Genomic DNA, 55,726 nt, shown 5'->3' with positions numbered 1-55,726 from the left:
ACCTCCAGAATAATAATCTGGAGGTGTTTTTTTGTGGTTAAAAGTACAAACTTAAACTTATAGATGGTCTATAAGCGTTTTCAATTCATATATGGGACTCGTTTGTGGTATTTTATAGTCGAAGGAGATGTCTTTATATGAAAATAACAGATGGAGCTAGAGATTTGTTACTTCAGATCCTCGAAGAAGAAGAGGCCGCCTGTTTACGTTTGTACTTTGCAGGATATGGATGTGGAGAGCCTGACATTGGAATGACAATTGGTGAGCCTGAAGCAGATGATGAATTGTATCATTTAAACGCTATTCCAGTAGCGATTGATAAACGAATTGAACACTTGACCACAGAGTTAACCATTGAAGGGAAACAAACGATGGAGGGACCTAAGTTTCAGATGATCGGCTTACCCGAAAAGGACTGCTAGGCAAAAAAACCAACCCACATGACTAGAGTGTGGGTTTATTTATATAATTTAAAATGTTCTATAAAACGAATATTATTGTTGATTTTTCCTAAAGGTTTATTCCATTAAAGAGCCGGATTGTGGAAGACTCGATTTCGAGATATTGGGTATGAGGAAGGTCCTCCGGGGGACGACTTCGCTTTCCGGCCCTGCACGACGCAGGGTCGTTCGACGTTGCCACAGGACGTGGCGATTTTAGTCGAACATCCCTTGTGGTAAGCTTCCTCAGGCTTCGCCTTCCGGGATCTTACCGATCATGTTTAGCCCACAGGAGTCTTCATCGTCCCCCTCCGGGCCTAGCCTAATCAGATGCTCGAAACCACTTAAGACATCACATGAGTAATGAGACCATGTGATTGTGCAGCTATTTTCAGGATGTAACTATCGCCATAGCCTGTATTAAAGCCTTTAATACAGATTAAGAAGGAGAACTTTTCTCTTCTAGAAGGGTCCGTATTTCATAATCATGTTGGGTTGGTGGGGAAATGATGAGACTCCCATGGGAGAAGGAACTAGGTGAGATCCCGCGGGAGTGAAAACGAGCGAGGAAGCTCACCGTTCCCCCATAGGAAAGTGTTCAAATGTGGAATCACCCCGAAAGACACGATCAGCATAAGCCGACCATCAAAAGGATTGCGGTTTTTCAATCCGTTGATGAGCGGCTTATGTCTCGAGTGTCTGGGTGATGGAACAAGACGAGTTATTTCCCCACCAACCCTTATCCATCTAACGTAACGGGCCCAATTATCTCGAAATCGAGTCTTCAAGTAATGGGAGCTTTACTGTAAAAAAGCAAGTTGGTTTAATAGTCAATGTAAGAAAGATAGAAAGGACTTGAAACATCATGATGGCCACAGGACACCAAGTCGTTGGAATAACTTTCGGAGTAGGAGCTTTAACTTTAATTCCCCAGCTCGTTCCCCATGCTGATGAACCATTTTCAGCGGTTTTTTTCTTAAGTTTTGTTTTATTTGGATCACTTTTGCCCGATATCGATATGCCGAATTCAAAATTGGGACGTAAGTTCTGGAGAGGGCTGCTTACTCTTTTCACTATTGCCTTTATAATTTACTTATTTGTACCACGGTATCTTGATTTATATAGGGAGGAACTGAAAGTTTTTCTTATGCTTTTGCTTCCTATTTTGCTCATGATTAGAAGCCACCGCAAAATGACCCATTCTTTATTATTTGTTGGAATATTAATTGGCTACAGCTGGTTTATTGAAGAGTGGGTGAACATACAATGGTTTTATTTATCAGGGCTGATTATTGGAGTGATTTCACATTTATCAGCTGATTATTTAACAAAGAGAGGAATTCCTCTTGTTTATCCTTTTTCAAGCAAACATAAGCGTTTTTTTATTACGTTTAGAACAGGTTCGGCAATAGAGAAAGCAATAGTTTACAGTTTAGTGTTATGGAATGTCTGGTATATAAATTTAATATTTTAATTAATACATTACAGATATTTCTAGTAAAAGATGTAAAAATAATTGCTTCTTCATAAGAACATGAAACTAAAGGATACCTTTACTTGAAACCCACCCTTAATTTACAAAATAATCTGACAGATTGCTAGACTTTACCAATAAAATACAATAAAATGGAAATAGATAATGCAAAAGGGATGAGGCTCGATGGTCAGTTATCAGGTTATTGAACTTCGTCCATTGCATCAATTACAATTAAACTACACCTTACCTTTATATGAAACATATATCCCCCTATTAAAAAACAGTCTAAACTAGAAGCCACATTTCAGTCCTTCAAAACAATAACGTAAACACCCAGCTCATTTATTTATATAGGCTGCTATTAAATCGACTGAATAGCAAACCATCAAAAGCGCAATTACAGTCATTGCAAAAAGAAAAATTCCTCCATCCATCTCTTCACTGCTTACACCTTTTTACCATTAACTACTATTATTATGATTTAAAAGAATATAAGGGGCTTGATAAATACCTGGAGCAAATTGATGAAGCTATAAGTGCCGTTAACGAGCCCCTGACTCTTTACTATATGAGGATCAGATATCATGAATTACTGTCCAGCATTATTGGAAAACGAACAACCCGCTTTTTGCTAAGAAAGTATGCTTACAAAATTACTAATACAGAATTGTCACCGCAAAAAATCTGCCGGGTTTATCATAACTTGGCTCTATGCAATCTATATACAGACTATAAAACTTCCATGGAACAAGCTGTAAAGGCATTTGAAACTGCAGAAAAGTATAGTTTAAAAAGGTGGGCTGGTATTATAAAAAACCATGCCCTTCCTTTCATTGCTGCCTGCCATCTTCTAACAGAAGAAATGACAACGCCTGATCCCTTAGAAACAGCTCATTTAGCCATAGCGGACAAAGAATTTTCTAAAAGCGAGACCCATTATGGAAAACCTGGGAACATGGACTCCGTTTCAAGAGTGTTATATGGGAGCAGCGAGTAAGAATAATCACCTGTTGGAAAATGCCGATCATCGATTCATTCATGAACTTGGAGATCAATTCTTTGCGCTTTTACCCAAACACTATTTGAAACGTTTATAAAATATGGGGAGGTAGAAGAAAATGAAAAGACGTTTAACTGTAGTTCTCTTAGGTTTAATGATAGCTGCAGGGACATTTGGATCGGCATCCCTTGCATTTGATAATGAGAAAGATCAAGAACCTGTAGAAAGTTCGGAAGTTACTCTGGCAAAATTTAAGGCCAATGACCCAGGAGATTTAGGTATGGGGTAAAGATGGTTTAAATAAAGACGAAAAAGCTGCCTCCTATTTAAATGGAGACAGCTTTTTAATTATCTGGCCTTGCGGTGCTGTTCAATTTTTTGTTGAGCAGGTTCTTCTTTTCTAATCATCTTCGTAAATGCATAGACAAAGAGTATGATCACGATGGTAAACGGTAAAGCAGAAACAAGGGAAGCAGTCTGCAAGGCATTCAGCCCGCCTGCTAATAGCAGAACTCCAGCAATGGCTGCCATTAAAACTCCCCAAACAATTTTAATAATAAGCGGAGGGGTTAAGCTTCCATTAGTTGTCATACTAGCTAGAATGTAAGTAGCGGAGTCCGCTGAGGTAATTAAAAATGTTGCAATTAATAAGATGGATAAAATAGATAGTACTCCAGTCATGGGCAGATGCTGGTAGGTTTCAAATAATGCTAAAGTTACGTCATCGTTAACCGCCTCAGCTATGTTAGTTCCGTTGTTCAAATCACTGTTTAAGGCTGTTCCTCCAAAAGTAGCGATCCACAAGCATGCAATTAATGGCGGTACAATCAGAACTCCAAAGATGAATTCCCTGATGGATCTTCCTCTTGATACACGAGCTACGAAGGTTCCAACGAATGGAGACCAGGCAATGACCCACGCCCAGTAGAAGATGGTCCACTCTCTCAGCCAGTCCCCTCCACCGTCTTCATAAGGAGTTAGACGAAGACTGTAGCCCACAAAGTTTGTAATATAATCTCCAAGTCCTAAGGTGAAGGTGTTAAGTATAAATACAGTAGGTCCTGCTATGAATACGAAGGCTAGTAAAACCATACATAAACCGAGATTCACGTTACTAAGCCACTTAATTCCTTTGTTTAATCCTGTACTAGAAGAGGCTAAATAAAGGACGAGAAGTACAGCGGTAATGGCCAGTTGAATCATTGTGTTATTTGGCACGTTGAATACGGCTTTTAGACCACCGTTCATTTGTAGAATGCCAAGTCCTAGTGAGGTAGCGATACCCATGACCGTGGCAATGACGGCAAGTGAGTCAATAAAGGTCTTCACCCCTTTATTTTTACCCAGCACTGGTTCGAGGGCGGTGGAAATCAAACCGCTCTTATTCTGCCTGAACTGTAAGAATCCGATTAAGAGTCCGACAATGGCGAAAACAGACCACTGATTTATCCCCCAGTGAAAAAAAGCATATCCCATAGAAATTCGAGCCGCTTCTTCTGTCTGTGCTTCAAGCGTATTAAATGGAGTTGTGAAAAAATGGCTCATTGGTTCAGCTACGCCCCAAAACACTAATCCTGCTCCAAATCCAGCTGAGAAAAGCATGCCGATCCAAGTGAAAAAAGGATATTCTGGTTCAGATTCTGGTGGGCCAATTTTAATTTTTCCGTATTTACTTAGGGCTAACGCACCTAAGAATATAACGAAACCAAATACAGAGATGAGGTAAAACCAACCGAAGTTTTTCGTTGTAAAACCAAATAAAGTGGTGGCTACACTGCCAAACCCTTCAGGATTGACGGCACCTATGACTACTAATACGGCGATCACAGAGGCCGAAATAAAAAATACTGGATTTTTCATACTGACTCCTTTCTTGGAACATAATTTTGATAAAAAATGAGTCAAATAATATTGATGAGTTTATTCCCTTAAATTTCCTAATAAAAACATGTAATAGGAGATATGTACAAGTGTCTCTTGTTTTTAACGAGTGCCAGATTCAAATTCGCTTTTCAATATTCCCATGAGTATGGTGTCATAGTAGCTTCCTTGAACAAATTCGTTTCTACGCAGCTGGCCCTCCAGCTGAAACCCGACTTTTTCGTATAAACGAAGGGCTTGGTGATTTCCACTCCAGGTATCGAGCTGTACCCTTTCTAAATTAAGGGTATAAAAAAGGTGATTGAGCAACGTGTAAATAATATCTTTTCCATATCCCCGCCCCCAATAATCACGTTCACCAATTGTCAGCCCAATTTCTGCCACTCTTGTGACGGGATTTAAATTTCGATAATCACATTTGCCAATAGGTTTTTTCGTTGCTTTTGAGTAAACTATAAACACAGTTCCATGTTCCCATAAATGATGTGAATTCAGATTTTTTTCATATTGGGCTTGAAGAGCTTCCAGAGGGTTATTATTCTGGTTCGCTGATTCACTTCCTGAACTAAGAAAAGTAAGGGACTCATCATTGGCCCATGTGTAAAGATCCTCCAAATCTTTGCGGGACACAGGCCTCAAATCTACTAAGTGTCCTTTTAACATATCCCACCTCCTATGCATCATTATTCGACTAAATATTGGATTTGTCAAAAAACACTGAATTTTTATTTAAGATCTTTGTAGTCAACCATTCTAGGTTAAGGAGGTGTTCCTAATGTTTGAATCATGTGTGCAAGTAAAGAAGTTTATGAAGGACTATCAAGGTCACTGGTGGATCGCGGACGGATGGGCGATTGATCTTCATATAGGGGAAGAAATAAGAGAGCACAAAGATCTCGATGTAGCGGTATTAAGGGACGAGCAGTATTTGCTCCGATCATACTTCAAGAATTGGAAAATGAAGTATATTAAAGAGGGTAGTGGATTAAATTGGAAAGAGAAAGAATGGCTGGAAGCCCCCATTCACGAGATTCATTCAACGAATCATTCTGAAGAACAGATAGAGATTTTATTGAATGAAAGAAAAGGGGACTACTGGCACTTTAGGCGTGACAGCAAAATTAGATGCCCGCTTAGTTACATGCATCTTCGCTCTGAGCAGGGAGTTCCTTATTTAAATCCGGAAATTGTCCTTCTTTACAAAGCAAAGTACACCAGTGAAAAGGATAACCAGGATTTTCACTATATATTTCCTCACTTAAGTGAACGTCAAAAGGAGTGGCTTAAGCAGAGCCTGATGCACCACCAGCCTAATCACATATGGTTAGAAAAATTATTATTTTAAAGTAAATCCTTAAGATTTTTCGGATTTAAATGATATGGTGGGGAAGTGAGTTGAACAGGAAGGGAGAAAGAAGTTAATGAACAGAGAGAAAATTTGGGTTAAAGTGCGAGACAGTTTCTGGTTTCTTCCAACTCTTTACAGCCTTATATCTATCATTTCAGTTATTCTGATAAGCTTTGTGGACTTATGGATCGTTCCGCAAGTTCAGGAAAATATTCCGAAAGTATTTTTAACTGAAAAAAGTGTGGCAACAACCCTATATGGATCGCTGATCACGTCGATATTGACGATGACAACCATTAGTTTTTCAACCATTATGGTGGTGTTGACTACATATTCCACTCAGTTTTCCCCGCGTACTCTACAGGATTTTATGAAAAGCCGTGTTACCCAGCATGTGTTAGGTGTTTACTCCTTTGGATTTATCTTTGCTCTTGTAAATTTATTATTGTTAGGCGGCACTGATGAGAAAGGCATGGTCAGTCCCTTTTTAACGGTAGTCGTATCCATTATTTGTTTAGGGTTTTTCATATTGTTTATTCATCATTCCTCCCGTTTCTTACAAGTGAACAATTTAATTGGTGATATCCGCCAAAACACTTCAAAGATTATTGCTAATACGTTTAAGGAAAAGAGCTACACTGAAACGACAGAGTGGGATGAAAAAGATTTGGAAAGCTTGAAACAAAACAGTGAAGGTGTCATTTTTGCTGATAAATCGGGTTACCTTCAAGGAATGCAGATGGCATTATTCATTCAGTGGGCTGTAAAAAATGATTTATTTATAGAGGTAAACACATTAATTGGAGATTACGTTCAGAAGGGGATGCCTTTGTTTTATTATTGGGAAGGGGAGTCTTCGGAAGAAATTAAACCGGAGGAAGCGCTGCAGTATATAATAGTAGGAAATGAGCGAACAGATATACAGGACATTGAGTTTTCGATTCAGAAACTCGTTGAAATTGCCGTCAAAGCAATCTCCCCAGGTATTAATGACCCACACACAGCGGTTAATTGTATTAATCGTATAGGTTCACTGCTAGCCGAATTGGGTTCTGTTTATGAGCCCATCCGTTATTATGCGGATGATGATCATAACCTTAGACTAAAGATCGAACCAAGGAAATTTCATGATTATCTTTACACCAGTTTTTATCAGATGCGGATATATGGAAGTAATGACTTTTCCGTAATGAATGGTGTTATTGAAGCTCTTTATAAAATATCCGTCGTACATGATAATCACATTAAAGAAGATGTATGGAGATTTGGACGATACATGATGAAAGCTGTCGATACAAAGAGTATGGATCAGCTGGATTTTGAATACTTTGATAAGCAGGCTCAGAAGTTAGCCTCAGCCTGTAATAAAACCGTTCAGTTCCCGCGCCCATATTAGTTAGATAAGTACACCTTTCCAGGCTGTCGACATTTTTTACAGTTTTTAGACAAATTGTTTACAAATTTGAGGATGGGGTAACAGTTAATTAGTCCACAATTACCATTTCCTCGCAATTATCTATTGATGTAAAAAAGTTGAGCACCGGAAAGGAGAAGATGATGAAGAAAGTTACGTCGGTATTTTGGATTACCCTGGCCATTGCCTTATTTTCAGTTATTTGGGGGGCTGTTGCTCCTGGAAATCTTGAAAGTATTACAGGGTCAATACAGTCATTCATTTCTGTACACTTTGGCTGGTATTATCTATTAATCGTTACGGGTTTTGTCATTTTTTGTATTTATATGATTTTTAGTCCATATGGAAAGATTAAACTGGGTCAACCTTCTGATAAACCAGACTACAACTATGCCACATGGTTTGCGATGTTATTCAGTGCAGGTATGGGGATCGGTCTGGTTTTCTGGGGGGCTGCAGAACCGATTTACTTTTACGCAAAGAATGCTCCAACTGCAGAAACGGGCACCCCTGAGGCTCTGAATGAAGCCATGCAGTTCGTTTATTTTCACTGGGGAGTTCATGCCTGGGGAATTTATGCGATTGTTGCTTTAGTACTCGCCTACTTTAAATTCCGCCGGGGATCACCTGCTCTCGTAAGTGCAACTTTGGAGCCGCTTTTTGGAAATAAGATGAAAGGTCCCTGGGGGAAAGCGATCGACGTGATTGCTGTTTTTGCAACTATTGTAGGTGTAGCTACCACTTTGGGCTTCGGAGCCGCGCAAATCAATGGTGGACTTACATTCCTGACGCCTATTCAAGATTCGTTTACGGTGCAGCTGATTATTATTGGAGTCGTAACGGTCTTGTTTATGATGTCAGCTTATACTGGTCTTAGTAAAGGGATTAAATACCTGAGTAATACGAATATGATTTTAGCGTTACTTCTGTTAGTGATGATGTTGGTAATAGGTCCTACCTTGTTCATAATGAATATGTTCACGGATACAATTGGAGCTTATCTGCAGAACTTGCCTTCCATGAGTTTTAGATTAGCTCCGAATAGTGAAGAGAACCGAACTTGGATTAACAACTGGACAGTATTCTACTGGGCCTGGTGGATCGCCTGGTCTCCATTCGTCGGTATATTTATCGCCCGTGTGTCCAAAGGGCGTACAATTAGAGAGTTTCTATCCGGTGTGTTGTTAGTGCCATCTGTAATAGGGTTTCTATGGTTTTCCACCTTTGGTTCTTCAGCCATTAAAGTTCAGCAGGGTGGTGAAACGGACTTATCTGAACTAGTTACGGAACAGACGCTCTTTGGCGCTTTCGATAACTATCCTTTAGGGTTGATTATGTCCATTATTGCGATGATTCTAATTGGAACTTTCTTTATTACCTCTGCCGATTCAGCGACGTTCGTATTAGGGATGCAGACTACGAATGGCTCGTTGACACCGCCGACTATGGTTAAATTCGCCTGGGGTATTATCCAGTCCTCTATGGCAGCCGTGTTATTGTATTCCGGCGGTCTGCAAGCCTTGCAAAATGCTCTTATTTCGGCAGCATTTCCATTCTCATTTATTATGATTCTTATGGTTTTATCACTTTACAAAGCATTGCGTGCTGATAAAGCTTCTATGGAAAAAGAACATAGAGATTCTGAGGAAAAAACCTCTGCTTAAAATATTGGATAAAGGGGCCGGGTAAAATCCGGTCCTTTATTTATGCTGTAAGAATGATTGATTGAAGGCAATTTTTAGGATACATTAAAAAAGGATCATAAAATCATAGACAAGCAAAGTAGAATAAGTGACACTTTGAATTTATTAAAAAGGAGTATTGAACATGTGGGAATGGAGAAATATCTACCGTGGTATGCTTATGGGAGCTAGTGACGTAGTCCCAGGCGTAAGCGGTGGTACAATTGCGGTGGTTTTAGGTATTTATGACCGTTTGATTGAAGCGATCAACGGTTTCTTTACAAAGGAATGGAAAAAACATCTTAAATTTTTATTGCCGCTGGGGATAGGGGTTATCACGTCTATTCTGTTATTGGCAAAATTAATAGAGTGGTTGTTTGAGCATTACCCTGGTCCCACTCAGTTTTTTTTCCTGGGATTGATAATAGGGGTGCTTCCATATTTAACACATAAAGCGGATGTGAAGCATAAATTTAAAGCGAACCATTATCTCATCTTACTCATTGGTGCAGTACTCGTGGCATCAATGGCGTTTTTTCAGACGAATGAAACGGAACCTATGCAGAACTTAACGCTTTCCACTTATATTCTTCTGTTCTTTTCGGGTTGGATTGCTAGTAGTGCCATGATTTTGCCAGGTATTAGTGGGTCTTTCATACTGCTGATTATTGGAGTTTACTCCACAGTAGTCGGTGGAGTATCAGATTTGAAATTTGATATTATAGCAGTGGTTGGATTAGGAATTCTATTTGGTATTGTCGTTATGAGTAAGATTGTTAAATTCTTTTTGGAGAATTATACCTCAGGGACCTTTGCTCTAATCATTGGTTTAGTTATTGGGTCGGTATTTGTTATTTTTCCGGGTGTGCCGGGAAGCGCAGCATTGTGGTTGGTAAGTGTCCTGACCTTTATTGGAGGTCTCGTAGCTGCATGGCTTCTGGGCCGTGTGGAATATAAATAAGCAAATCATAAGACAAAAGCATTCTTACCAATTATCATATGGATAAGAATCTGTTTAAAAGGAGAATGATGAGCATGGAATCAATTCATACAATAGAGAAATTCAACGAAACAATCGAGAGTGAGCAGCCGGTTATTATTAAGTTCCAGGCGGACTGGTGCCCAGATTGCCGTCGAATGGATATGTTTATCGGAGAAGTATTAGAGGAATATAACCAGTATCGTTGGTACGACGTTAATCGTGATGAAATTCCTGAGGTTGCAGATAAGTATGAAGTGATGGGTATTCCTAGTTTGTTAATTTTCAAACAAGGTGAAAAAATAGCTCATTTGCATAGTGCGAACGCAAAAACTCCTGAAGAAGTAGAAGAGTTCTTGCAGACAAGTCTTTAAAGTAAACGTCCACATGGTCCATTCCATGTGGGCGTTTTGTATAAGGGGGGACCTGTAATGTCAAAACGATTGGTATTAGTAGGAGCAGGGCATGCTCATCTAGAGGTGATCCGAAGGCTGAAAAGCGAAGCATGGGTAAATGTTGAGGTGTGTCTAATTTCTTCCTCCAGGTATCAATATTACTCTGGAATGTTTTCCGGATTCACAGAAGGCCTGTATTCGCTTGAAGATACACGCGTTTCACTGGAAAAGATTACGAGAGAAGCACGTATTCATTTCATTGAGAAAACCGTGGTCAGTTTGCGACCTAAACAGAAAAAAGTAATTTGCCATGACGGTTCCGTCTATCCGTTTGATGTTGTAAGTTTTGATATTGGTTCCCAAAGTTTACCACAGGATTTTGAAAATACGGTGGCACGCACCATCAAGCCTAATTATGAATTCATTTCTCAAATTGAAGAAATTCGGAATACTACTCATCCTTTAATTGTAGGAGGAGGAGCTGCGGGAACGGAACTTGCTCTTTCGATCCAAACTTATAAAGAGAAGAACCAAATTCCGGGACAAGTTAAGCTGGTCACTGCTGAGAAGGTCATGAATGGATTTCCAAAATTAGTTTCCACTCGGCTTAAATCATTACTTATTAAAAAAGGAGTTCAAGTGTGGGAGGATGAAAGTGTAAAGGAAATTCATGATCATTACATTGTAACGGACTCCGGCAATAAAATTCGGCATACTAGTGTCCTTTGGTTGGGCGGAGCTTCTGCCGAGCCTATCTTTAAACGGTCGGGAGTCGAAGTAGATGAGAAAGGATTTGCGCTGGTCAGAGACACCCTGCAGTTTCAAGAGTATGATTATATTTTTGGATCAGGGGATTGCGTAACCTTGACTGCGTATCCTGAGCTTCAGAAAAGCGGTGTCTATGCTGTTAAACAAGGCCCCGTGTTATGGAACAATTTGAGTCAATTCTTGTCTGGTCAACCGCTCCAGGAATATGATCCTCAAAAAAATGCCCTCTATATCTTATCAACAGGAAAACAGCAAGGATTTATGGTCTATGGTCCGCTGAGTCATCACAGCCGGCAGGCCTGGAAGTTAAAAAATAAAATAGACAGAGATTTTATGGCTAAATATAAATAAGCGCCTCCTTTAAGGAGGCGCTTATTTACTATATTTTCAGCCAGCTTCTCACTTTATTCCGGAATAGAAAAGTCAGGGCAAAGATCAGAGCAAATACAGTTAAGGCAATGAAGATCAATTGGCGGTCTCCACTTGCCAGGCTAGTGCCAACTAAGCTGTAAGCAAACGTTCCGGGAAGCATTCCAAAAACAGTAGCAATGATAAAGGATCGCAGCTTTACGCGTGTAACGCCTGCCAAGTAACTTAAGATGTCAAACCCTACAATAGGGATGAGCCTTAAAACGAATACATACAAGAAACCCCGTTCCTTCATTCGGTAATATATTTTCTCAGACCATTTGGATTCTTGGAATTTCAAAACCGAATCTCCAAAGAAACGTCCCATTACGTAGCCAGTAATACCAGCTGCAGTAGCTCCTATCACAATATATAACATACCTGGCCATAAACCGTACGCAAAAGCAGCAGCTAGAGAGAGAATGGATGTTGGAAACACCACGATCGGCCCTATCGCGTATAACCCCATAAAGAGAAGCGGTCCATAAATACCGAAAGAAAGGATGAAGCTGCGAATACTATCCGCTGTAACATTAAATTGCTGCCGTATAAACCAGGCAATAACAAGGAAAACGATGACAAACAATAGGGCCCGTATGAGGCTTTTCCACTTCATAACGCTGAGCCTCCAAACGTCCGGATACTCGATTCCTTAATGTATAGGGTGACTTCTTCACCGGAAACATGTTCATGAATAGGAAGGGAAACCTGATGATCCAGGTCCTTTAAAAATATATGACCGACCGCCTGACCGTTCTGAAAGGTAATGTGCTGCAGAAGACCATGATAGGAGCGCACTTCTTGTTCATTAAAAGGTTCGAGAGAGCATTCCTTTAGAGGAACATAGTGTTGTTCGTCAACTATCAAATGACCTCCTAGAAAATCGGCAACAAATGAATTAGCCGGGTGCTTATGAATCACTTCTGCCTCGTCGATTTGCTGGAAGCTTCCTTCATGAAAGAGCGCCAGCCGGTCACCCATAATCATTGCTTCCTCGGTATCGTGAGTTACGAAGACTCCTGTTATGGATTGATCAACTAAAAAGTCTCTCACCCAGTACCTGATCTGATGACGCAGCTTAGGATCGAGGCTGCTGAAAGGTTCATCAAATAAAATGATTTCCGGCTCTGTAGCCATAGCGCGGGCTAAAGCAACTCGTTGCTGCTGGCCCCCCGAAATTTCAGAAGGGAAGTAATTTTTGAAGCGATCTAACCCAGTTGCTTTAAGCAAATCAGAAGTTTTGTTTTTATTCTTTTTGCCCGCCAGCTTTGCTCCATAAGCGATATTTTCCTGAACCGTCATATGGGGAAATAACAAAGGCTGTTGAAAGACAAGGCTGATGTCCCTTTGATTAGCTTTTTGGAAAGTAATCTCTTCCCCATACATATGAATGCTCCCTTGAGAAGGAGTTTCTAAACCAGCCAGTATACGGAGCAGTGTTGTCTTTCCACTTCCTGAAGGACCCACAATGCTGAGGATTTCCCCTTTTTCTAATTGAAAAGCAAGATCAGACAGGATGAGGTCGTGATTAAATTGCTTGCTTAGATGCTGAACGTCCAGTGTATGATTCATCGTGTATTCCTCCAGGGCATTCTAGAATAGGGCAGAAGAAGGAGCAGGCCTTCAACAATGATGTACATCGCTAGGGGGATCATAGCAAACCAGACAGCAAAAGCGGCCATGACCGAGGTGTTAGCTGTATCAAGGAATGGAAAGAAAATCATAGGCAGTGTAACGATCCTGCCTCCTCCGATAATAGAGGTAATGGCATATTGACTTAGACTAATGACGATGGTTAAAAATGTGACACTGCGAATCGCAGGTTTCATTAAAGGGAGTTCTACAGTGAACAGTTGCTGCAGCGGTGCGGCTCCAAGAACGATTGGCTGTTCCAGCATACGATTCCCAAGCTGAGCGTACGAATTGTGAAAGATTCGAATGCTGTATGGAATAGTAGGAACCAGATGGATAAGAATAACGCCGAGGACTGTATCAGCCAGTCCTGCTTGAATCATGAACAAATGAAGGCCCATAGCGACCGCAAGCACGGGAATTAAAACAGGAGACAGGAAAAGAACTTCCAGAAGCGGTTTTCCTTTAAAAGAAAGTGTGGAAAGCGCTTTTCCTGCAGCGATTCCCACGACCATATTTAAAAGGAGCACGCCTGCTCCGACAACGACGGACCAGAAGGTAGCTTCCCAAAGATTAGATGCTGGCCATAATACCTGGAAACTTGTTAGCTGAAAATGGAACGATTCTCCGGACTGGAAGCGCCAGGGAGAGCTGAAACTCTGTAACAAAAGCAACAGGACGGGCATTACAAATAATAAAAGAGCTACCAGTATAAAGATGAGTTTTTTAACATTCATACAGATCGTCCTCTCATAGCTCGCCAGCGCTTTTTCTGAAGGATAGAGAACCCAGCAGCGGAAAAAGCTAGAATGAGCAGACTCAGACTTACCATCGCTGCAAAAGCCATTGGACGATCTTCCCATCCGCTTCCATAAAACCATTCATAGCTGAGTACAGAAATCATTTCTGGAAAAGTAGTACCCATTAAAGCTGGAACTTCATAGGCGGAAATCGTGAATGAAAAAACAATCAATGCGATTTCCATTAAAACAGGAAAAATAGCAGGCCATTCTACTGCTGTGAACTGTCTTACTTTACTTCCGCCAAGGGTTTCCACGAGATCGTAGTAACCCGGTTTAATGGAACTGTAAACCGGTAGCAGCATAAGAATGACAAAAGGAACTTCCTTCCATATATACGTAATGATAATACCAATCCCCTGCGGGTCCCTCGTCCATATAGGGAATGCGCTGCTGTCCGTGATCACTCCTGCTTCTACAAGCAATTGGGCAGCAAGCCCGGTTTCTGATAGCAGAAGGATAATCATGTAGCCCCAAACAAAATGAGGGAACAGCATCGGAAGCCACACGAGAAGACGCGGGACGTGATGTTCCAAGTAGGGATAAAAGGACCGGGTGATCAGGACTCCGATGATTAAGGATAAAATCGTTGCGATCAAGGTTGTTCGGATACTGAACCAAATCGCAGAAAGGAAGCGGCTGGATTCAAATAAGCTGCTATAATATTCTAGTGTCCATCCGCTTCCTCCCGACAAACTCTGAACGATAGCGGCGAAAAAACCGTATAAAGGAAGAAGGAGAAACAAGAGGGCTGGGATTAACAGATAAACAGATTTATTGTTGAACAACTTCATTAAACCACTGATCCTGAATCCATTCTACATAACCCGCTTCTGATTCTGGAAGGAAACTTTCTTCAAGTTTCTGTTGGCTCAGCACGCTCTCTCCACGTTCAACGGATTCGAATTTCTCGCGCATTTCTTTGGGTAACTTATCGAGACTGATGGGAGTATTTTCTCCCCAGTAGTTCGGCTTAAGCTTAGCTAATTGAGCTTCTGGAGACAGCATGAAATTGATCGTAGTTAGTGCCCCTTCCGAATTAGGGCTGTTAAATGGAATCGAAAGAAAGTGTGTATTCCCAATAGAACCGGGCTCCATAACAAAAGAACGGGTGGTTTCAGGGAACACGCCTTCATCTATAAGGGATTCCGCCCGGGCTTCATTATAACCCATTGTCATCGATACTTCTCCCTGACTGTACAATCTGTCCAGCTCGGTTAGTGTATTCGGATAATGCTCTCCATTACGCCAGAGATTAGGTTTCATTTCATTTAAATAATTCCATAACTTATCTGCTGTGCCCGAAATGTCTTCTTCATCAAGAGGCTGCTCATAAATGTCGGAAGGCTGTTCGTCCTGGGCATATAAGACATGCCGTAGAAAGGCGTTTCCTGTAAAGTCTTCCGCGTTTGGATAAATGAATTCACCTGGATTCTTCTCGACCCAGTTTTTCAATTCCTCAAATGAAGAAGGGGGGGTTTCTATTTTCGATTGATCGTAATGAAAAACGAATTGCACTTTACCCCAGGGAGCCTCCATTCCCTCTGTTGCTGTACCAAAATCGGTCTGAAAAGCGGGGTCATCGGTATCGTAATATTCTTGAAAGTTAGGGAGCATATCTACGAATGAACCTGCCAGCAATTCATTTTCTTTAGCATTCTTAAAATTTTCTCCATTCAGCCATATAATATCTATGGTTCCATCCTTCTTGCCGGCTTGTTTTTCGGTTTGCAATTTTTGTAGAATCTCTGCAGTTTCCATGGGGACTCGTTCCAGGGTAATCCCATAATTTTCTTTTAATCGGGGAGCTGCCCATTCGTCAATGTATTGGTTAATACCTTCATCGCCGCCCCACATAAACAGTCGAACCGTTGTCCCGTCTGCGGCATTTTCTATATCAGACCAAGATTGTTCGGTCACTTCCGAAAAGTCTGACTCATTTGATTGTGTATTTCCGCAAGCAGCTAAAAAAGCTGTTAAAATGACGCTGAGTAGAAGCCATTTTTTACTCATTGGAATCCCCCTTATCTCCTACACCCTACATTATTTTATAAAAGGTTTCTGTAATCTATCATACAAACAAATCCATCTTAAGGAAACTAAATAACTTATAAACAGCGCATAGGGTAGCGGAAGGGAGGGAAGAGAGACAAGAGAATATGAAAAGGAGTGGGATAGAATGCTGTATAAACAGTTTGCTAAGCCGGAGGGCTGGATAGGTAAAGTGACTGGCTGGTTTATGGTTAAAGAAAATGAGAAAAGAAATGAGTGGACGCTGTCTTTCCTGGATATCCAAAAGAAGGACAGGGTATTAGAAGTGGGATTTGGTGCAGCTGATGGCCTGAAAAAGATAGCGGATAAAGAAGGGATTACCTTATACGGAATTGATCCCTCGGAGTCGATGGTGGAGACAGCACTTCGCAGGTTGAAAAAGGAGAGGGCACCTGATCAGATATGTATGATGCATGGAGAGGCTCAAATGTTGGAAGACTTCTATCAGCCCCTTGATAAAATCTATTCCATTAACAACATTTCATTTTGGGAGACGCCTGTAAAGACGTTGAATCATCTGCATTCCTTATTGCGGCCTGGAGGAAGGATAGCCTTAACCCTTTCCCCGCATGGCCGTGGGACAAGTGATGAGACGACTGAAGTTATGGGGGGGCAGCTTCACGCACTGCTGGAGGAAGCAGGGTTTAATCAAATTGAAGTATTTATTAAGCCGACATTTCCGAATGATACTGTCTGCGCCCTTGGAATGAAATAGCACGTTAAGAATAGTTTGTGCCTCAAAAACCCGTAATATACAAACATCCTCTCCTGCTCACTTTCGTTAAAGGATATGGTAAGCTTTAATTAGAACGATCTGTTAAAGTTTATGATTGACAAACTGAGTCTTAAACAAACGGGAACTTTACCTTTAAAACAACTCGGAAGTTTGACAGAAACAATTAGAAAGGGGATTGATTAGAATGCTTCCATCTTTAAGAAAGGAAGAGAAAGACTATGTGATTGCCAAAGTTCAGGAGTACTTTGAACTTGAAAGAGGCGAGGAGATCGGTGATCTAGCAGCTGACCAGCTTATGCAATTGATGGTAGAAGAGCTTGGTCCCTTCTTATATAACAAAGGGATTCAGGATGCACGTCAAATGGTTGAGCAAAAAGTTATGAATTTAGATGAAGACTTGTTGGCCTTAACGAGACCGGCGGGTCGTCCTAAGCGCTAGTTACATAATGATACCTCCGTCTTCATCAGGACGGAGGTTTTCTCATTCGTAGAGTTAAAGTACTTTATAGTAAGGGACAAAATCCGAAAAACTAAAACAGGAAAATAAGAGAGGAAGTAAAAAACACAGGAACTTGATGTGAGATATAAGTTCCTGTGTTTATACTTACTTTTTATGAAGTTGAAAAGCTTCAGCTAAAAGTTCATATGAGCGGAGTCGTTCCTCAAAAGGAGAAACGATCGTATTAATTATAATTTCGTTTACTTGATAACTCTCCGCCAACTCCTCAATCTCTTGCTTTACTCGATCAGGAGAACCGACAATCATTCGGCTGCGATTATCTTGTATTCTTTCCTGCTCAAAAAAAGTATAAGAATGTTGCAGGGCCTCGTCGGGTGTAGGAAAACCAGATCTTCTTGCACCCTGTTCAATCTGTAATAAAGCTAGATCTAGACTGGAAGCTAAATACTCGGCATGTTCATCTGTCTCTGCACATACGACGAAAATTGAGACATTCGCATCCGGAGCGCTTTGCTGCATGGATGGGGAAAAGTATTTTTTGTAACGGTCCACGACTCTTGTTCCTCCATGTCCATTAATAAAATGGGCAAAGGAATATGAAGCGCCTAAATCTGCAGCCAGCCGGGCGCTTGTCCCACTGGACCCGAGCATCCAGATCGGGGGAGAGGTTTCTCCTTTAGGAGTAGCATAGACATTCATTCCTTGGGGATCTTGTCCATGCAAGTATGCCATCAATTCTTCTATTTGAGCCGGGTATCCTTCAATATCAGGGGAGCTGCCCCGGTTTAGAGCTAAGTTTACGTTTGGCATGCCGCCTGGTGCACGTCCTACACCGAGGTCAATTCTGTTCGGGTGTAAGGTTTCCAGCACACGAAAGGATTCTGCAACTTTATAGGCACTGTAATGGGGAAGCAGAACACCTCCTGTTCCTATGCGTATTCGGTCGGTACGGGCTGCTAAGTGGGCAGCTAAGATAGCGGGTGATGACCCCGCCAGGCTTTCCGTGCTGTGATGTTCAGCTACCCAGAAACGGTGGTAACCTAATCGATCTGTCCATTCTGCGAGCTCCGTTGTTTGCTTTAGTGCATCTTGAGAAGTCATCCCGGATAAAATGGGGGATTGATCTAATACACTTAATTTCATCTATAGGTCCCCCTTTACTTAAAATTATCATGTATATCGTGCCATGCAGCGACTCAATATGCAATGAATAGGGTATCATCCATCATTAAAAAGCACCCTTTCCTTTAAGGAATAAGGGTGCTCATATGATTAAATTAACGAGCTAGCAAACCTAGCAATCCATAATTCACAATACTCTTCTGATCTGAATTCCATATTTGAGAAACATCCAAGTCCTGATATTTGAGAGGAGTAAAAAAGGTGGACTTCCTTCTAAACTCGTCTTTTGGCTGATAGGCCACCCACTCACCAGCTTCCAAGCCTTTTTGTATTTCGATCAGGTTATTTTCTTTGAGACCTGTTTCTACTTCGTGCCGGTCGATTGTTCCATCTTCATTCATTGTCCACACGTAGGATTTCTTTTCTCTGATGAGTCCATCCTCAAGAGTAGTAACGACCCCGTCAACTTGCTTTGTAATAATCTCTACTTCTGCATGATAACCCGGCAATACTTTATCATCTACTTCATCCATCGTGACTTCATATGGATACCTGCTGCTTTCATTGATTTCTACCTCTTCCGGCTGATCCTGAATGGTTGCAAGAGATCCATTAAGCTCCATGTTCAGTTCGGGAACGTACATCGTTACCGGCATTTCTGGTTTGACCTCTGGGCGGTGTTCTTCCTTTAGATCCCCTTTGAGGTTCAGCTCTGTTGAAGCGAGGGTTATAATGGGTTCGTCCAAATCATTTGAAGTATCTGTCACAGTTCCTGAGAATGGACTGCTAACCGTAATAACTTCTCCATTCTCACGGAGTTGGTTAAGTTGATTTTCCACCATGTCAGCCATGGCTTCTTTTTGAGCCAGGGCAGCTTCTTGCTCAGCAATTTTTTCTTGTTTTAGAAACTTTGTTTCTGCATAGGAGGCTTCCGTATCTCTATTACCAGTTTCTCCATTGACGGTACTGCCTGGGCCGAGGTTCCCGAAATTTGTATTATTTTCCGTGTTCGGGTCGTTCTGGTCTGGTTCGCTCAACTCATTTTCAGGCTCAGGTACTGTATAGCCCTCCAGCTCTTGTATGTAATTTTCGATAGCTGCTATTTCCTGTTCTAAGCGGGTTTGTTTATTCTCAAGCTGCGCTTCCTTACTAGCATAGTCTTCTACTTCATAAGAATATAGGTCATCGCCTTCTTCAACGGTTTGACCTTCCTTTGCAACGAATTCATGAAAAGCGCCGGCATCCTGGTTGAAGTAAACAGGAGTGGTTTTGGCAGATGCAAAAACCCCTTCAGAAGACAGGGTGTTCTGCAAGTCCAAAGTAGTCGACTCAGACCATTCCTTAATATAGGACTTGCGTTCTACCTGCCCCTCATCGTCAAAGTAAATAAGCAGAGCATTGGCTGCTATGAATGCAATTATTAGGAAACCTAGAATTCTTTTACCATACTTTTTATTTTTCATATATGTTTACACCTTCTGCTTTCTTACCTGAGTAAATAGAGTAAAAACAGGTCATAGTTGGATAGAGCTGCTGTTCCTGTCCACAAAAGCAAGTGCCAAAAGACCACCCCTGTCCATATCCACCTTTTTCTGGTAGGGGAGATGCTCGAGATGCAAGTCACCTGGTACCAAATGATAAACAATTGAAAAATGGATATAGAGCCAAGTAAATAAACAATCCAATCTATATCGGTTATGTAGGAAGTGATAATTCCAAATGAAAAAGGTGAAACATACCAGTCCAGTCCGAAATAAACCATTAACGGGATCCATAGTACACGTTCAAGAAGCATAATCAAAAGGACATTCATTTGGATAATCAAAAGCTTCTTATAAGAAACATGATTAAACAACCAGAAAAAGAAAGAAGAGATAAATAAAATGAATACATATAATAGAATTCCAAATGCTACACGACCGATTAAGAACCAGGCTTTTCGGAATTCATATTCCACTCTGTTTAAGGTGGTCATCTCATCTGATAGAGGATCGGTCCCCAGACCCATCCAGGATGTCCAAACATAGGTCAAAACGGTTAAACCTAGTAATAAGAATAATAGTTTCCAAACGTTTTTAATTCGTTCCGCTTCCCTCAATTTGAATAAATGGTCTTCGCGGCGAATAAACAGTTTAATCAAGTTTACTGAATAAGTCATTCGGTCCATCCTTTATTTTTTTTGTCTATTCTGTACTTATTTTAACTGAATTTGTCACACCTTGCTATATGATAATTGGAATCATTGGAAAAAATAACAAATCACTCTCTCTTAATCTAAAGGAAGGATGGATTATGATTGTGATTCTAGTAGAAGTTATACTTTGACTATTAAATTATCGGAACATAAGCTGGAAACATTAATTTCGAGATCGGTTTTACGGTTGAAAGCTCTGCAGAACGAAAGGTCGAACGACCTATATTAAACTGAGTCTTACGTAATAGTGAGCACGTATGGAAATTCCGTTGGGATATTATTAGGATCTTACTAAAGGCTCTGTGTAAACTTCCGTGTTGATTTTAAGGTTAAGCTCCCGATACTGTAGGACTCAGCTTCGAGGTGAATTGGGTCCGTTACACTATGAGCCTCCTAAGTCGTTATCACTCCCTGTGGGGTCTAGCCTAGATCCTAGATCTCCATGGAGCACCTTTCTCCACACAATATCTCGAAATCGAGTCTTACAGTATACGCCCCTTTTACGTAATAAGCCTCTAATGAAAAATCCACAATAAACTTTAAAAGAGCCTTAATAAAAAAACACGACATCGAAGGACGTCGTGTTTCCATTTACAAGGATGTCGGGGCCGTCTCATAGGGAGGCGTCTCTTTCTTTGATTTAAAGAATAAATCCCTATCCTTATATAGAAAGATAATAGAAAGCAGAAAAGCCATCAGGTCAGCTAATGGAAAGGCAACCCATACACCTGAAACACCAAAGAAATACGGAAGAATTAAGACAAGTGGGATTAAGAATAATACCTGGCGGGCCATGGACAAGACCATCGCAGGTTTCGCCATCCCAAGAGCCTGATAAAGACCACCGCTGACGACTTGAACACCAATTAGCATGGCGAGGGCGAACATAATTCGTATCGCATAAGCCCCGGCTTCAATCGTAGATGCATCTCCAGTAAATATATGCATGAGTTGTTCTGGGAAGATCATCATAATGGCAAAGATCCCAAACGATATTATGGTAACAATTTTCATACCGAGCAGAATGGTCTCTTTTAATCGATCATAGTTGTTAGCACCGTAATTATAGCCAATAATAGGCTGCATGCCCTGCAGGACACCAATCATTGGCATAATTGTAAACATGGCAAGCTTCTGGACGATGCCAAAAACCCCTACCTCAAATTCTCCTCCAAATTTAATAAGCATAAAGTTGATGGCAATCATCATTCCGCTGCCAGATACCTGACGAATGAAAGCGGGCATTCCAATGGTGATGACTTCTTTAAGTACTTTCAGATGAGGACGTAAAAAAGGGACCTTAATCTTTAAGGAGGATTTACCGCTAAGAAAATAGTAAAGTACAACCACGCTTACCGTCCCCTGTGAAATTACAGTAGCGATCGAAGCCCCTTTAACACCCATGTCCAGTCCGAAAATAAAAATAGGATCAAGAATGATATTTAACACAGCAGGTATGATCATGGTCATCATGGCAAAGCGTGAATTACCTTCAGACCTAATGATGTTATTGGTTGCAAAAGCAAAGGAAAAGAATAATGTGCCCAGCAGAATGGGAAACAGATAATCTTTTGCGTATGGCAGAATGTTTTCAGTAGCTCCAAAAAGTTTTAGCAGCGGTTCCAGAATAGTGAAAGCACTAATAAAACCAAATACGCTGATAATGAGTATGGCAAATAACACATTTCCAAACACTTGGTTAGCTTCTTCCGGCTTTCTCTCCCCGAGTCTTCTTGAAATAACGGAGGCTCCCCCGATTCCTACAGCGGCTGCAACTGCCATCATAATCATCATGACCGGAAAACCAATACTCACGCCAGATACCCCAAGGATACCGACACCTCTTGCAATAAACAGGGTATCGACAACATTGTATAAAGCCATAACAAACATGCCGATCATAGCAGGGATGGACAAGTCAGCAAGAAGCTTTGGTATTGGCTGAGTACCTAAACGCTGGCTCTGTTCTTTCATTGTTGGTCACTCCTTTCTACAGAGGGCTTCATATTCTTCTGGATCTTTTTAAGCCACGTAACCATAATTTTCTGTTCTTCCTCAGAAAGACCCTCTGTTGCCTGAATTTCAATCTTTCGAATAATTTCCTGAATAGTGCTATGCAGTTCGCTTCCTTGATTCGTTAAAGTGATTAAATTAGAGCGTTTGTCATTGGGACTTATTTGTTTCTCAATTCTTCCGTGCTTAAGCAAGGATTCAATGACTCCATTCATGGAGGAAGCCTTAATATATAGTTTCTTTTGTAAATCAGTTTGCGATTGTTGACCGCAAGTCGCCAGGAAATAAATCACTCTCGCTTGAGAATGAGTAAGGTCGTACTCGCCGAGCTTTTCGTTATAAACATTTTGCATAAAGTGCGAGACCATATGGATGTTGTATCCTAGAGAATTGCTGAAGTCTTGTTTCATTTATTTAGCCCCCTAACAAAAAATAGTATAATTGATTTTAATATTGAAGTAAATATATTTGATTAAGGCTGCTTTAAAGATTGGGGTATTCAATAAAAAAAGCAGGTTATTAAACTGTTTTATGCAGTTCTTATTAATAATAGAGGTGGGTGGGAGCTTTTTTTATAATTAAGGTGGTTATATTTAGTAAGCTAAATGTTTTTAGAAGCAATGTTTATGAAAATAGGGAAGGGGGGTAATGAATTTTATAAAGGAGGAACCGCGATGGATACTTTAACAATAATTTCAATTATAGCACTCGCGATCGGGCTGGTTTCATCACTGGTCATTATTGTTGATGTGACACGCTACCCGCAGCAGATGGCCATCATGAATGTGGTATGGCCAATCAATGGATGGTTTCTTGGTCCGATAGCTATTTGGACTTATTTTAAATGGGGGCGTATAAAAGCGAAGAATATAGATCGGGAAGACAACCGTGGCAAAGAAGTTCAAGTATTTACATCCACCAGTCACTGCTCAGCAGGCTGTACCCTGGGGGATGCGGTCGGAGTTCCATTTGTAGCTCTGACAGGAATAGCGATAGCAGGATCGGTGTTATTCGCTCATTATATTGTAGAGTTCATTCTTGCTTATATCTTCGGTATTATATTTCAATTCTTCGCTATTTATCCTATGAACAAAAAAGCCGGAGCTACAAGCGCTATAAAAGAGGCGGTAAAGGCGGATACACTTTCTTTGCTCGCTTTTGAAATCGGAATGTTCGGATGGATGGCTATTGTTCATTTTGTATTATTCACAGAGCCTCCCAAACCTTCCCACGTAAGTTATTGGTTTATGATGCAGATTGCTATGATTCTTGGTTTCCTTACAAGCTATCCAGCTAACCGATGGCTTGTGAAGAAAGGAATTAAAGAGGCAATGTAGGATATTAATAATATTACGGCCGCAAATTCCACATTCAAAAGGGGGAGAGGAGCAGCAGTACTCCTCCTCAGACTGTCGAGAAAGTATCGACAGTCTTTTTATTTTTTATATGCACCCTATAACAAAATTTCAAAGCGGTAAAAGTTATACCCTAAATCAGTGTAAGGCGACCGGGGAAGGTAGATCATGGTAAACCAGCCCCTTGCTGATATAGAACTTGCCCGCTTTCTCTCCGGGTCAAATAGAGCTATGAAGCAGCTGATTAGCAGGCAGAATAGCTTATACAAAACCTAAGTGGGGTCCGTGCCAGCTGTGTGGGTAAAGTAGTACTCCTGCTATTCCTGTAGTAAAATAAAGGAAGAGGGGTAAGTTTAGTTGAAGGGGAGAAGTGTGTGAACATTTTGCTAAGCCATAAGAAGTCTTTGTACTTCGGTTGCGGTTTCCTTATTCTCATTTTATCTTCAAACTTCCTGGTGCAGAAAGTAGAAATAACGGGGCGAGTGAGTGCCCTGCTTGTATGGGGAACAATCGTTGACGTGATGGTAGTCATTCCTGCAGTTGTATTCCTTTTTATTTTGCGAAGAAAGCCGGCAGTATCTATTTTTGCCCCTATGATGATGCTTGGCCTTTTTATCGTTCATTGGCTTGTCCCTCCTTATGCGAAGGACAGTCTCGTGTACTTGAATTATTCAGTAATTGCGGTGGAGGTTGTACTGGTGGGGTTAGAACTTACCATCTTTTTTCTATTCTTAAAGACTTTCCCCAAATGGAAAAGAAGCTTCAAAGACGCCCATGAGAATTACCCATTTGTTTTAGGGAGGATGTTCGAAGCCAACCGTATCACTTTCGCTCCGTATAAATACCGTGTTCATTTTCAACGAATCAGCGGATTTCTTGCGACAGATGTATCGGCGGTCCGCTATGCATTATTTCCTCATATAGACCGTTATCCTCGAGAAGAATGTACCTTCAGTTACCATAAGAACAGTGAATACTTCGGGGTTTTCCTTATGCTTATTCATGCCATGGTTATTGAAATTATTGCGGTACATGTCCTGCTCATGCAATTCAGTCATACGGCAGCCTGGGTTGCCACTATTCTCGATGTGTATGCTTTGCTTTTTCTAATCGGGGATTATCAGGCTATTAGAAAAGCTCCTGTTCATGTAGGGAACCGATCTCTGTATCTTCAAAAGGGGCTTCGTTTCCATATTTCCATTCCATTTGAAATAATAAAACAAATCAGACCCTGCATCCACACTCCAAAAGAATGCTCTAGCGATAAGGAGGCTTTAGATATGACACTTGCTGAATTAGAGCCTGCGCAGCCTCAATATATTCTTGAATTATCGCAGCCATTGGAAGCTCATTTATACTTCGGGTTGAAGCGGAAAATTAACCGAATATACATAACGGTCGATGAACCGCATGCTTTTGTGAAAGAATTGGAGAAACATGACGTGGTTTTAAATGTAATAAATTAGTAAATCATACCTATAGGGTTTATAGAAAGGGAGGTTCTCATTTATGGCACGATATGAAACCGGATTATTTATATACAATGGAAATGAAGATAGCAATGTACTCGAAACAAATCTTTCACAAACGATACCGATTTTGACTCAGGAAGTGAAGGAGCTAAAAGTACTCCAGACGGATTCGCTTGATGAGTTCAAGGAGGCCTGCAGAAACTATGGACCAGAAGTGGAAGTCCTCTTTATTTTGGGAGGCGATGGAACTGTCCATGAAGGAATTAACAGCATGGCTGATCTGGAAAGACGTCCAGTGATAGGAGTTCTCCCTGGAGGGACGTGTAATGATTTCAGCCGTGTGCTGGATACTCCTCAGAACATGCAGCAAGCGGCACGTGCAATTATTAAAGGGGAAGAACTGACTTTAGATGCTGGAAAGACCAATAATTATTACTTTATCAATTTTTGGGGGATTGGATTAGTAACCCAAGCTTCGTTTAATATTGATGAAGATAGTAAAAACCGTTTCGGCGTATTAAGCTATTTCATGAGTGCTTTAAAAACCATGAATGAGGCAACTCCTTTCGAATTTACGGTGACTGTGGATGGAGAAGAGTTAGAAGGAGAAGCCATCATGATTCTTGTGATGAACGGACAATTCATCGGTACTCGCCGTGTTCCTGTCCCTTCCATTGACTTACAGGACGGTCTTCTTGATGTTCTCGTAGTTAAAAATTCCAATTTGAAATTATTTAAAGAACTGATGACAATGAAACGTCCTTGGGCGAATGAAGAACGTTTTCAAGAACTGCATCACCTTCAAGGTAAACAAGTGAAAATTGAAGTCGATTCTTCACAGGAAATCGATATGGACGGCGAAATTAAAGGGGAGACCCCAGCTGATCTGGAAGTGCTTCCTGATCACTTCACTTTCTTGAGCGGCGGGCCGAATGCCCTGCATGCCTTTTCTGAAAAATAAGCAGAACCAACTGCAAAAGCCCCGGCTGCTCCACCAAGGAGAAGGCCGGGGCTGTTTATTTCTCACATACAGCCAGACCAAGAGGGTAATAAACATCCTCTCTGGGCGGCTCAATTAGCACGCCATTCTGATAGAAAAACTCCTGCTTAGCATAATCGGTAAATAAATTCTGGAATTCTTGAGGAGTAATCTGGTGAACGTGAAAAGGGGAACCGCATTCTTTTCCGCGGCCCTGGCCAAAAGGGGTGGAGATGATAAGTTTTCCACCTGGATTAAGTAATTGGTAATAGTTATGCAAAAGTTTTTCTTCATCTTTAATATGTTCATACGTTTCAAAACTAACGATCACATCAAACGTTCCCAGGTGATAGGATAAATGAGGGTCGATGGCATCGTGTATTTCAAAGCTGGATTTTGGGTGATAATAGGTGCCTCTCGCGTAACGGATAATTTCCTGATCAATATCGACTCCAACAACATCATCGATTAGATGTTTGCATTGCTTTGCGATCATATGGGTCCCGTACCCCGCTCCGCACGATAAATCTAAAACTCGGCCATGCATATAAGATAATGAAAACTGGTATCTGGCAAAGTGCTCAAGCAGCAGATTATTCATAGGATCTGTGTACTCTGGAATGACACGCTCTCCTGTATTTTTTACCACATTTTGTCACCGCTTTCTATGCGTCTAACCCCTTTCATTATGCCATATTTTTAGAAATGCACAAAAAAGGGTATAGTTAAATATAAAATTCATGGTGGTTTGACATCCTGATTTTGTTAAACTTATACTATCTTTATCTATAGAAAAGGACGAAAGGGCGAAGGTTTATGAGCGAACAAGAGTCTTACTACAAGAAAAAACAAGATCCCTCGTTGAAATTGTTTGTCGTTTTAACGAAGGCGCAGAGATCCGTAGCTGACCTGGTCAAAGATGATATCCAGCGTTATGGGTTAAACCCGACAGAATTCGGAGTCTTAGAACTGCTGTATCATCAAGGAGAACAGCCATTACAGAAGATTGGTGAGAAGATCCTTTTAGCCAGCGGCAGTATTACCTATGTCGTTGACAAACTGGAAAAGAAAGAATATTTAGAGCGGATTCCATGCCCGAACGACCGGCGGATTACGTTCGCTTCGATCACTGAAAAAGGCAGGGAGTTCTTAAACGACATCTTCCCTGATCATTGGAAGCAAATCGAGCGGATTACCGACGGACTAACGGACGAAGAAAAAGTACAAGCGATTGAACTATTGAAAAAGCTCGGGCAAAACGCAGAAGGAAACCAAAACTAGAGAATTTTCTGAACTTAGTTTATACTAAACTTAATTCTAAAGGCAAAGGAGGGTATGACGATGTTACAAATGCATGTGCTTGACTATCAATTGAACTATGTCCGCCGTGCAATTATTCACAATACAGCTGTCAAAGGGACACGTCTGTCCATTTTTACAGGTGAATAGTGAATAAAATGTAACGTCTCATATCTGATTATACCAATGCGCAATGAAGTCAGAGGGTACGGGACCTCTGGCTTTTTTTGTCTTTAGGAGGAAAATAGAATGCTTATTACATTGAAAGATATTTATAAAATTGTCGGTGGCCGAGTTCTGTTTGAATGCCTTAATTTTGAATTGAATGAAGGGCAGAGAGTTGGGCTCGTCGGCCGTAATGGAAGCGGTAAATCTACTTTGTTCCGCTTGATTACTAAAGAGGAAGCTATTGACGGCGGCGATGTGTTTATCCGCAAAAACTTAACGGTGGGGTATTTAAAGCAAATTCCTGAAGAGTGGGAATCATCTGGTAAAGCTTACTTGGAAGCGGCTTTTGGAGACTTGCTGCAAATGAAGAGTGACATGCAGAAGCTGGAAGAAACGATGCTGGATCCTGAGCAGATGGAACGCGCTCTTAGTGAATACGGAGAAATTCAAGAACGATTTACTCAAGCAGGTGGTTATGAAATTGAATCATCCATTAGCCAAGTGGCTAATGGTCTGAAAGTTAAAGATCTTCTGGATCAACCCTTCTCACAGTTGAGCGGTGGTGAAAAGACAAAGCTTGGATTGGCTCGGATTCTACTTGAAAAGCCAGGTGTGTTACTGCTGGACGAACCAACAAACCATTTGGATTTACAGGCCATTGAGTGGCTTGAGGAATACTTGCGGCAGTATGACGGGTCTGTGTGTATGATTTCCCATGACCGTTCTTTTCTTAATCACACGGTCACGGATATTATGGATTTAGAATCTGGAGACATTCAAACCTATAAAGGCAGCTATACCTCTTTTGAAAAACAAAAAGAAGAGAAACTGCTGGCAGAATTTCACCAGTATCAGGAACAGCAGAAAAAAATTAAAAAAATGAAAGAAGCTATTCGCCGGCTTAGACAATGGGCTAATGAAGCTAATCCCCCGAATCCCAAACTATTTAAAAAAGCAAAGAGTATGGAGAAAGCGCTGGAGCGTATGGAAAAAATAGATAAACCGGTTGTTGATCCTAAAAAGATGAATCTTGCTCTCCAGTCAGAGGGGAGAACCGGTAAAGATATACTTGTGGCTGATGACGTCAAAAAATCTTATGGAGATCGAACGATTCTGGATGGTGTTCATCTTCATTTGCGAAATCGAGATCGATTAGCCCTGGTGGGGACGAATGGAAGCGGAAAGTCCACTTTTCTGCGCATATTACTCGGACAGGAAGAACCTGAGGAAGGAACAATCAAAATAGGACCGTCGATCAGGGTAGGGTACCTGCCTCAAAACCCATTAATGGGAGCAGACCGTGATCAGCGGATGATTGATTATTTTCGAAGTTCGATCAGAGTGACGGAGGGGGAGGCTCGTCACATGCTGGCTGCTTTTATGTTCTACGGGTATGATGTTTTTCAAAAGATCAGGCATTTAAGCGGAGGAGAACAAATGCGGCTGAAGCTTGCGGTATTTATGCATGAAGGTATTAATGTATTAATATTGGATGAGCCAACTAACCATTTGGATATCGAGTCTCAGGAAGTACTTGAAGAGGCACTTAAAAAATTCGAAGGCACCGTACTTGGAGTGTCTCATGACCGGTATTTCTTAAATCAATGCTTTTCAGATACAGCTTATCTTGCAGACGGGAAAATCTATAGGTATATAGGTTCTTATGATGAAACAAGGAAATACTGGATGGAACTGCTGGATCAGCAGCAAAGGAAACATGTCCGAAAAGATTCTCCTTCAAAGGCAGAGAAGCCGAGAAACCATCCACTTCAATCTAAACAGAAACATTCAGTCGAAGAATCTATAGCAGAATTAGAGAAAGAAGTAACACAGCTTGAAAACCAAATGACAGAAGAGAGTAATGTAGAGGAATTAATGAAGCTTCAGATGGAAAAGGATCAGTTGAATGAAGAAATTGAGGAGCTTTATGAACATTGGATGGAAGAATAAAGATAGCTCCTAGGTAGATGGTGAGAAAGTGAAATATGGAATGGGAAAAGCCTTGAGCGCAGGCACTCAAGGCTTTTTTGTAGCGTGAGAATTGGCATAGTTTTTAAAGCAGGGACGTGTGTTTTCGCTGATCGTGTTTATGACGGCCGTAATAATCGATAAGTGTCTGCACATAAGACGTTAAGTCTGGGCAGGTAATGGAAGAACCCTGTAAGTCATTCTGAGCTTCAGTGGAATCATATTCACTTTGGGTAAGGAAATAGTCCATCGCTTCTTTCTGAATGCCAAGTTTCTTTCTGATCGAACGAATCTGTAATCCCTGGTTGGCCACCGTTCCCGGAAGGTTAAGCTTAGGACGGCGTTCAAGATATGTGTCGGAAAATAATTGGTAAATTTCTCGAGCCGTGTAAGGAGCCTGGTCCGTTAAATGATACGTTTTTCCTTTGCTTTTCTGAATATGCACCAAATAAATACTGGCTTTAATTACATAATCCTGAGGTACTAAATTAACCTTTGCATCTCCCTTTCCAAATTGAGGGATGACCGGCAGTGCACGGAAACGATCCAGCATATTTAATACAAAGTAGGGGCCATCGAATTTGAGTGTTTCTCCTGTTCTTGAATGACCTACGACAATTCCCGGCCGAATGATGGTTATAGGGAGGTGCTTTTTTTCTGATTCGACGAGCTTTTCAGCTTCATATTTTGTATATTCATAATGATTCTTGAAACCTTCTTGATGAGTAAGCTCATCTTCATGTATTTTTCCTTCCCGTTTTCCTGAGACATAGGCTGAACTAAAATAAAGATACCTTTGTAACTTTAGGAAACTGCGAAGCCAATGGTTTACCTCCCGAGTTCCCTGTACATTCACACGCCATGCTTTAGTAAGAGAAACAGCCAAATCGTAGAGTGCAGCAAGATGAAAGAAATGAGTGGTCTCTCTTTCAAGTTTAGTACGTAACGAAGGATCAAGTCCCAATCCTGGTTTCGTAATATCTCCTGAAACAAGCTCGATTCTCTGCCTGTCTACGTAAGTTTCCTTTGCTAATTCTGCCACCCTTTGTTCAGCCAATTCTTCCATTTCGGGTAAGTGGATTAAGTAAATTTTGTCTATTGGATACCCTTCGAAAAACAACTCTTCTACGATGTTGGAGGCCAGATATCCCGGAAATCCTGTACACACATAGGTGTTCGCCAAATCAATCATCTCCTATTAAGTGGTTATTTTATCCATTCGTCAGCTGAGTCAGGTTTTCCTTCTTCAATGCTTGAGGAGGTGGATCCTTTAAGACCAGATGCGCGAAGTCGCAGCTGGGACACCTGTTTATTTATAAATCGTAATTTGAGCCAATAAGAGAGTATTGATTTGGTTAACGTGTCCATCCAATTGGAAGAGACGCTGGCTAATTAGTAACCATTAAGGGGGGGAGTATGTTCTCCTTTACATATTTGTAGGTACATTCTATCATAATAGACGGTTTTAAAACTGTAATAAAAGGGTAACAAAAAAGTAATAAAGAGAGACGTAAAGGCAATGAGGAGGGACAGCTATGAGTGACCAGAAAGTTGTGGTGTACACGAGCAGGAACTGCGCAAAATGCGACCAGGTAGTAGCCAAACTCTCGGAATGGGAAATTGATTATGAAGAGCGCAATGTATCCACTAACCGTGATCACTTTAAAGAACTTCAAAATATGAAGATATATGGAACGCCAGCAACATTTGTAAATCAGGAGAAAATCCTGGGCTTCCAAGAAAGAAAGTTAAAACGAGCGCTGGGAATCCAGTCTGCTGAACGTTTTGTAGATTCTGATATGATGAATTTTTCATAATTCTGCAAGTGATTCTCATGGATCACTTGCTTTTTTTTACACTTTTTCAGCTTTTCAACATAGGCTGAAGTAAAAACGTCAAGAAGGTGGAACATCCATGTATCCCTATTATCAACAATGGTATGACTGGTCCCGTCAATCGACTGTTTATCCTTATGATCCTGCATTTTATCAGGGGGCATACCAAAACCAGGGGAATGTAAACGGCTGGTATCATAATGGTTATAACCAAAATGCGTATGTACCTCAAAATCCATATCCGTATAGTTATGGCTACACAGGATATACTGAAAATGGAAATCCTGAAACATCTTCCTTTCAAGCAGGGGCGATCCCAAAGGGTGTTATGAACTATTTTCAAAATGAGGATGGGCAGCTGGATTTTGATAAAATGATGTCGACCACAGGTCAAGTAGTGAAAACGGTTCAGCAGGTTTCGCCGATCGTCAAAGGCATCGGCACGTTTGTAAAAGGCTTCAAATAAACGCGCTCATCTTTGCGGGCGCGTGTTTTTTCTTATGGATTAAGTCATGTGATATAATATTTCGCATAGCGAAATAATAGTGGAGGCGCGGATAATGAGTATTGGTTGTTTATGTATTCATGGCTACACGGGAAGTCCTGAGGAAGTTCAGCCCCTTGTAGATTTTTTAAGTGGACGAACCACCTGGGAGATTTCCAACCCTACCTTGCCAGGTCATGGGGAAGAATTAGATCTCCAGGGCCATTACTACCAGGAATGGATTGCGACAGCGGAGCTTGCATTATTAGACTTGTTGAAGAGCAACGATACCATTGTCATAATTGGGTTCTCTATGGGTGGGATGATTGCTGCTTATTTAACGGCTAAATATAGAATTAACCGCCTTGTATTACTCTCGGCAGCTGGAAAGTATGTCAGCCTCCCGCAAATGTATAAAGACATTTATGAAATGTGTGCAGATGCCTGGAAGGGGGCGCTGGCTTCCAATGAATTATTCACAAGATACCAGAGGAAATTGCAGCAAACCTATTTGTTCTCTACATTTGAATTCATGAAGTGCGTGCAGTTCACCAGACCTTACTTAAAGCAAGTGAGATGTCCAGTGCTGATCATTCAGGGTGAACTGGATGGAATGGTTCCAAAGAAAACGGCGGAATTCCTCGATGAAGAAATTCCGGCTGAAGAAAAAGAGCTGGTCTTCCTTAAAAATTCCAAGCATTTAATCTGTCATGGGGATGATAAGGACGAGCTCTTCGATACGGTATTAGACTTTTTGGATTGACCTTAGAGAAAGGGTGCTGTTAAATGACGAAAAACAAAAGTACAAAAGCACCCCTTCAAACCTCATTTTATTATGGATGGATCATCGTTGCGGTTGCGGGGCTTAGCGTGTTCTTCTCAGGGCCGGGTCAAACCTATTCGGTATCTATTTTCATAGATTACTATATTGAGGACTTTGAATATTCACGCTCCCTTGTTTCAGGTATATACTCAGGCGCAACCTTGTGTGCTGGGTTTGCCTTATTCATGATGGGTAGGCTGGTCGATCGATTTGGTCAGCGAACAATGATGGTTGCTGTAGGAATTTGCTTATCCTTGGCGCTGTTTTGGAACGCCTTCCTGTTAGGTCCGATCATGATGTTCTTCGGCTTTTTTATGATTCGTTTATTTGGTCAGGGTTCAATGACTTTAATTCCCAACACTCTGGTGCCACAATGGTTCATTCGAAAAAGGGGCCGCGCACTTAGTGTGATGGCGATTGGCGGATTCGCGAGCTCAGCCTTGATGCCACCTTTGAATACATGGATGATCGAAACAGCAGGGTGGAGAACAGCCTGGGGAATCTGGGGCACCCTATTATTGATTGTATTTGTTCCCGTGGCATTCTTTTTTGTCCGCAACCAGCCTAAAATGGTCGGGGAAGTACCTGATGGAACTCCAAAGCCTGTTAAAGGCGGTGGCGATCCGAGTCCAAATGTAGAAATTAATGAAAAAAGCTGGACTTTAAAAGAAGCTATGGCTACGAAAGCTTTCTGGTTTATATTATTTTGTGTAATCGTACCGGCTCTTGTAAATACAGCTATCACCTTTCATATTGTATCGATTATGGGCTTAAGAGGTCTTGATACGGGGGTCGCTGCGATGGTGTTGACTTTAATGGCGATTATCGGTTTCCCTGTTACATTCCTGACGGGATACTTAGTGGACCGATTCCAAGTACATTACATATTGGCTATCACTTTCTTTGGTCATATTTTTACTTTACTGCTTCTGTTATTTACAGATACTTGGTGGCTCGCTGTGGCTTTTGGTGTACTGTGGGGATTTGTGAATGGATTTGAACGAATCGTTCTGAGTATTGTTTGGCCGAACTACTTTGGCCGTGAACATTTAGGAAGCATTAAAGGACTGGCCCAGACCGTCATGGTCATCGGATCTGCTTTAGGACCGCTTCCATTTGGAATTTTTTATGATTGGCTTGGAGGTTACCAGGAAGTCATTCTGTTAACGATTGCGTTCCCAGTGACGGCTGGAATTTTGGCTTTGAGTTCTCCGCAACCTAGATATGAAGACTATCACGGCTGATTGACAGAACCCAGCTCCGGTGAAGAAAGAACCGGGGCTGGGCTTTTTATGTTTATTATATTTGCTAAGCTATTGATATGCATCATAAATGGGAAGTGCGGCAGGCCCTTAAAGGATCTCATTCAACAGGTTGAATAGGGAAATGGGTGTTTTGTAAGAAAAGATGCAAATTCTGCTGCAAAGGTTTCGCATCTTGATAAATCCTCATCACCCTCAGGGTAGTGTTCAATTTTAAGAGAAGGGGAAACGATTACCGCCCCTGATTCCTGACACGCACTCTCCAGCTTGTTAACAGCTTCGCAGAAATGAGGGTAAATGGAGTCGCCTGAACCAAAAACAGCTATAGGGACGCCGATTAAGTCCGCTTCTGTTACATCTTCATAAAATTCTTCCACCTCATATGGAAGATCCCCGTCGTTCCAAGTATAGGAACCAAGTAATACTCCGGAATAATTCTTAAACTCATGAGGATCTATCTCGTCAATTTCGTCTAGTGTTACATGAAAACCGTAGTTTTCCAGATGAGCTTTAAGCACGTCCGCTATTTCTTCTGTATTCCCAGACATACTTGCAAATCCTATCATGAGAGAATTCATAAGGAAACAACCTTCTGCTTTTCATCGGATCCATTCATTAGTTGGTTCCAGTAACTCAACTGAGTGGAATGATATTGAAAAAGCTCCGCATCGCGTCTATCCAGGGACTGATCAACTTTTAGTTGATGATAGTTAATAGAAAGCGCGATATCCGAGTACATATACAAATTATTCAAGTAATACTTCTCTAAATAAGCGGAAGGAATAAAGAATGGGGGGTGCGTGTCCGTGTGTAAAGAAACGAGCCAGCCTATTGATTCTACGTAGTGATGATCATCGCCTATATAAATAAACTCTCCTTTCTTAAAATGAAGACATTTATGGGGATTGCTGGGACCTCTATGATAAGTGAAATCTCGTGTAACAATAAGACAATCTTTCATGTTTATGCCCCTTTATTAGAAGATGATTAAATTATAATTGAAAATGATTATCATTGTCAACGGAGTATCTGCTTTTTGAATATAGTTATAGGGAAGTTCATGAACTCAAGTTTCATTCTTAAATTCCAATAAAAAAACTGCGGGGCAGGTGCTCCGCAGTTTTGGGTTAATCTATTAATCTCTGAAGAAAGCAATAACTAGTCCACCTTCGCCTGCATAAGTCGAGATGAGAGGACCCGTTTCCATAAACAAACTGTCTTTAGGATTATAACGTTCTTTTATATCCTCGAGAACTTTTCGGCCTCTTGCTTCATCATTACAATGGGATAATGCAATCACTCTGTCTTCTAAGTCATGGGCATACTCACCAATCTGGTCAACGAAGCGGCGGATGGATTTCTTGTTTCCTCGAACCTTTTCCGTGACTTCTACGGCTCCTTCATCATCACTGGCTTTCATAAGAAGTTTAATGTTCAACGTCTTGGCGATCGTACCTTTCATTCGATCGAGACGCCCGCCTTTTATAACATTTTCGAGCGTTTTTAGAATAAATAACGTAGTGGTTTTTTCGATACGTTCTTCCATATGAGATACCAGGGCTTCAAAATCCAGACCTTCTTCGATTTTGGTGTTGGCTTCATGTACGAGCAGGGCGATGCCGCAGGAAGCGGTTCTTGTGTTCAACACGGCTATTTTACGTTCCGGGTCTTCCTCAAGAAGCATGTCCATCCCCATTACAGCACTTTCGTACGTACTGCTCAGTCCTTGTGTAAGGGCGAGAACCAGAATAGGAGTGTCACGATCTACTTCTTTATATTTTTCGTAAAAGTCATTCGGACTTGGAGAAGAAGATCTTGGCAATTCTTCTGATTGTTTTAGTTTTTTATAAAAAGTAGGCAGATCAATTGTCTCACCTGTTTTATACTGTTCCTCGCCGAAATGAATATTCAAGGGTACATTTTTGATGGAATGTTGATCGTTCATGGAAGCGGGAAGGTCTCCCCCTCCATCAATCAAAAGTTGTATGGTCAATCTCTTCACCTGCTCTCAAATAATGGTACATCTTTACTTTTCTATCATTATAACAGACATCTTTTGATTACTGTTTTTGGTGGGCATGCGTAATTTTGGGTTTAACTTTTTTCGTAGTACTGAAAATAAACATCATCAGACCAAAGAGTACAATAGAACCGCCAAGCCACTGGGACCATGTAACAGGTTCGCTCAATAGCCAGTAAGCAAGAATAGCTGCACCAATCGGTTCCAGTAAAACGGCCATTGAAATCGTTGAGGTGCTGATCCAGCGCAGCGTCCAATTAAACAAGGAATGACCGAAGAAAGTCGGGATTATAGCCAGTGCAAGGAAGATTAGCCATTGAGAGCCGTTGTAACCGGTGAATGATTGATTTAAAATAAGGTTGTAGAGCAGTAAAGTGACAGAAGCTGAGCCGTAGGCAAGAAAGGTATAAGTCATAAGCGAAAGGCGCTTTCTCAAGTTCTGACCCAGCAGGAAGTAGCCAGTGACCATTAATGCTCCGAGCAGGGCCATGACGTCTCCGACGAGAGCCCAGCCGCTAATTTGAAAATCGCCCCAGCTTATAATGACACTTCCTGTGATTGTAATGACCAGGCTTAAAACCGCACCGATTGTGAAACGCTCTTTAAAGAAAATGAAAGTTCCGATAAAAGCAAAAATGGGCTGCAGCGAAACGAGAACGACCGAACTTGCAACGGAAGTGTAAGACAGGGACTGAAACCATAAGATAAAGTGAAACGCTAAAAACACTCCGGATAAACCAGCCATGATCCAATCTTTTTGATTAATTTGTTTGATTTCATCAAAATGTTTCCATAATACATAAGGGGACATAATAAACACAGCCAGCGACAATCGGTAAAAAGCAACAATCGATGCTGGAGCATCACCAGCCAATTTAACAAAAATCGCTGCTGTAGATATGGATAGTACCCCTATGAATAAAATTATATATGGATGAATTGGAGGCTTATTCATTAAACCCCTCCTCTGGTAAACAACAGTTGTGCACTCATTTTATCATTCTTCGGATTGAAAAGCATAGGAGAAATGTGTAGAATTAACTGTGTTATGTATGTTATGATGAATGAATCTATTAGGCAGACACCAGAGGAGCCTCTCCCGATTTCTGTGGCGGAAGGCTTTTTTTACATGTTTATAGGCATATAAGTTATATATGATTTTATATAAAAAAGGAGTATGAAATAAGTGACAACATTTAATTCACTAGGCTTATCAAACCCAATTCTAAAATCTTTAGATGATATGGGCTTTGAAGAAACCACACCGATTCAAGAACAAACAATACCTCTAGGGCTGGAAGGCAAAGACGTGATCGGTCAAGCTCAGACAGGTACAGGTAAAACAGCAGCATTCGGTATTCCGATGCTTGAGAAAATTGACAAGCAGGTCAAATCCGTTCAGGGATTAATCGTAGCTCCAACTCGTGAACTGGCTATCCAGGTCGCAGAAGAGATGAACCGTCTTGGTAAAGTCAAAGGGGTTCGCGCACTACCTATTTATGGTGGGTCGAACATGGAACGCCAAATCCGGTCTCTTAAGACAAATCAGATTGTCGTAGCTACACCGGGACGTTTGCTTGACCATATTCGCCGTAAAACTATAAAGCTTCAAAATGTACACACGGCTGTACTGGATGAAGCAGATGAAATGCTGAACATGGGCTTCATCGAGGATATTCGTGACATCCTAAAAGCTCTTCCTGAAGAGCGTCAGACGCTGCTTTTCTCAGCTACGATGCCTAAGGAAATTCGTGATATCGCGACAACCTTAATGAATAACCCTGAAGAAGTAAAAGTTAAATCAAAAGAAATGACCGTTGAAAATATCGAGCAATACTTTGTGGAGATCCCTGAGAAACACAAATTTGACACATTGACTCGTTTGCTTGATATTCACGACCCTGCTCTTGCTATTGTATTCGGTCGTACGAAGCGCCGTGTAGATGAGGTAGCGGACGGTTTACAAGCGCGTGGATTCAGCGCAGAAGGAATCCACGGAGACCTGACTCAAGGTAAACGTATGTCTACGTTGAACAAGTTCAAGCGTGGACGTATTGAAATTCTGGTAGCTACAGACGTAGCCGCTCGTGGTCTGGATATTTCTGAAGTATCACACGTATATAACTTTGATATCCCTCAAGATCCTGAAAGCTATGTTCACCGCATTGGACGTACCGGCCGTGCTGGACGTAAAGGTGAGTCTATTTCTTTCGTAACACCACGTGAGAAAGACCAGCTTAATTTGATTGAAAAGCTTACGAAGAAAAAAGTGGAGCGTCTTAAAGTTCCTTCTTCTGAAGAAGCTTCCCGCGGCCAGCAAAAAGTAGCGGTTGATAAGCTTATCGAATCTCTTGGTTCTAACGACCTTAAGAATTACAAGCATTCAGCCAACGAATTGCTGGAGCAGTATGATTCTTCCGATATCATAGCGGCAGCTCTTAAGATGATGACGAAAGAACGCAGCGAAGTACCTGTAAGCTTGACTTCCGTACAGCCGATCAGCGTGAAAAACGCTCAGCGCAGTAAAGGCGGCAAGAAGAGCTATGGTAAAGGCGGAAACCGCAATTACAACTCGAAGAATAAATCCCGCAACCGTAACTTCAACGGAAAAGGCGGCAAGCGTGGTTACCAGAACAAAGGACGTAACTCAAACGCTAAATAAATCATAAAGAAAAAAGGTCAGACCCGCTGAGGTCTGGCCTTTTTTTGTTGGAAAACTCATTTCAGCCTCCGTTGTAGATTGGCACAGTTAGGTTATTCCGCTAACAGGCAGTATAGTGGGAGAGTTCGTTTCGAGATATTGTGTTGAAAAAAGGGGCTCCAGGTAACGGCTCGCTTTCCGCGGCCCTGCACGACGCAGGGCCATAGGAAAGTGTTCAAATGTGGAAACACCCTGAAAGACACGACCAGCATAAGCCGACTATCAAAAGGATTGCGGTTTTCCGATCCGTTGATGAGCGGCTTATGTCGAGTGTCTGGGTGATGGAACAAGACGAGTTATTTCCCCACCAGTCCTCTTCCACATAGAGTAACGGACCCAATTTGTCTCGAAATGAATCTTCAAGTAATGGGAGCTTATCTGGAACAAACAACTAGATAAATGAGCTTAGTAAAAAAGCCTCTCCTTAGCCAGGAGAGGCTTTTTGATTAAGAAAACGCCCACCTTTTATAGTACTCGGCTGAACAGGGCTACTGCTACAAGAAAAATAATCACAAACCAGAATGCGTAACCTCCGTATTTCTTCCAAGGGAACCGCCGCTTCTTCCAGCGGTTAGGATTAAAAGAAATATCTCCGCTTGATTGGGTTGAAGTACGGGTGCGCTGCTGCCAAATCGAAAATGGTCTCGCATTTCGGAGAATGGTTGGAGCGATGGCAAACCCTCCAATCAATCCAAATAAATGGCCGAGTACATTGATGTTAGGTCGTGTAAATGTCATGAACAAACCTAATATAAAAATAACCATGACGATCTGTGAGTTGGCCTGATCGATTAGGTGCTTGCGGAAAAGCACCATAAAGACGTAGACGCCAAAAATTCCAAAGATGGCACCGGAAGCGCCTAAATGCTGGTAATACGCGTCTGGATTTACAATGAAAGTCCCAAGATTCCCCGCGATCCCTGCGAACAAATACATAAACATAAATTTAAACTTACCAAGAATCTGTTCAAGAGCCGGGCCAAATAAAACAAGTGAAAAGGAATTAAATAATGCATGAGCGAATCCAGCGTGCAGAAAAATTGGGGTGACAAGCCGCCAATACTCTCCTTCCAGGATTAATACGTTAACTCCGATTCCAAAGCGGAGGAGGTCCAGTGCGAATCCAAATTGGAGAAAGTCGATTAATATCCACAACAAGAGATGAATACCAACGAGTGTGGAAACAATGGGGTAGAATTTGAGAAATTCTTTGAAACTTTCTGTTCTGACAAACATAGGGGCTATTCTCCTTTTAGTTGCGTTCCTACTATCATACTATGACGGGCTGGGAATCTCATATCCATTTTTATCGGCATGAAATTCGGGTATACTGTTACTACTTCAGTTGAAAAGGAAGATCTTATGTGATCAGAGGTATTGGAATTGACATTATTGAAATGGATCGTATTAAACAAAGTATAAAGCGAAAGCCTCGACTTATTCAAAGAATTTTAACGGAGCGAGAGTATCAGCGTTTTAAAGATTTGAATGAACGGCGGCAGACCGAATATGCAGCCGGACGATTTGCCGCTAAAGAAGCTCTTGCTAAATCCTTGGGGACAGGTATTGGTTCTTTAAGTTTTCAGCATATTGAAGTTTTATCTGATGGCAAAGGAGCCCCGTCTATGAAGGTCCAAGGTTTTGAAAATCTGCACATATGGTTGTCGATCAGCCACAGCACTACGCACGCTGTTGCTCAAGTTGTGTTAGAAGAGAGGTAAGAGTGGTAATAGATCTGACATATTTACATAGTTTGTCTCATAACATTGTAATGCGGGTAGGAGGGAACCTTTTGGATATTGTAACCGCACAAGAAATGTACGAAAGGGATCAGGTGGCCATTGAGTCCACCGGGATTGATGGAAAGATGTTAATGGAGAGTGCCGGTCGTGCGGCAGCTGATGATTTGGAGCATAGAATTAAGCGTAAAGATCAGATTATTGTGCTCATAGGAGCCGGAAATAATGGCGGAGACGGTTTCGTCATTGCGCGGACGCTTTTGAACAGAGGCTACAAGGTGCAAGCCTGGCAGGTCGTTCCTGATAAAAAAATCTCAGGGGACGCAGAAACCCATCGGAATATTTTCGAAAACTCAGGGTTTGAGCTGAAGAAATTTTCCCGTATGGAAGAATTCCTGCCTTCCCTATACCAGGCAGACGTGATTATTGATGCGATGCTTGGGATTGGTGTAGAAGGACGTCTGAGGTCCCCTTTAGCCGAAATTGTTGAAAAAGCAAATGAGCATAAAGCGCTTAGATTAGCGATTGATCTTCCGACAGGTCTTCCAGCCGGAGAAGGTGTAGACGATTTTGTTGCATTCAATGCCGACTACACGACCATTATCGCGGCTCCGAAAGTCAGTGTTTTTCTGCAGCACACCAGCCCTTATTACGGAGAGTGGAGCGTCGTAGAAATTGGACTTCCTGTAAAAAAGCTTCCGGAAGTTAAGCGGTATTTATGGAGTGTGGAAGACGTTAGGCAGACTTTGCCTAAACGAGTAAGTCATTCTCATAAAGGCAGTCATGGGAAAGGTGTAATGGCAGGAGGCTCCTATTTTATGCCGGGATCTATTGCTATGGCAGCAAGAGCGGCGTTAAGAAGTGGGACGGGTCTGCTTACCATTGCAACAGCTGAAAGTATTATTCCTTCCGTTACTTCTTATGTCCAGGAAGCAACTTTTTCAGGCTTGGCAGAGAAAGAAGGAATGATCACCGGACAAGCGATCCCTGAATTATCAAAGTATGACGGGGCTGCGATTGGTATGGGGCTTGGACGACATGAAGAAGCTGCGGGACTAGTGTTGCATATGCTTCAAGAATGTAAAGGTCCTTTATTGATTGATGCAGATGGTCTTTATGTGCTAAAACCTGTGCTTAACGCTTTAAAAAACAGGAGCCAGCCTACGGTCTTAACCCCTCATCCTGGAGAATTTGCTTACATTGCGGGGTTATCTATTCAAGAAATCCTGCAATCACCTTTTCGAATAAGTCGGGAATTCGCTTCTGATTACGGAGTGTATCTCGTCCTGAAAGGGCCTTACACCATTATTACTGCTCCAGATGGCGAACAGCGGGTCGATATGACCGGTAACGCCGGTCTTGCGAAAGGCGGAAGTGGAGACGTTCTGTCTGGGATTCTATTTGGAATGATGCTTCAGTCAGAAAATATTCTCGACGCCTTAAGCAATGGCTGTGTCATTCATGGTTCGACCGCTGATTTATTGATTCAGGAGGAACATTCGAAGACTGATCTGCTCGCTTCGGATTTGGTTGAAGGTTTATCCCGTACCTTTCGTACATTTTCTGCGTCATCCAAAGCATAACGTTCCCTTTGTCCTTCAGTAGAGACAAAGGAGTTGAGTCTTATGCAAAGACGTTTTCTCATCATATTGTTCACCATGTTGGTTCTTGGAGCGTTAACCGCTTGTGGCTCGCAATCAAAAGAAGATGTTATGAAGAAACTTGAAAAACAATCGGAAGAAATGGCTGGATATAAGACAGAAGCCAATATGAAAATGCGTACAGGGGAAGAGGAACAGAAATATCATATTCAAGTCTGGCATAAGAAGGATGATTTCTATCGCGTAAAGCTTGAAAATGATCAGGATGAAAAAGGAAGCCAGATCATTTTGAAAAACGATAGCGGCGTGTATGTATTAACCCCGGCTTTAAATAAGAGTTTCAAATTCCAGAGTGAGTGGCCGCAAAATACAAGTCAGCCTTACCTGTACGCTTCTTTACTGAAAGACATTCAGGCCGATGGAGATGCGGAGTTCAGTGCTACAGAAAATCATTTTAAATTTAAGACCAAAACAAACTATCAGAACAATAAGACATTACCTTACCAGGAAATCTATTTCGATAAAAAATCATACCAGCCTGTGATGGTCAAAGTTTTTGATCAGGATATGAATGCTTTGGTAGAAGTGCAGTTTGCTAATTTCGCAAAAGATGAATCCTTGAAGAAAGAAGATTTCGATGTAGATAAGAATATGGCTATGGCTCCTTCTGAAGTACCAGTAGCAAGTATGGAAGGAACCGAAATGGAAGAAGTTCTTTATCCTCAGGAAACTTATGGGGCAGATCTTGCTGAAGAGCAGGAAGTTAAGACAGAGGACGGCAAGCGGGTTATTATGACATATGGCGGAGATAAGAGTTTTACTCTTATTCAAGAAAAAGCAGAGGTTCAGCCGGCAAGCGCCCAGTATTCTGTGCAGGTGAACGGAGAGCCTGTACAACTGGCTGATGGTGTTATTGGAGCCATGGAAAATAATCGTCTCGAGTGGAGCCAGAATGGTACAACGTATCAGCTGGCAAGTAATGATTTAACGCAAGCTGAAATGGTTTCAGTGGCAAGCTCCATTAATAGTACAGCAGTGAAATAAACATGGAAGGAGCAGGCTTAACGGTCTGCTTTTATTTTTACTTGAAGCTGTAGTAACGCCATTGACAGGGGGACCCTCACGTTCAATAATAGAAAGATATGGAACGAAAGAGGAGGGGACCCCGTGGCAATAGAAACTTTTTATCGAGATTCCTGGGCGGAAGTGGACCTGTCCAAGGTTGATTGTAATATCCGGCAGTTACAGGGGCGCCTTCATGCCGGAACTGAAATCTATGCGGTTGTAAAAGCCAATGCGTATGGACATGGGGATATCCAGGTTGCAAGGCAAGCATTGAAGTCAGGGGCGAAAGCTCTTGCTGTTTCCCTTTTAGATGAAGCCATACGTCTTCGGGAAGCAGGAATAGAAGCGCCTATATTAGTAATGGGATGGACTCGACCGGAAGACGCTGTAACAGCTTCAAAATACAGGGTTTCGGTAACCGTTTTTCAAAAGGAATGGATGGAAAAAGTACAATTGTTTCATTTTGAAGAGCCGCTGAAGCTGCATATGAAGTGGGATACAGGAATGGGCAGAATCGGAATTCGCACGATTAAGGAAATGGATGAAATTCTCACACATTTCCGAAATAACCCGACTTTCGAATTAGAAGCGGTGTTTACTCATTTCGCGACAGCAGATGAAGAGGAAACGGGATATTTTGAAGAACAGGAGCGGCGGTTTGAGTATTTATATTCCCATTTTGAAAGGGTTTGGCAAGAAAACGTCGAAATCCATACGGGGAATAGTGCGGCCAGTATGAGATTCCCGGATCGAATGAAGCATTTTGTCCGGTTTGGGATTAGTATGTATGGCTTATATCCGTCAGATGTGGTGAAAGAAGAGCGTCCTATCGCTTTAGAACCTGCCTTTTCCTTACACAGCCGTTTAATTCATGTGAAAAAATTGGATGCAGGTGAGGCAGTCAGTTATGGAGCAACGTATCATACCCGAAAAGAAGAATGGATCGGTACTATTCCTCTTGGTTATGCTGACGGATGGATACGGAAATTACAGGGGATGGAAGTGCTGGTAGACGGCAAACGTCACCCGATCGTCGGAAGGATCTGTATGGATCAATTTATGATTCGTCTTGATCAGGAATATCCTTTGGGCACAAAGGTTACCTTAATTGGTAAACAGGAGGCTCACGAGATTACCACGGATGAAGTGGCGGATTATCTTGAAACCATCAATTATGAAATACCCTGTATGATCAGCTACAGGGTTCCGAGAGTGTTTTTTGAAAACGGCCATATGGTGGAAGTAGATAATCCTCTATAAAAAACGGGTCCAGGTGTGAGACAATCCTCCATATGTTTGGATGTAACACAGCACATTTCACGAAAAAATTCCAACATGCCTTTGCAATAGACACTCCCCTTTGATAAGATTAGAGTGGAATTATTGACTGGTTTTCTTTCTGAGAGAAGATGGTGGAGGTGTATGGTTTTGTCCGATAGCATGCAGGAGATTGTCATCCGGATTCCGGATAACCTACTCAATGAAGTGGACGGCTTTATTCAACTCGAAAATAGTGATCGGAGCGATTTCATGTGTCAAGCAACTAAAATGTATTTGCGTGAGAAGAAACAGCGTCATGTCAGGGAATCCATGCGAAGAGGCTACATGGAAATGGCGAAAATTAATTTAAACATCGCTTCAGAAATGTTTCAAGCTGAAGAGGAGGCAGAACACACCCTGGAGCAATTAGTGGGCGGGGTGTGAAGCCAGTGATAGTCAAACGAGGAGACGTTTATTTCGCTGATTTGTCCCCGGTAGTGGGATCAGAGCAAGGCGGGGTTCGTCCTGTACTCATCCTTCAAAATGATATCGGTAATCGTTTTAGCCCTACAGTTATCGTAGCTGCAATTACAGCGCAAATACAAAAAGCCAAACTTCCCACACACGTAGAAATCAATGCAGAAAAATATGGGTTCGAACGAAATTCTGTGATCCTATTGGAACAAATCAGAACGATTGATAAACAGCGTTTGACCGACAAGATTACTCAACTGGACGACGCAATGATGCTGGAAGTCAACAAAGCGTTGCAGATCAGCCTTGGATTAATTGATTTCTGATTAAAACAGAGCATAAGGAAAAGAACGATAATTTTTTTCCTTAGATAAAGTTACCTGCGTGAGGTAGCTTTATTTTTTTTATTGTGTAGTTTATAATAGAAACATGATAAACAATTCTTGTAACTTATTATTTTAGCATTCATTTCTACAACGTATTAGTATGATGTTACCTTGATTTTTGGTAACATTATATCTGAATATTATTAGAGCGTGTCCTAATGATTACTGAATAGGGTTCCGAGGCGGAGGTTTAGATAATGGACGAGAAATTAAAGAATGTCGTGTTAGAACATAGCGACGATATTGTAAAAATGTGGCTGGAGGAAATTGATACTCACAAGAAGAATGATTATACATCGACAATTTCTGAAGAAATGTTCGAGAGTACAAACCGTGAATTTGTGAATGTCATTTTTTCCAGTATTGAAAAGAAGGGCCTCTCTTCAGATTTAGATGATTTTTCGGAACGATTAATTAACCTGGGGTGGCCGCTTAGCTATCTTACAGATGGAATGCAGGTGTTCAGGCGTGTTGTAACGGGATATATTTTACAGCAGTCCGAAAAAATCGATTCGGATTATTTTTCGAAGGTGTTAAGAGAAGTTGATGACTGGGTGGATCCGATTATCAACCGTTTAGTAAATGAATATTCCGGCAGCTGGGAACACATTGTATCCCTGCAACGGGTAGCTCTGCAGGAACTGTCAGCCCCGTTGATACCCGTCATGGAAAACATCACGATTATGCCGCTTATAGGAACGATTGATACGGAACGTGCGAAGCAGATTATGGAGAACCTTCTAGATGGAGTTATTAAACACAATGCTGAGGTTGTTTTAATTGATATTACGGGAGTACCTGTCGTTGATACAATGGTAGCCCATCATATTATTCAAGCTGCAGAAGCTGTCCGTTTAATTGGCTCCCAGTGTATCTTAGTGGGTATACGTCCTGAAATTGCTCAAACGATTGTGAATCTAGGAATTGATCTCGGGAAATTCCCGACAAAAAGTTCACTTCGTAAAGGGTTCCAAACAGCACTCGAATTAACGAATCGCCGCATAGAAGAAACACAGAATAATGATAAAGATATTGAAAGATTAATCGATTCGCTAGACAGGGAGTGAACAAATTGAGAATTCCTATATTAAAATTACACAACTATTTACTGATCTCCATTCAAATCGATTTGGATGATCAAACAGCTATACAATTTCAAGAAGATCTATTAAGTAAAATTCATGAAAGCGGTGCTTCCGGTGTCGTCATCGATTTAACTTCCGTTGACATCATTGATTCATTCATCGCGAAAGTCCTAGGAGATGTGGTCACGATGTCCGATTTAATGGGTGCCAAAGTGGTGCTTACGGGTATTCAGCCAGCTGTGGCTATGACTCTGATTGATTTAGGGATACACTTGCAAGATGTCCCTACTGCTTTAGATTTAGAACAAGGATTGATTAAACTTCGTCAGGAACTGGAGGAGTAGCCCATGGACTTCCAATCCTGTGTGAATATAAAAAAGGAGTGGGACATTGTAGGGGCACGTCAACTTGGTCGGGACATTGCCAGAAAAATTGGATTTGGCACAGTCGATCAGGCGCGGATTGCCACTGCTATATCAGAGTTAGCAAGAAATATTTATTTGTATGCTGGAACAGGTAAAGTCTGCTTTGAAGCTCTTGAAGATATGAATCAAAAAGGAATCAGGATTCTGGCGATAGACAGTGGTCCTGGTATTAAAGAGCTCAGTCAGGTGATGGAAGACGGTTTTTCTACTTCTGGCGGGCTCGGTGCAGGACTTCCGGGTGTGAAACGTCTAATGGACGATTTCGATATTACATCCGAAGAAGGAAAAGGGACTGAAATTACAGTCATTAAATGGCTCCGTTAAAGGAGGATTAGACGATGAGTACACTGAAGCTTGATCTGGAAAATTATAAAGAACTTCTGCAAGAATATATCAAAACACAAGATGAACAAGCTCTGTATCAGGCAGAGCAGTTCAGCAAGCAATCTATGCAGCAAAACATTTCACCTGAAGAAATTATAAATGTTCACATTCAATCCCTACAGGAACTATACCCGGAAATGCCCGATTACATTCAGGCATCGATGAATTTTCTTTTAGAAACTATGATTTCTTACGGACTGGCTTACCAAGAACATCAATCGCTGCGTGAAAAACAGCTGGAGCTTAAATCCGAAATTTCTGTAGCCGCTAATATGCAAAAAACCCTATTGTCTACTGTTAAGCCGGATTTGGAAGAGGTAGACATCGGAGCTTTAAGTGTACCTGCTAAACAGATGAATGGGGATTACCACCATTTTGTTCAAGACGGCAAAGGTTCTCTTGGAATAGCTGTAGCAGATGTTATTGGAAAAGGTGTACCTGCAGCTTTGTGTATGTCTATGATCAAATATTCAATGGATAGCTATCCGGAAATGCGTATGGATCCAAGCGTGATTCTGGGGAGTTTGAATCGCGTCGTTGAACGAAATGTGGATGCGAGTATGTTCATTACGATGTTTTATGGACTCTATAATTCTAATACACACACATTCTCTTATTCTTCTGCTGGTCATGAGCCTGGTTTTTATTACTATAGCGACCGGGATGAATTTGAGGAAATTGATGTACCGGGACTTGTTCTAGGGGTATCCTCAGAAACAAGCTACACTCAGTACCAGAAGAAAGTTGAAAAAGGTGACATGATTATCCTCCTGACAGATGGAGTGACTGAATGCAGGCAGGGAGACCGTTTTATTGAACAGGAAGAAATTCTGCACGTTATCAAGCAATATTCCCATTTGCCCGCGCAGGAAACGGTAGAGAATGTTTACAAGCACTTTGAACGTCTTCAGGATTTTCATCTGCGTGATGATTTCACCCTGATCATTTTAAAAAGAAATGTTTAGTCCTCAAATGAAACGGGTATTTACCGTTAGTGGACTTTTACAGGAATATTAGGAGGACTTTTAGATGAACCTAACGATAGATGTTACGAATAAAGAAAATATCGCTTATGTTGTACTTTCGGGAGAGGTGGATGCATTTACGGCACCTAAGCTAAAAGATGCTCTATTGCCCTTAACGAAAGAAGAAGGTCAGACTGTGGAAGTTGATCTGCAGAATGTGAATTACATGGATTCTACAGGTCTCGGTGTCTTTATAAGTGCTTTAAAATCTACAAAAGAGCACAATACTGATTTGAAGTTGGTACAAATGCAGGAGCGTGTGTACCGTTTGTTTAAAATTACCGGTCTTACAGAGATTATGAATATAGATTCTACAGTACAAGGTGGAATGCAATAATGGAACCATTTGATTTTGTTGAAATAAAGGTCCCGGCCAAAGCGGAGTATATCGGCGTGGTACGTTTAAGCATTTCTGGTATTGCCAATCGCATGGGTTTTACTTATGAAGATATTGAAGATTTAAAGGTAGCCATATCTGAAGCCATTACGAATGCTGTTAAACACGGCTATAATGAAACGGGTGAAGGAGAAATCACCATCGGTTTTGGTGTTTATGATGACCGTCTTGAAGTAATGGTTGCAGACCACGGCGGCAGCTTTAACCTTGGAGATATTAAGCAGGATATCGGTCCTTACAAACAAGATGACAATATTGAAGAGCTCCGTGAGGGTGGTTTCGGATTGTTCTTGATCGACGCACTTATGGATAAAGTTGAAATTAATAGTAAATATGGAGTGATTGTACTAATGACAAAATATCTCCATGAAGCTGAGGTGGGTCAGAATGGCGACCAGATCTCAACATCACAATGATGAAGTATATGAATGGATAGAGCATTTACAGGAACATCCTACTGATGAAGCGGTGCAGGAGAAGATTGTTCTTGTCTATAAAGACCTTGTGGAATCCATTGCACGCAAGTATTCAAAGAACAGTACCATTCATGAAGACCTGGTCCAGGTTGGAATGCTGGGTCTTTTAGCGGCGATTCGTCGGTATGATCCTTCTTTTGGGAAGTCTTTTGAATCATTTGCCATCCCTACGATCATCGGAGAAATTAAGCGATTTATCCGTGACAAAACGTGGAGTGTACATGTTCCCCGTCGGATTAAAGAGCTAGGCCCTAAAATTAAAAAAGCGGCCGAAGAACTCACCAATACTCTTCAGCGATCCCCGTCTGTGATTGAAATAGCCGACCATCTGGAAGTTTCAGAAGAAGATGTCCTGGAAACGATGGAAATGGGTAAAAGCTACAAAGCTTTATCTGTCGATCGTAAAATTGAAGCGGATTCTGATGGAAGTACGGTAACGATCCTTGACCTAATCGGCAATCAGGAAGATGGGTATTCTCAAATTGATCAGCAGATGCTTCTTGAGAAAGTCCTTCCCATTCTAAGTGAACGGGAACAGGAAATTCTTCAGTGCACTTATTTTGAGAATATGAGCCAAAAGGATACAGGAGAAAAACTAGGAATTTCCCAGATGCACGTTTCTCGCCTTCAACGACGAGCTCTTCGCAAATTAAGGGAAGCCTTGCAAGCTGAATCGGTAGAGGCCTTTTAGTGGAAGAGCAGTACAAGCGTGTCCGTCTATCGATTTATCAAAAAGCCAAAAAAGGCAACTACTATTGCGGAGATAGTTACTTTTATAAAGAAACTGAAGATGCTTTCATATGTGCTTTAGCTGATGGATTGGGCAGCGGAGAAATGGCTCATGAATCTTCTAAAGCCGTTATGAATGTCATTGAAGAACACACGGATTTAACTATTGAAGCCCTGGTTCGTAAATGCAATGAAGTGTTAGTAGGTAAACGAGGAGTCGTTCTTGGCATACTTAGAATAGACTTTACTGCTAAAACATATTCATACTCTTCCATTGGAAATATTGGAGTCATTATCATTGAACCAGATGGCAGAAGACATCGGAATATTCCATTGGCCGGTTATTTAGCTGGGTTTTCTCGTAAGTTAAGAGTATCCAGAGGAGAGATCAGCAAAGGTATGATCTTTATGCTTTTTTCAGATGGGGTGAATGACCGCCGATTAACATCTAAGTATATCTCCACAAATAATGTGAACGATATTACTGAGCAATATAAAGAACTTTATGGAGAAGCCAGAGAAGATGATACCACTTTAATTGCCATGGAGTATGTATAAAAGGCCTTATTCTTATTAAAAAGAATAAGGCCTTTTTTCAATCGTATAAAGAGGTGAAGAATGGTCTCGCGTTCTTCTGACGGACCATCCAAGAATTTGATACAATACAGAGTAGATGTTTGTGAAGGAGGACTTTTTTTGAGTGAAATAGAGCAGAATCCTGAGTTGATGAGCATGGTAGCTCAACAGATCAGTATCAAGGAATCATCGGTTAAGCAAGTTATAGAGTTACTGAATGAAGGAAATACTGTGCCTTTCATTGCCCGCTATAGAAAAGAATTGACGGGTGGATTAGATGAAGTACAAATTAAATCAATAGAAGATCAGTGGAGTTATGTAAAAAATCTGAACCAAAGAAAAGAAGAAGTCATTCGGTTAATCGATGAGCAGGGTAAATTAACTGAAGAATTGCGTAAAGAGATTCAGCAAGCGACTCAGCTTCAAAAAGTTGAGGACCTATATCGCCCTTATAAGCAGAAGCGAAGAACAAGAGCGACGATTGCAAAGGAAAAAGGTTTGGAACCTCTTGCTCTGCGAGTGTGGGAGCAACAAGACATGGACTTCTCTAAAGAAGCGCCGTCCTATTTCTCTGAAGAGCACGAAATTGAAAGTGAAGAAGAGGTAGAGGCGGGTGTGAATGATATTATTGCCGAATGGATTTCGGATGATCCAGCCTACCGGGACCAAATAAGGAAACAGACCTTTCAAAAAGGAACGATACAATCATCTGATAAAAACGCAGATAAGGATGAAAAAAATATATTCGAAATGTACTACGAATATCAGGAGCCTGTAAGGTCGATCGTTTCCCACCGTATACTAGCGTTAAATCGTGGGGAGAAGGAAGGCGTGTTAAAAGTAGGAGTGCAGCCTCCTGAAGAATCCATTGTTGGTTACATAGAGAGAAGGGTGATCAAGGATTCTACTTCAGGCAAACTCCGGGAAATTTTGATCGGAGCCATTCAGGATAGTTATAAGCGCTTAATTCAACCCTCCATTGAAAGAGAAATTAGGAACTCACTCTCTGAAAGCGCCGAAGAGCAGGCGATTGAAGTGTTTTCCAGTAACCTGCGAAGTTTGTTGCTGCAGCCACCGCTAAAAGGGAAAGTTGTATTAGGGGTAGACCCAGCCTACCGTACCGGGTGCAAATTGGCGGTTATTGATGAAACCGGGAAAGTACTTGATATTGCCGTTATTTATCCAACAGCACCCAGAAATGATACAGCCGGGGCAGAGAAAAAAATATTGTCGTTTATGAAGAAATATCCGATTGAACTCATGGCGATTGGTAATGGCACGGCTTCCAGAGAAACAGAACAATTCATTGCGGATATGATTCAAAAACATAACCTGGATGCTTCTTATATGATCGTGAACGAAGCAGGGGCCAGTGTGTACTCTGCTTCCAAGTTAGCACGTGAAGAGTTCCCTGATCTGCAAGTCGAAGAAAGAAGTGCTGTATCTATAGCCCGGAGAGTTCAGGATCCATTAGCGGAACTGGTAAAAATTGATCCGAAATCCATTGGAGTCGGTCAGTACCAGCATGATGTCACTCAGAAGAAATTAAATGAATCATTGACGTTCGTGGTAGAAACTGCAGTTAACCAGGTAGGAGTAAACGTTAATACAGCTTCTTCTTCTTTACTGCAATACGTATCAGGACTGAGTAAAGCTGTAGCTAATAATGTAGTGAAGAAGAGAGAAGAAATAGGGAAGTTTACGAAACGCTCGGAGCTTAAGGATATTCCAAGGCTTGGGGCCAAGACGTATGAACAGAGTATTGGATTTTTACGAATTCTGGATGGAAAGGAACCATTGGATCGCACCCCCATTCATCCGGAAAGTTATCGTTCAGCACGCTCCCTCTTAAAAATGGTCGGTGCTACTGTTGATTATTTAGGCAGTGCAGAGATTGCAGAGAAGCTGAAGGCAATGGATGTAAAACAAACGGCTGATGAACTGGATCTCGGCACGATGACCTTTGAGGACATTAGGAAATCACTCGTTCAGCCTGGACGTGACCCAAGGGATGACTTACCAAAACCACTTCTGAAAACGAACGTACTATCTATGGAAGATCTTGAACAAGGTATGGAGCTTGAGGGAACGATTAGAAACGTAGTGGATTTTGGAGCATTTGTAGATATAGGAGTTAAACAGGACGGGCTTGTCCATATTTCCAAGCTATCCAATAAGTTTGTTAAACACCCAATGGATGTCGTTTCTGTAGGAGATGTTGTAACGGTCTGGGTAGAGCAGGTGGATACCCAGAAACAACGAATCGCTCTTACGATGCTGCCACAATCATAAGGATTACTATAGATACCCGGGAGGAGAGTTTCCTTCTGGGTATTCTTCTATTTATAAAGATGTTGGTAATAGTACCAGCACTGGTTCAGCATTTTAATTTGATATTTATCTTTGTTGGCGAAAGCTCTCGCCATCTGATTTTTAAGCCATGCGGGCATGAATATCCACTCCTTTGTATTCATCTTTTCTGAGACTTATGATAAAGTATGCTAAAAAGCTGGGAGGTGTTCCTGTATGACTATGACAAATGAAGAATTACAACAATGGACGCAAGAAATTTCACTTGCAAATTTTCAAAAGCCTTACGTTGATAATGTCGAATTCAACCCAAGACTTCGAACGACAGGAGGACGGTATATTCCTTCCAAAAGAGTGATCGAACTAAACCCTAAGTATCTTGAAGAATTGGGAGAGGAAGAATTTAAAGGCATCATTAAACATGAGCTTTGTCATTATCATTTGCATATCGAGGGTAAAGGATACAAGCATGGAGACCGTGAGTTTAAAGAACTTCTGAAAACCACTAATTCTCCAAGGTTCTGTAAGGCCTTGCCATCTCAAAAGCAGAAGCAGGCAGAGTTACATTATTATATGTGTACTTCATGTGGTGAGGAATACGCGAGAAAGAGAAGAGTAAATACGAAAAGATATGGCTGCGGGAAATGCAGGGGAAAACTTAAAAAGAAGTGAAAAATCCATTGACGGATTATTAAGTGCATGTTAAATTAAATAAGCCTTAACAAAACAACCCCCAAAACAATTTAAAGAAATAATTTTTTTGTGGAAAAGGGTTTGACATTATCAGCTGAATATTATATTATATAAAACGTCGCTGATAACGAACTTGTTCTTAAGACAAGCAAGCGAATTGCTTAAGTTTTCATTATTCCAACGTAGCTCAGTGGTAGAGCAATCGGCTGTTAACCGATCGGTCGTAGGTTCGAATCCTACCGTTGGAGCCATTACGGAGAAGTACTCAAGTGGCTGAAGAGGCGCCCCTGCTAAGGGTGTAGGTCGCGCAAGCGGCGCGAGGGTTCAAATCCCTCCTTCTCCGCCATTACTTATTTTGTATTGGCCCGTTGGTCAAGTGGTTAAGACACCGCCCTTTCACGGCGGTAACACGGGTTCGAATCCCGTACGGGTCACTTTTTAATACATAGGTCCGGTAGTTCAGTTGGTTAGAATGCCTGCCTGTCACGCAGGAGGTCGCGGGTTCGAGTCCCGTCCGGACCGCCACTTTAATGTTTGGGCCATAGCCAAGCGGTAAGGCAACGGTTTTTGGTACCGTCATGCGCTGGTTCGAATCCAGCTGGCCCAGCCATTTTCTTTTGAAAAATGAGTTGACAAAATGCAACGGACGTTATATGATAGTCCTTGTGCTTTTAAAGAAACCTCCTTGATTTTTCATTAGAAGCTAGATTGATAACATTACGAGCCATTAGCTCAGTTGGTAGAGCAAGCCAACTACTTGAATAGCCATCTTCGCAGGCTTGCGAGGAGTGAAACTTCTTCGAGTGAACTTGCAACACGACGAGCATCTTTCGAACTCATAATGAGATCTTAATTAACATTTGCGAGCCATTAGCTCAGTTGGTAGAGCATCTGACTTTTAATCAGAGGGTCGAAGGTTCGAATCCTTCATGGCTCACCATTTATTAACGCGGGTGTGGTGGAATTGGCAGACACGCTAGATTTAGGATCTAGTGCTTCACGGCGTGGGGGTTCAAGTCCCTCCACCCGCACTTTCCAATCACCATGATCAGCAGCGAATTGTCTTTACAACTTGCGGTCGTGGCGGAATCGGCAGACGCGCTAGGTTGAGGGCCTAGTGGGGGCAACCCCGTGGAGGTTCAAGTCCTCTCGGCCGCACTAAGTTTTTTCAAAAAAACTCTTGCGTTAAACCGAAATGCATGTTACATTAATAGATGTCGCTTTTTTGATAAGCGCCCGTAGCTCAATTGGATAGAGCGTCTGACTACGGATCAGAAGGTTAGGGGTTCGACTCCTCTCGGGCGCGCCATTATACGGGAAGTAGCTCAGCTTGGTAGAGCACTTGGTTTGGGACCAAGGGGTCGCAGGTTCGAATCCTGTCTTCCCGACCATCGAGCAACTCATAGATTTACTAATTGTATAATGCGGGTGTAGTTTAGTGGTAAAACCTCAGCCTTCCAAGCTGATGATGAGGGTTCGATTCCCTTCACCCGCTCCATTAATTCTTTAACATTGGGGCCTGTAGCTCAGTTGGTTAGAGCGCACGCCTGATAAGCGTGAGGTCGGTGGTTCAAGTCCACTCAGGCCCACCATGAACACTTTTGATCTTTGAAAACTGAACGAACCAACCAGTACGTCAAGATATTCTTTCATTATAGAAGGAATTCAAACAAGCACATTCGGTGTGCAAAGAGCTAAATCAATCTCAACTTTTATGGAGAGTTTGATCCTGGCTCAGGACGAACGCTGGCGGCGTGCCTAATACATGCAAGTCGAGCGCGGGAAGCAAGCGGATCCCCTTCGGGGGTGAAGCTTGTGGAACGAGCGGCGGACGGGTGAGTAACACGTGGGCAACCTGCCTGTAAGACCGGAATAACCCCGGGAAACCGGGGCTAATGCCGGGTAACACCTACCTTCACCTGAAGGAAGGTTAA

Annotated in this window: 60 protein-coding genes, 12 tRNA genes and 1 rRNA gene; 53 read left to right on the top strand and 20 right to left on the bottom strand. The window is 41.6% G+C overall.

The genetic code is table 11. From position 1 onward, the window contains the following. Positions 1-137: 137 nt before the first annotated feature. The 4 genes from BMZ06_RS12185 (at position 138) to BMZ06_RS20745 (ending at position 3,206) form a co-directional block, all read left to right on the top strand. On the top strand, positions 138-422 hold the full coding sequence (locus tag BMZ06_RS12185) for an iron-sulfur cluster assembly accessory protein (protein WP_089752295.1): 285 nt from the start codon (positions 138-140) through the stop codon (positions 420-422). Between the two features lie 883 nt (positions 423-1,305). Continuing rightward, positions 1,306-1,914, top strand: coding sequence for a metal-dependent hydrolase (locus BMZ06_RS12180; protein ID WP_089752294.1), 609 nt, complete (start codon positions 1,306-1,308; stop codon positions 1,912-1,914). A 304-nt stretch (positions 1,915-2,218) separates the two neighbouring features. Beyond that, complete coding sequence (locus tag BMZ06_RS12175; protein WP_425431767.1) at positions 2,219-2,914, top strand: hypothetical protein; 696 nt, start codon at positions 2,219-2,221, stop codon at positions 2,912-2,914. Between the two features lie 121 nt (positions 2,915-3,035). Continuing rightward, on the top strand, positions 3,036-3,206 hold the full coding sequence (locus tag BMZ06_RS20745; RefSeq protein ID WP_175477882.1) for a hypothetical protein: 171 nt from the start codon (positions 3,036-3,038) through the stop codon (positions 3,204-3,206). 59 nt (positions 3,207-3,265) lie between these two features. Here the strand turns inward: BMZ06_RS20745 and BMZ06_RS12170 are convergent, their stop codons facing one another. Together BMZ06_RS12170 and BMZ06_RS12165 are read right to left on the bottom strand one after the other, a co-directional pair. Further along, positions 3,266-4,777, bottom strand: a complete 1,512-nt coding sequence (locus BMZ06_RS12170) for a BCCT family transporter (protein ID WP_089752292.1) — start codon at positions 4,775-4,777, stop codon at positions 3,266-3,268. Positions 4,778-4,900: 123 nt separating this feature from the next. Continuing rightward, on the bottom strand, positions 4,901-5,461 hold the full coding sequence (locus BMZ06_RS12165) for a GNAT family N-acetyltransferase (protein ID WP_089752291.1): 561 nt from the start codon (positions 5,459-5,461) through the stop codon (positions 4,901-4,903). Between the two features lie 112 nt (positions 5,462-5,573). Here BMZ06_RS12165 and BMZ06_RS12160 point away from each other — a divergent pair, with 112 nt between their 5' ends. The 6 genes from BMZ06_RS12160 to BMZ06_RS12135 all read left to right on the top strand — a co-directional run bounded on the left by BMZ06_RS12160 (position 5,574) and on the right by BMZ06_RS12135 (position 11,735). Further along, positions 5,574-6,143 (top strand): nucleotidyltransferase domain-containing protein, encoded by a 570-nt coding sequence (locus tag BMZ06_RS12160; protein ID WP_089752290.1) that lies wholly within the window; start codon positions 5,574-5,576, stop codon positions 6,141-6,143. A gap of 76 nt (positions 6,144-6,219) precedes the next feature. Then, positions 6,220-7,542 (top strand): DUF2254 domain-containing protein, encoded by a 1,323-nt coding sequence (locus BMZ06_RS12155; RefSeq protein ID WP_089752289.1) that lies wholly within the window; start codon positions 6,220-6,222, stop codon positions 7,540-7,542. A 161-nt stretch (positions 7,543-7,703) separates the two neighbouring features. After that, positions 7,704-9,224, top strand: coding sequence for a glycine betaine uptake BCCT transporter (locus tag BMZ06_RS12150; protein WP_089752288.1), 1,521 nt, complete (start codon positions 7,704-7,706; stop codon positions 9,222-9,224). A 163-nt stretch (positions 9,225-9,387) separates the two neighbouring features. Continuing rightward, a complete protein-coding gene (locus BMZ06_RS12145; RefSeq protein WP_089752287.1) occupies positions 9,388-10,203 on the top strand; it encodes a DUF368 domain-containing protein in 816 nt (271 codons plus the stop codon). Positions 10,204-10,241: 38 nt separating this feature from the next. Continuing rightward, positions 10,242-10,595 (top strand): thioredoxin family protein, encoded by a 354-nt coding sequence (locus BMZ06_RS12140; protein ID WP_089752286.1) that lies wholly within the window; start codon positions 10,242-10,244, stop codon positions 10,593-10,595. A gap of 57 nt (positions 10,596-10,652) precedes the next feature. Beyond that, positions 10,653-11,735: an FAD-dependent oxidoreductase gene (locus BMZ06_RS12135; protein ID WP_089752285.1), complete on the top strand. Its 1,083-nt coding sequence runs from the start codon at positions 10,653-10,655 to the stop codon at positions 11,733-11,735. A gap of 28 nt (positions 11,736-11,763) precedes the next feature. Here the strand turns inward: BMZ06_RS12135 and BMZ06_RS12130 are convergent, their stop codons facing one another. Genes BMZ06_RS12130 through BMZ06_RS12110 form a run of 5 tightly spaced genes read right to left on the bottom strand, consistent with a single transcriptional unit; the run spans position 11,764 to position 16,237 of the window. Next, a complete protein-coding gene (locus BMZ06_RS12130) occupies positions 11,764-12,408 on the bottom strand; it encodes a TVP38/TMEM64 family protein (RefSeq protein WP_089752284.1) in 645 nt (214 codons plus the stop codon). Further along, the gene (locus BMZ06_RS12125) at positions 12,405-13,364 is read right to left on the bottom strand and encodes an ABC transporter ATP-binding protein (protein ID WP_089752283.1); all 960 of its coding nucleotides are present in this window, start codon (positions 13,362-13,364) and stop codon (positions 12,405-12,407) included. The genes BMZ06_RS12130 and BMZ06_RS12125 overlap by 4 nt, the downstream gene beginning before the upstream one ends. Then, positions 13,361-14,161, bottom strand: a complete 801-nt coding sequence (locus BMZ06_RS12120) for an ABC transporter permease (RefSeq protein WP_089752282.1) — start codon at positions 14,159-14,161, stop codon at positions 13,361-13,363. The genes BMZ06_RS12125 and BMZ06_RS12120 overlap by 4 nt, the downstream gene beginning before the upstream one ends. Continuing rightward, positions 14,158-15,018: an ABC transporter permease gene (locus BMZ06_RS12115; protein ID WP_089752281.1), complete on the bottom strand. Its 861-nt coding sequence runs from the start codon at positions 15,016-15,018 to the stop codon at positions 14,158-14,160. Before BMZ06_RS12115 ends, BMZ06_RS12120 begins: the two co-directional genes overlap by 4 nt. After that, the gene (locus tag BMZ06_RS12110; protein ID WP_089752280.1) at positions 14,999-16,237 is read right to left on the bottom strand and encodes an ABC transporter substrate-binding protein; all 1,239 of its coding nucleotides are present in this window, start codon (positions 16,235-16,237) and stop codon (positions 14,999-15,001) included. The genes BMZ06_RS12115 and BMZ06_RS12110 overlap by 20 nt, the downstream gene beginning before the upstream one ends. Positions 16,238-16,403: 166 nt before the next feature. Here BMZ06_RS12110 and BMZ06_RS12105 point away from each other — a divergent pair, with 166 nt between their 5' ends. Together BMZ06_RS12105 and BMZ06_RS12100 are read left to right on the top strand one after the other, a co-directional pair. Then, positions 16,404-16,991, top strand: a complete 588-nt coding sequence (locus BMZ06_RS12105) for a class I SAM-dependent methyltransferase (protein WP_089752279.1) — start codon at positions 16,404-16,406, stop codon at positions 16,989-16,991. 205 nt (positions 16,992-17,196) lie between these two features. Further along, positions 17,197-17,451 (top strand): DUF2164 domain-containing protein, encoded by a 255-nt coding sequence (locus tag BMZ06_RS12100; protein WP_089752278.1) that lies wholly within the window; start codon positions 17,197-17,199, stop codon positions 17,449-17,451. Between the two features lie 165 nt (positions 17,452-17,616). Here BMZ06_RS12100 and BMZ06_RS12095 read toward each other — a convergent pair whose 3' ends face one another. From BMZ06_RS12095 to BMZ06_RS12075, 5 genes are all read right to left on the bottom strand, one after another. Further along, positions 17,617-18,615: an LLM class flavin-dependent oxidoreductase gene (locus tag BMZ06_RS12095; RefSeq protein ID WP_089752277.1), complete on the bottom strand. Its 999-nt coding sequence runs from the start codon at positions 18,613-18,615 to the stop codon at positions 17,617-17,619. A 134-nt stretch (positions 18,616-18,749) separates the two neighbouring features. Next, positions 18,750-20,057, bottom strand: coding sequence for an efflux RND transporter periplasmic adaptor subunit (locus BMZ06_RS12090; protein WP_089752276.1), 1,308 nt, complete (start codon positions 20,055-20,057; stop codon positions 18,750-18,752). 23 nt (positions 20,058-20,080) lie between these two features. After that, positions 20,081-20,752 carry a hypothetical protein gene (locus tag BMZ06_RS12085; RefSeq protein ID WP_089752275.1) on the bottom strand — a complete coding sequence of 224 codons (672 nt, stop codon included), beginning with the start codon at positions 20,750-20,752 and terminating at the stop codon, positions 20,081-20,083. Between the two features lie 627 nt (positions 20,753-21,379). Next, positions 21,380-22,762, bottom strand: coding sequence for an MATE family efflux transporter (locus BMZ06_RS12080; RefSeq protein WP_089752274.1), 1,383 nt, complete (start codon positions 22,760-22,762; stop codon positions 21,380-21,382). Further along, the gene (locus BMZ06_RS12075) at positions 22,759-23,211 is read right to left on the bottom strand and encodes a MarR family winged helix-turn-helix transcriptional regulator (RefSeq protein ID WP_089752273.1); all 453 of its coding nucleotides are present in this window, start codon (positions 23,209-23,211) and stop codon (positions 22,759-22,761) included. The genes BMZ06_RS12080 and BMZ06_RS12075 overlap by 4 nt, the downstream gene beginning before the upstream one ends. A gap of 264 nt (positions 23,212-23,475) precedes the next feature. On the opposite strand from BMZ06_RS12075, the gene BMZ06_RS12070 reads away from it, so the two are divergent. From BMZ06_RS12070 to BMZ06_RS12060, 3 genes are all read left to right on the top strand, one after another. After that, on the top strand, positions 23,476-24,138 hold the full coding sequence (locus BMZ06_RS12070; protein ID WP_089752304.1) for a DUF4396 domain-containing protein: 663 nt from the start codon (positions 23,476-23,478) through the stop codon (positions 24,136-24,138). Positions 24,139-24,530: 392 nt separating this feature from the next. Further along, positions 24,531-25,622: a hypothetical protein gene (locus tag BMZ06_RS12065; RefSeq protein ID WP_089752272.1), complete on the top strand. Its 1,092-nt coding sequence runs from the start codon at positions 24,531-24,533 to the stop codon at positions 25,620-25,622. Positions 25,623-25,665: 43 nt separating this feature from the next. Then, complete coding sequence (locus BMZ06_RS12060) at positions 25,666-26,589, top strand: YegS/Rv2252/BmrU family lipid kinase (RefSeq protein ID WP_089752271.1); 924 nt, start codon at positions 25,666-25,668, stop codon at positions 26,587-26,589. Between the two features lie 55 nt (positions 26,590-26,644). On the opposite strand, the gene BMZ06_RS12055 is transcribed toward BMZ06_RS12060, so the two are convergent. Next, entirely contained in the window at positions 26,645-27,256 is a 612-nt protein-coding gene (locus tag BMZ06_RS12055) for a class I SAM-dependent methyltransferase (RefSeq protein WP_089752270.1), read from the bottom strand. 167 nt (positions 27,257-27,423) lie between these two features. On the opposite strand from BMZ06_RS12055, the gene BMZ06_RS12050 reads away from it, so the two are divergent. The 3 genes from BMZ06_RS12050 (at position 27,424) to abc-f (ending at position 30,024) form a co-directional block, all read left to right on the top strand. Continuing rightward, the gene (locus tag BMZ06_RS12050; RefSeq protein WP_089752269.1) at positions 27,424-27,888 is read left to right on the top strand and encodes a MarR family winged helix-turn-helix transcriptional regulator; all 465 of its coding nucleotides are present in this window, start codon (positions 27,424-27,426) and stop codon (positions 27,886-27,888) included. Positions 27,889-27,948: 60 nt separating this feature from the next. Further along, positions 27,949-28,056, top strand: a complete 108-nt coding sequence (locus BMZ06_RS21145) for an RAxF-45 family protein (protein WP_281244468.1) — start codon at positions 27,949-27,951, stop codon at positions 28,054-28,056. A gap of 99 nt (positions 28,057-28,155) precedes the next feature. Then, positions 28,156-30,024, top strand: coding sequence for a ribosomal protection-like ABC-F family protein (gene abc-f / locus BMZ06_RS12045; protein ID WP_089752268.1), 1,869 nt, complete (start codon positions 28,156-28,158; stop codon positions 30,022-30,024). Between the two features lie 103 nt (positions 30,025-30,127). Here the strand turns inward: abc-f and BMZ06_RS12040 are convergent, their stop codons facing one another. Beyond that, on the bottom strand, positions 30,128-31,225 hold the full coding sequence (locus BMZ06_RS12040) for an SDR family oxidoreductase (RefSeq protein ID WP_175477881.1): 1,098 nt from the start codon (positions 31,223-31,225) through the stop codon (positions 30,128-30,130). Between the two features lie 352 nt (positions 31,226-31,577). On the opposite strand from BMZ06_RS12040, the gene BMZ06_RS12035 reads away from it, so the two are divergent. The 4 genes from BMZ06_RS12035 (at position 31,578) to BMZ06_RS12020 (ending at position 34,428) form a co-directional block, all read left to right on the top strand. Then, positions 31,578-31,859, top strand: coding sequence for a glutaredoxin family protein (locus tag BMZ06_RS12035; RefSeq protein ID WP_089752266.1), 282 nt, complete (start codon positions 31,578-31,580; stop codon positions 31,857-31,859). A 97-nt stretch (positions 31,860-31,956) separates the two neighbouring features. Next, on the top strand, positions 31,957-32,343 hold the full coding sequence (locus BMZ06_RS12030; RefSeq protein WP_089752265.1) for a YppG family protein: 387 nt from the start codon (positions 31,957-31,959) through the stop codon (positions 32,341-32,343). Positions 32,344-32,437: 94 nt separating this feature from the next. Further along, entirely contained in the window at positions 32,438-33,124 is a 687-nt protein-coding gene (locus BMZ06_RS12025) for an alpha/beta hydrolase (protein ID WP_089752264.1), read from the top strand. Positions 33,125-33,147: 23 nt separating this feature from the next. Further along, a complete protein-coding gene (locus BMZ06_RS12020) occupies positions 33,148-34,428 on the top strand; it encodes an MFS transporter (protein ID WP_089752263.1) in 1,281 nt (426 codons plus the stop codon). A 122-nt stretch (positions 34,429-34,550) separates the two neighbouring features. Here the strand turns inward: BMZ06_RS12020 and BMZ06_RS12015 are convergent, their stop codons facing one another. From BMZ06_RS12015 to BMZ06_RS12000, 4 genes are all read right to left on the bottom strand, one after another. Beyond that, the gene (locus BMZ06_RS12015) at positions 34,551-35,024 is read right to left on the bottom strand and encodes a flavodoxin (RefSeq protein ID WP_089752262.1); all 474 of its coding nucleotides are present in this window, start codon (positions 35,022-35,024) and stop codon (positions 34,551-34,553) included. Then, the gene (locus BMZ06_RS12010) at positions 35,021-35,407 is read right to left on the bottom strand and encodes a hypothetical protein (protein ID WP_089752261.1); all 387 of its coding nucleotides are present in this window, start codon (positions 35,405-35,407) and stop codon (positions 35,021-35,023) included. The genes BMZ06_RS12015 and BMZ06_RS12010 overlap by 4 nt, the downstream gene beginning before the upstream one ends. A gap of 174 nt (positions 35,408-35,581) precedes the next feature. Beyond that, on the bottom strand, positions 35,582-36,439 hold the full coding sequence (locus BMZ06_RS12005) for a DegV family protein (protein ID WP_089752260.1): 858 nt from the start codon (positions 36,437-36,439) through the stop codon (positions 35,582-35,584). A gap of 67 nt (positions 36,440-36,506) precedes the next feature. Beyond that, complete coding sequence (locus BMZ06_RS12000; RefSeq protein WP_089752259.1) at positions 36,507-37,421, bottom strand: DMT family transporter; 915 nt, start codon at positions 37,419-37,421, stop codon at positions 36,507-36,509. 231 nt (positions 37,422-37,652) lie between these two features. Between BMZ06_RS12000 and cshA the strand changes: the two genes are divergently transcribed. Beyond that, positions 37,653-39,128: a degradosome RNA helicase CshA gene (cshA, locus tag BMZ06_RS11995; RefSeq protein ID WP_089752258.1), complete on the top strand. Its 1,476-nt coding sequence runs from the start codon at positions 37,653-37,655 to the stop codon at positions 39,126-39,128. Between the two features lie 218 nt (positions 39,129-39,346). Next, on the top strand, positions 39,347-39,493 hold the full coding sequence (locus tag BMZ06_RS20740; RefSeq protein ID WP_175477880.1) for a hypothetical protein: 147 nt from the start codon (positions 39,347-39,349) through the stop codon (positions 39,491-39,493). Between the two features lie 139 nt (positions 39,494-39,632). Here the strand turns inward: BMZ06_RS20740 and BMZ06_RS11990 are convergent, their stop codons facing one another. After that, on the bottom strand, positions 39,633-40,403 hold the full coding sequence (locus BMZ06_RS11990) for a rhomboid family intramembrane serine protease (RefSeq protein WP_089752257.1): 771 nt from the start codon (positions 40,401-40,403) through the stop codon (positions 39,633-39,635). 128 nt (positions 40,404-40,531) lie between these two features. Here BMZ06_RS11990 and acpS point away from each other — a divergent pair, with 128 nt between their 5' ends. From acpS to BMZ06_RS11915, 15 genes are all read left to right on the top strand, one after another. Beyond that, positions 40,532-40,888, top strand: a complete 357-nt coding sequence (gene acpS / locus BMZ06_RS11985; protein WP_089752256.1) for a holo-ACP synthase — start codon at positions 40,532-40,534, stop codon at positions 40,886-40,888. Positions 40,889-40,959: 71 nt separating this feature from the next. Then, a complete protein-coding gene (locus BMZ06_RS11980) occupies positions 40,960-42,489 on the top strand; it encodes an NAD(P)H-hydrate dehydratase (RefSeq protein ID WP_089752255.1) in 1,530 nt (509 codons plus the stop codon). A gap of 42 nt (positions 42,490-42,531) precedes the next feature. Next, positions 42,532-43,551, top strand: coding sequence for a LolA family protein (locus BMZ06_RS11975; protein WP_089752254.1), 1,020 nt, complete (start codon positions 42,532-42,534; stop codon positions 43,549-43,551). A 123-nt stretch (positions 43,552-43,674) separates the two neighbouring features. Next, a complete protein-coding gene (alr, locus tag BMZ06_RS11970) occupies positions 43,675-44,832 on the top strand; it encodes an alanine racemase (protein ID WP_089752253.1) in 1,158 nt (385 codons plus the stop codon). Positions 44,833-44,994: 162 nt separating this feature from the next. Continuing rightward, complete coding sequence (locus BMZ06_RS11965; RefSeq protein WP_014641674.1) at positions 44,995-45,276, top strand: CopG family ribbon-helix-helix protein; 282 nt, start codon at positions 44,995-44,997, stop codon at positions 45,274-45,276. A gap of 5 nt (positions 45,277-45,281) precedes the next feature. Further along, positions 45,282-45,632, top strand: a complete 351-nt coding sequence (locus BMZ06_RS11960) for a type II toxin-antitoxin system PemK/MazF family toxin (protein ID WP_014641675.1) — start codon at positions 45,282-45,284, stop codon at positions 45,630-45,632. Positions 45,633-45,889: 257 nt separating this feature from the next. Continuing rightward, complete coding sequence (locus BMZ06_RS11955) at positions 45,890-46,759, top strand: RsbT co-antagonist protein RsbRA (protein ID WP_089752252.1); 870 nt, start codon at positions 45,890-45,892, stop codon at positions 46,757-46,759. A 5-nt stretch (positions 46,760-46,764) separates the two neighbouring features. Next, positions 46,765-47,121 (top strand): STAS domain-containing protein, encoded by a 357-nt coding sequence (locus tag BMZ06_RS11950; RefSeq protein ID WP_014641677.1) that lies wholly within the window; start codon positions 46,765-46,767, stop codon positions 47,119-47,121. Positions 47,122-47,124: 3 nt separating this feature from the next. Beyond that, positions 47,125-47,526, top strand: a complete 402-nt coding sequence (locus BMZ06_RS11945; protein WP_089752251.1) for an anti-sigma regulatory factor — start codon at positions 47,125-47,127, stop codon at positions 47,524-47,526. A 14-nt stretch (positions 47,527-47,540) separates the two neighbouring features. Next, positions 47,541-48,551 carry a PP2C family protein-serine/threonine phosphatase gene (locus BMZ06_RS11940; protein ID WP_089752250.1) on the top strand — a complete coding sequence of 337 codons (1,011 nt, stop codon included), beginning with the start codon at positions 47,541-47,543 and terminating at the stop codon, positions 48,549-48,551. A 64-nt stretch (positions 48,552-48,615) separates the two neighbouring features. Continuing rightward, a complete protein-coding gene (locus BMZ06_RS11935) occupies positions 48,616-48,948 on the top strand; it encodes an STAS domain-containing protein (protein ID WP_014641680.1) in 333 nt (110 codons plus the stop codon). Further along, positions 48,948-49,424 (top strand): anti-sigma B factor RsbW, encoded by a 477-nt coding sequence (gene rsbW, locus BMZ06_RS11930; protein ID WP_014641681.1) that lies wholly within the window; start codon positions 48,948-48,950, stop codon positions 49,422-49,424. Before BMZ06_RS11935 ends, rsbW begins: the two co-directional genes overlap by 1 nt. Further along, positions 49,396-50,175: an RNA polymerase sigma factor SigB gene (gene sigB, locus BMZ06_RS11925; protein WP_014641682.1), complete on the top strand. Its 780-nt coding sequence runs from the start codon at positions 49,396-49,398 to the stop codon at positions 50,173-50,175. The genes rsbW and sigB overlap by 29 nt, the downstream gene beginning before the upstream one ends. Beyond that, the gene (locus BMZ06_RS11920; protein WP_089752249.1) at positions 50,175-50,771 is read left to right on the top strand and encodes a PP2C family serine/threonine-protein phosphatase; all 597 of its coding nucleotides are present in this window, start codon (positions 50,175-50,177) and stop codon (positions 50,769-50,771) included. Before sigB ends, BMZ06_RS11920 begins: the two co-directional genes overlap by 1 nt. Positions 50,772-50,939: 168 nt before the next feature. Further along, complete coding sequence (locus BMZ06_RS11915; protein ID WP_175477883.1) at positions 50,940-53,081, top strand: Tex family protein; 2,142 nt, start codon at positions 50,940-50,942, stop codon at positions 53,079-53,081. Between the two features lie 47 nt (positions 53,082-53,128). Here BMZ06_RS11915 and cmpA read toward each other — a convergent pair whose 3' ends face one another. Beyond that, a complete protein-coding gene (gene cmpA / locus BMZ06_RS11910; protein WP_087946026.1) occupies positions 53,129-53,239 on the bottom strand; it encodes a cortex morphogenetic protein CmpA in 111 nt (36 codons plus the stop codon). Between the two features lie 76 nt (positions 53,240-53,315). Between cmpA and BMZ06_RS11905 the strand changes: the two genes are divergently transcribed. From BMZ06_RS11905 to BMZ06_RS11840, 14 genes are all read left to right on the top strand, one after another. Further along, complete coding sequence (locus BMZ06_RS11905) at positions 53,316-53,771, top strand: SprT family protein (RefSeq protein WP_089752248.1); 456 nt, start codon at positions 53,316-53,318, stop codon at positions 53,769-53,771. 197 nt (positions 53,772-53,968) lie between these two features. After that, a tRNA-Asn gene (locus BMZ06_RS11900) sits at positions 53,969-54,043 on the top strand. A 4-nt stretch (positions 54,044-54,047) separates the two neighbouring features. Next, positions 54,048-54,138: transfer RNA gene (locus BMZ06_RS11895), tRNA-Ser, on the top strand. A 16-nt stretch (positions 54,139-54,154) separates the two neighbouring features. Beyond that, positions 54,155-54,226: transfer RNA gene (locus BMZ06_RS11890), tRNA-Glu, on the top strand. Positions 54,227-54,240: 14 nt separating this feature from the next. Beyond that, positions 54,241-54,317: transfer RNA gene (locus BMZ06_RS11885), tRNA-Asp, on the top strand. A 10-nt stretch (positions 54,318-54,327) separates the two neighbouring features. After that, positions 54,328-54,402: transfer RNA gene (locus BMZ06_RS11880), tRNA-Gln, on the top strand. Between the two features lie 254 nt (positions 54,403-54,656). After that, a tRNA-Lys gene (locus BMZ06_RS11875) sits at positions 54,657-54,732 on the top strand. A 9-nt stretch (positions 54,733-54,741) separates the two neighbouring features. Then, positions 54,742-54,823, top strand: a tRNA-Leu gene (locus BMZ06_RS11870). 43 nt (positions 54,824-54,866) lie between these two features. Continuing rightward, positions 54,867-54,950, top strand: a tRNA-Leu gene (locus tag BMZ06_RS11865). A 74-nt stretch (positions 54,951-55,024) separates the two neighbouring features. Beyond that, a tRNA-Arg gene (locus BMZ06_RS11860) sits at positions 55,025-55,101 on the top strand. Between the two features lie 5 nt (positions 55,102-55,106). Then, a tRNA-Pro gene (locus tag BMZ06_RS11855) sits at positions 55,107-55,183 on the top strand. A 33-nt stretch (positions 55,184-55,216) separates the two neighbouring features. Beyond that, a tRNA-Gly gene (locus BMZ06_RS11850) sits at positions 55,217-55,290 on the top strand. Positions 55,291-55,307: 17 nt separating this feature from the next. Then, positions 55,308-55,384: transfer RNA gene (locus BMZ06_RS11845), tRNA-Ile, on the top strand. Positions 55,385-55,503: 119 nt separating this feature from the next. After that, positions 55,504-55,726: ribosomal RNA gene (locus tag BMZ06_RS11840) — 16S ribosomal RNA — on the top strand; the annotation flags it as partial.

The organism is Halobacillus alkaliphilus (genome assembly GCF_900113125.1).
Classification (GTDB): domain Bacteria; phylum Bacillota; class Bacilli; order Bacillales; family Halobacillaceae; genus Halobacillus; species Halobacillus alkaliphilus.
This window is presented reverse-complemented; position numbering and strand designations above follow the sequence as displayed.

Coding starts and splice junctions, on each gene's coding strand:
- BMZ06_RS11940 (WP_089752250.1), top strand. CDS start 47,541: ATGAGTACACTGAAGCTTGATCTGGAAAATTATAAAGAACTTCTGCAA.
- BMZ06_RS12135 (WP_089752285.1), top strand. CDS start 10,653: ATGTCAAAACGATTGGTATTAGTAGGAGCAGGGCATGCTCATCTAGAG.
- BMZ06_RS12085 (WP_089752275.1), bottom strand. CDS start 20,752: ATGACTTATTCAGTAAACTTGATTAAACTGTTTATTCGCCGCGAAGAC.
- cmpA (WP_087946026.1), bottom strand. CDS start 53,239: ATGCCCGCATGGCTTAAAAATCAGATGGCGAGAGCTTTCGCCAACAAA.
- BMZ06_RS12035 (WP_089752266.1), top strand. CDS start 31,578: ATGAGTGACCAGAAAGTTGTGGTGTACACGAGCAGGAACTGCGCAAAA.
- BMZ06_RS12140 (WP_089752286.1), top strand. CDS start 10,242: ATGGATAAGAATCTGTTTAAAAGGAGAATGATGAGCATGGAATCAATT.
- BMZ06_RS12075 (WP_089752273.1), bottom strand. CDS start 23,211: ATGAAACAAGACTTCAGCAATTCTCTAGGATACAACATCCATATGGTC.
- BMZ06_RS12120 (WP_089752282.1), bottom strand. CDS start 14,161: ATGAATGTTAAAAAACTCATCTTTATACTGGTAGCTCTTTTATTATTT.
- BMZ06_RS11965 (WP_014641674.1), top strand. CDS start 44,995: ATGGTTTTGTCCGATAGCATGCAGGAGATTGTCATCCGGATTCCGGAT.
- BMZ06_RS11935 (WP_014641680.1), top strand. CDS start 48,616: ATGAACCTAACGATAGATGTTACGAATAAAGAAAATATCGCTTATGTT.
- BMZ06_RS12130 (WP_089752284.1), bottom strand. CDS start 12,408: ATGAAGTGGAAAAGCCTCATACGGGCCCTATTGTTTGTCATCGTTTTC.
- BMZ06_RS12080 (WP_089752274.1), bottom strand. CDS start 22,762: ATGAAAGAACAGAGCCAGCGTTTAGGTACTCAGCCAATACCAAAGCTT.
- BMZ06_RS12100 (WP_089752278.1), top strand. CDS start 17,197: ATGCTTCCATCTTTAAGAAAGGAAGAGAAAGACTATGTGATTGCCAAA.
- BMZ06_RS12155 (WP_089752289.1), top strand. CDS start 6,220: ATGAACAGAGAGAAAATTTGGGTTAAAGTGCGAGACAGTTTCTGGTTT.
- BMZ06_RS12180 (WP_089752294.1), top strand. CDS start 1,306: ATGATGGCCACAGGACACCAAGTCGTTGGAATAACTTTCGGAGTAGGA.
- BMZ06_RS20740 (WP_175477880.1), top strand. CDS start 39,347: ATGTGGAAACACCCTGAAAGACACGACCAGCATAAGCCGACTATCAAA.
- BMZ06_RS12025 (WP_089752264.1), top strand. CDS start 32,438: ATGAGTATTGGTTGTTTATGTATTCATGGCTACACGGGAAGTCCTGAG.
- BMZ06_RS12105 (WP_089752279.1), top strand. CDS start 16,404: ATGCTGTATAAACAGTTTGCTAAGCCGGAGGGCTGGATAGGTAAAGTG.
- BMZ06_RS11945 (WP_089752251.1), top strand. CDS start 47,125: ATGGACTTCCAATCCTGTGTGAATATAAAAAAGGAGTGGGACATTGTA.
- BMZ06_RS12015 (WP_089752262.1), bottom strand. CDS start 35,024: ATGAATTCTCTCATGATAGGATTTGCAAGTATGTCTGGGAATACAGAA.
- BMZ06_RS12000 (WP_089752259.1), bottom strand. CDS start 37,421: ATGAATAAGCCTCCAATTCATCCATATATAATTTTATTCATAGGGGTA.
- sigB (WP_014641682.1), top strand. CDS start 49,396: ATGGCGACCAGATCTCAACATCACAATGATGAAGTATATGAATGGATA.
- BMZ06_RS12060 (WP_089752271.1), top strand. CDS start 25,666: ATGGCACGATATGAAACCGGATTATTTATATACAATGGAAATGAAGAT.
- BMZ06_RS12110 (WP_089752280.1), bottom strand. CDS start 16,237: ATGAGTAAAAAATGGCTTCTACTCAGCGTCATTTTAACAGCTTTTTTA.
- BMZ06_RS11915 (WP_175477883.1), top strand. CDS start 50,940: ATGAGCATGGTAGCTCAACAGATCAGTATCAAGGAATCATCGGTTAAG.
- BMZ06_RS12165 (WP_089752291.1), bottom strand. CDS start 5,461: ATGTTAAAAGGACACTTAGTAGATTTGAGGCCTGTGTCCCGCAAAGAT.
- BMZ06_RS12150 (WP_089752288.1), top strand. CDS start 7,704: ATGAAGAAAGTTACGTCGGTATTTTGGATTACCCTGGCCATTGCCTTA.
- BMZ06_RS12020 (WP_089752263.1), top strand. CDS start 33,148: ATGACGAAAAACAAAAGTACAAAAGCACCCCTTCAAACCTCATTTTAT.
- BMZ06_RS12160 (WP_089752290.1), top strand. CDS start 5,574: ATGTTTGAATCATGTGTGCAAGTAAAGAAGTTTATGAAGGACTATCAA.
- BMZ06_RS12095 (WP_089752277.1), bottom strand. CDS start 18,615: ATGAAATTAAGTGTATTAGATCAATCCCCCATTTTATCCGGGATGACT.
- BMZ06_RS12030 (WP_089752265.1), top strand. CDS start 31,957: ATGTATCCCTATTATCAACAATGGTATGACTGGTCCCGTCAATCGACT.
- abc-f (WP_089752268.1), top strand. CDS start 28,156: ATGCTTATTACATTGAAAGATATTTATAAAATTGTCGGTGGCCGAGTT.
- rsbW (WP_014641681.1), top strand. CDS start 48,948: ATGGAACCATTTGATTTTGTTGAAATAAAGGTCCCGGCCAAAGCGGAG.
- BMZ06_RS11975 (WP_089752254.1), top strand. CDS start 42,532: ATGCAAAGACGTTTTCTCATCATATTGTTCACCATGTTGGTTCTTGGA.
- BMZ06_RS12185 (WP_089752295.1), top strand. CDS start 138: ATGAAAATAACAGATGGAGCTAGAGATTTGTTACTTCAGATCCTCGAA.
- BMZ06_RS11955 (WP_089752252.1), top strand. CDS start 45,890: ATGGACGAGAAATTAAAGAATGTCGTGTTAGAACATAGCGACGATATT.
- BMZ06_RS12170 (WP_089752292.1), bottom strand. CDS start 4,777: ATGAAAAATCCAGTATTTTTTATTTCGGCCTCTGTGATCGCCGTATTA.
- BMZ06_RS12050 (WP_089752269.1), top strand. CDS start 27,424: ATGAGCGAACAAGAGTCTTACTACAAGAAAAAACAAGATCCCTCGTTG.
- BMZ06_RS12125 (WP_089752283.1), bottom strand. CDS start 13,364: ATGAATCATACACTGGACGTTCAGCATCTAAGCAAGCAATTTAATCAC.
- BMZ06_RS11990 (WP_089752257.1), bottom strand. CDS start 40,403: ATGTTTGTCAGAACAGAAAGTTTCAAAGAATTTCTCAAATTCTACCCC.
- BMZ06_RS12070 (WP_089752304.1), top strand. CDS start 23,476: ATGGATACTTTAACAATAATTTCAATTATAGCACTCGCGATCGGGCTG.
- BMZ06_RS12010 (WP_089752261.1), bottom strand. CDS start 35,407: ATGAAAGATTGTCTTATTGTTACACGAGATTTCACTTATCATAGAGGT.
- BMZ06_RS12090 (WP_089752276.1), bottom strand. CDS start 20,057: ATGAAAAATAAAAAGTATGGTAAAAGAATTCTAGGTTTCCTAATAATT.
- BMZ06_RS12115 (WP_089752281.1), bottom strand. CDS start 15,018: ATGAAGTTGTTCAACAATAAATCTGTTTATCTGTTAATCCCAGCCCTC.
- BMZ06_RS12145 (WP_089752287.1), top strand. CDS start 9,388: ATGTGGGAATGGAGAAATATCTACCGTGGTATGCTTATGGGAGCTAGT.
- BMZ06_RS21145 (WP_281244468.1), top strand. CDS start 27,949: ATGTTACAAATGCATGTGCTTGACTATCAATTGAACTATGTCCGCCGT.
- BMZ06_RS20745 (WP_175477882.1), top strand. CDS start 3,036: ATGAAAAGACGTTTAACTGTAGTTCTCTTAGGTTTAATGATAGCTGCA.
- BMZ06_RS11905 (WP_089752248.1), top strand. CDS start 53,316: ATGACTATGACAAATGAAGAATTACAACAATGGACGCAAGAAATTTCA.